The organism is Eubacterium album (genome assembly GCF_025336545.1).
GTDB classification, from domain to species: Bacteria; Bacillota; Clostridia; order Lachnospirales; family Lachnospiraceae; genus Eubacterium_U; species Eubacterium_U album.
The window spans coordinates 115,343-173,013 of record NZ_JAODBU010000003.1; the positions used below are offsets into that span (position 1 = coordinate 115,343).

Sequence of the window (57,671 nt, forward strand, 5' to 3'; positions counted from 1 at the left end):
TTTACAATAATTATTAAAGTTATCAAAGGTAAAATCCATTTACAATAAATACGTATTTTATTTGGAACCTTAAGTCCTGAGCCTAAATTAACCTCAGCAATGTAATTATCCCATCCCCATCCATATTTGCTTGTACAGAATAAAGTGTAAATCAGGGAACCAATTGGAAGAATTAAATTACTAATCATAAAATCTTCTAAATCTAAAACACTAGTTCCATCACCTAAAGGATGAAAACCTGATAGAAGGTTAAATCCTAAAATACAAGGAAGAGATGCTAATATAATAACAATAGTATTTACAATAGCTGTTTTCTTTCTGGACCATCCCCATAAATCCATGCATGAGGACATAATGTTTTCAAATACTGCAATTACAGTTGAAAAAGCGGCAAATGCCATAAATATAAAGAAGCAGCTTCCCCATATTCTTCCGCCGGGCATTTGAATAAATATATTAGGTAAAGTAACAAAAATAAGACTAGGTCCCTGATCTGGGTTAACTCCAAATGCAAAGCATGATGGAAAAATAATAAGTCCTGATACAATTGCTACAAAAGTGTCTAAAGCGACAATGTTTATTGATTCACCTAATAGGCTGCGGTCCTTGCCCAAATAACTTCCAAAAATTGCCATAGAACCCATTCCTATACTAAGTGTAAAGAATGCCTGATTCATAGCAGCAACAATTACATTTACCAATCCGATTTCTTTTATTCTATTAAAATCAGGAACAAGATAAAAATATAATCCTTTATCAGATCCATCAAGGAAAATACTGTTAATGGCTAAAACTACCATAATTATTAAAAGTGCAATCATCATTGTTTTTGATATTTTTTCAACACCATTTTGTAAGCCTAAAGAGCATACAAGGAAACCAAGGATAATAACAATTACAGTCCAGAAAATCATTTCTGATGGAACATTAAGCATATCAGAAAAATGAGCCTGCACATCTGCTGTAGTAGCGTTTGTAAAATCACCTTTTGCCATGTCGAAAAAGTATCGTAACATCCATCCGGCAACAGTAGTGTAAAACATCATTAAAATATAATTTCCAGCCATTCCAACATATCCATGAAGATGCCAATATTGCCCTTTCTTTTCCAATGCCTTAAATGAACGTGAAATGCTTTGCTGACTTGCACGTCCGACAGAAAATTCCATAGTAAGAATAGGTAAGCCTAAAATTACTAAAAACAAAATGTAAAATAGTACGAAACATCCGCCTCCATTATTACCTACAACGTAAGGAAAACGCCACACATTGCCAATTCCAATGGCGCATCCAGCAGAAATAAGGATGAAGCCAAGTCTCGATTTAAATTTTTCTCTTTCCATTAAATACCTCGATTCTATAGTGGTTCTTGCATCATATTAAAGAAATTAAAAGAATTTGTCAATTTAACGTGTTAGTGCATTAAAATTATATAAAAATATTTAGTAAATTTTGAAGAAAATTATTGTAAAATAGGGGAGTGTAAAGCCTTTCTTAGTTGAAATGAACAAACAATTGTTGTAGAATTAAGTGGCGTGTAAATACTAAAAATGAATAAAAAAGAAAAGTACTAAATTTTGATATTCATAATCTTATATTAATAAGAAATACAGATAGCAAAATTAAATTTTCCATACTTAATTTCAGTATTAAATTTAATAATATATAGAATAGAAAGGAGGAGCATCATGTTAGACGAGTTAGATGAATTAGTGAAAAAAGTAATTGAACTAATTGAAGATAAGAAATATGTACTAGTAAAAAAAGAGTTTGCTGACATGAATGAGGCGGATATAGCTGAAGTATTAGAAGAACTTCAGGAAGAACTGCCAACACAGGAATTTATAAGGGTATTCCGATTGCTCCCCAAAGATATAGCGGCAGATGTATTTGCTCATCTTCCTGTAGAAATTGAGCAGTATATAATTAATTCCCTTACAGATAAAGAAACAACAAACATTATTGAAAACATGTTTGCTGATGATGCTGCCGATTTGATGGAAGAAATGCCGGCGAGTGTTGTAAGAAGAATTTTGGCATTGGCTTCGGATGAAACACGAAATGATATAAATCATTTGTTAAAATATCCGGAAGATTCTGCCGGTAGTATTATGACAGTCGAATTTGCTGACTTGAAGGAAAACATTACTGTAAAGCAGGCGTTAGAAAGAATTAGAAAAATAGGAATTGATAAGGAGACAATCAATACCTGTTACGTACTTGATTTGCAAAGGCATTTGGTAGGATCGGTAACACTTAGAACTTTGCTTCTTGGCAATCCTGATGCTATTGTAAGCGATATAATGGATGAAAATGTGATTACTGTAAGTACGTTAGATGATCAGGAAACTGTAGCCAGACAATTCCAAAAATATGACTTTATGGCAATGCCTGTAGTAGATAGTGAAAACAGACTTGTTGGTATTATTACAGTCGATGATATTTTGGAAATTATTGAAGAAGAGGCAACAGAAGATATGGAAAAGATGGCAGCTATTTTACCATCTGACAAGTCATATTTTAGAACGGGAATATTTGAAACATTTAAATCAAGAATTCCATGGCTTCTTATATTAATGATATCAGCTACAATTACAGGTACAATAATAGACAGTTTTGAAGCAAAACTTGCAGGAATTACAGGATTAGTTGCTTTTATACCTATGTTAATGGATACCGGTGGAAACTCAGGTGGACAGGCATCAGTAACTATCATTCGTGCAATATCTCTTAATGAAGTAGAATTTAAAGATATATTTAAAGTAATATGGAAAGAAATAAGAGTTGCAGTTTTGTGCGGCTTAACATTAGCGGTAGTTAATTTTATAAGAGTTTTAATTATGAATGCTTTAGGAACAGGAATTACTCACGAAGCTATAATGGTAAATATTACTGTGTGTATTACACTGTGTATTACGGTAATGTGTGCTAAGTTAGTTGGATGTATGCTTCCAATATTAGCAAATCAGTTGGGATTTGATCCGGCAGTAATGGCTAGTCCGTTTATTACAACAATCGTGGATGCTATTTCACTTGTATTATTCTTAAAGATTGCAACATTTATGTTAATGTGATAAAGTTTTGTATTGAAAAACCAAAGAGAGATACAAATACTTGTATCTCTCTCGGGTAAATTTATTCTAATAAAAAAAGGGAGGAGAATCGACTCCTTAGCCGATTCACGAATATGCCTGATGCATATTCAAAATTATGAAAAAATATGAAAAAACGAGTAACAAAATCAGTAACAACTGTTTTTGTTTACAATATATATACTAAAGTTAAATCGTGAAAAAATGATGTTTTCAATGTGAAAGTATATTTAATTTAGTATGAACAAAATATGAACGGAGGAAAGACAATGGCAGACAAGAATCCAATAGTAACAATTGAGATGGAGAATGGAGATATAATGAAAGCTGAATTATATCCTGAAGTTGCTCCTAATACAGTAAATAATTTTATCAGCCTTGTAAAAAAAGGCTTCTATGATGGAATAATTTTTCATAGAGTAATTGAAGGATTTATGATTCAGGGTGGAGATCCTGAAGGAACAGGAATGGGTGGCCCGGGATACAGTATTCAGGGTGAATTCAATTATAATGGTTTTGCAAATGACCTTAAGCATACACCGGGAGTGTTATCTATGGCTAGAGCAATGGATCCGGATAGTGCAGGATCACAGTTCTTTATTATGCATGAAGCCGCACCACATTTGGATGGACAGTATGCTGCATTTGGAAAAATCATCGAAGGAATGGATGTTGTTGATGCAATAGCAACAACAAAGACAGGTGCGATGGACAGACCTGTTAATGAACAGAAGATGAAAAAGGTCACAGTTGAGACATTTGGTGTTGAATACGACGAACCTGAAACATACTAATATTAATTTAGTGAATTATAAAAATGTAATGGTTATATACTAAAAATAGAATTGAATTTAGTTAAATATCATTTAATATATCAATTATATATGGAAAGTATTGAATTATAAAAGAGTTAATATTACAATTGGTTTGTCAGAAAGACCTTGGAGAGGGTCTTTAAAAACTACTACTGTATAGATAGAAGGAGAACTTATCATGGCACAGATTACAAAGAATATGATTATCGGCGATATTTTAAAAATTAATATGGGAGTAGTTCCTATTTTATTAAATGAAGGAATGCATTGTATAGGATGTCCTGCATCTCAGGGAGAATCATTAGAAGAAGCTTGCATGGTACATGGCATTGATGCTGATGCGCTTACAGTAAAGTTAAATGAATTTCTTGCAAATGTAGAAAATGAAGAAAATAAATAATATTGTATTAAAAATCTAATGAAGACAGCAATGTTATATATTTCTTATGAAACAATATATTAAAATTAAGATTGTTTTAAATTAACAAATAAAAAGCAATTGCACCAATGTATTAAACGTGGTGCAATTGCTTTTTATAATATATGTAATTGTTTAATTATAATGTAATAAAACCTGTAGCTTTGTCGATAACATAGTAAGCACGATTATCTTCAGGTTTGATATAAAGTTCAACAGATGTAACTGTTTTCTTTCCTGTTTTAGCTGTGTAATCAGCTTTAGCAGCTTCCTTTAATGCTTCAACATCAAATTCTTTTCCATAGAACTGAACTAATACTTTTTCAACTTTTTTAGCGGCAGCTTTTTTAGTTGTAGTCTTTTTAGCAGCTTCCTTCTTAGGTTCAGCTTTAACAGCTTCTTTTTTTACTGGAGTAACTTTAGCAGCTTCCTTCTTAGGTTCAGCTTTAACAGCTTCTTTCTTTACTTCAGTAACTTTAGCAGTTTCCTTCTTAGGTTCAGCTTTAACAGCTTCTTTCTTTACTTCAGTAGCTTTAGCAGCTTCCTTCTTAGGTTCAGCTTTAACAGCTTCTTTTTTTACTGGAGTAACTTTAACAGTTTCCTTTTTTGTGTCCTTAACTTCAGCTTTTGTATCAATTTTTTTTGTAGTTTCTTTTGCAACAGTTTTTGTAGCTTTTGATGTTGCCATAATGAAATCCTCCTTTTTGTAAGGTCGATTAATAAAAGCCCACCAATATTGTAAGTAAATCAACCTATATAAATAAAATTTTCTATAATATTCCGAAGATAATAATAACGCGGGCAAAAAAAAATTGCAATAAATGGAAAACAAATTTGGCAATACACACAAATAATAAGTCGTAATTTAAAAAAATGTATCAAATATACCAATAAAAAAGTGCCTTAAATATAGTAAATAATTGTTAATTACAGTCTGATGTTTCATACAATTATGAATTAATAAACATATAAAATAGAGGAAAACCGGTATAAATAATGTTGATATTGAACCCTAGGACAAATGCCTATTAAGGCTATTCACTTTGAAAAATTGTTTTTCATATTTGCAAAATCAGGTAATTAAATGTATTCAAAGTAACATAATATTTATTGTAAAAAGATATATATGTATGATAGAATAATATAGAAAAATGCAGAAAGGAGCGAAATATGGATTATGTTGTAGTATGGCTGGCTCTGTTTGTTATACTTGCAGTTTCAGAGTTAATAACAATGGGATTAACAAGTATATGGTTTGCTGTAGGAGCACTGGCCGCATGCTTAGTTTCGGCATTGGGGGCAAATTTGATTGTGCAGGCAATAGTTTTTGTTGTTGTGTCAATCTTAATATTATTATTTATTCGCCCATTTGCAGTAAATTATATTAACAAAGATCCTGAAAAAACAAATGTTGAGTCCATGGAAGGAAAGGTTGGAGAAGTGACGGCTGATATAAACAACGTACTTGCAACCGGAACTGTAAAGATTGATGGAATGGACTGGACAGCAAGAACTGATAATGGAGAAATCATAGAAGCCGGAGAATATGTAAAAGTATTAAGGGTTGAGGGTGTCAAAGTTATTGTCGAAAAAACGGAACTAAATAATTGAGCATGAAGTAAGATTGAGGAGGAGTAAAATGCCATTATTAATTGTAGTAGTAGTATTAGCGTTGATTTTAGTATCAACATGCGTAAAGATTGTACCACAGGCACATGCCTATGTTATTGAAAGACTTGGAGGATATAAATGCACATGGTCTGTAGGTCTTCATTTTAAAGTGCCATTTTTAGATATGGTAGCAAGAAAAGTTAACTTGAAGGAACAGGTTGTTGATTTCGCACCTCAGCCGGTTATTACAAAGGATAACGTAACAATGAGAATTGATACGGTTGTATTTTTCCAGATTACAGATCCTAAACTTTTCTGTTATGGTGTAGAAAGCCCTATTATGGCTATTGAAAATTTAACAGCAACAACTCTTAGAAATATTATTGGTGATTTGGAATTAGATGAAACACTTACATCCAGAGAAATTATTAATGCTAAGATGAGACAGTCTTTAGATGAAGCAACAGATCCATGGGGAATTAAAGTTAACAGAGTGGAACTTAAGAACATCATTCCACCAACAGCAATTCAGGATGCGATGGAAAAGCAGATGAAGGCTGAACGTGAACGTAGAGAAGCAATCTTAATTGCAGAAGGTGAAAAGAAGTCAGCTATTCTTAGAGCAGAAGGAAAGAAAGAATCAGCAGTACTTGAAGCAGAGGCAGAAAAACAGGCAGCAATCTTAAAGGCTGACGCTGAAAAACAGAAAAGAATTCTTGAAGCAGAAGGTGAAGCACAGGCAATTCTTAAAGTACAGAATGCAACTGCAGAAGGTATCAAATTAATAAAAGAAGCAGGAGCAGACCAGTCAGTACTTACATTAAAGAGCTTAGAAGCATTTGCTGCGGCAGCAGACGGTCAGGCAACAAAGATTATAATCCCATCTGACATTCAGGGACTCGCAGGCTCAGTAAAAGCAATAACAGAAGTAATAAAAGACTAATAATAAAAAAAGACAGGTTCTTAAGAAAGCTTGCTTTCAGAGAGAACCTGTCCCTTTTTTTGAGGATACTACGAATGCCACAAAAATTACCGCAAAATTGCCACATCAGTATAATTGAATAAGTGAATATGAAACTTTATAATAAACAAAGGCAGACGAATGATTAGAGGGGAAAAATGGATAAGATAATAAAAAAGACAATCATAGGAGTTATGTTATGCGTTGCCTGCATAACAATATGTGCATGCAATGGAAAAGAAAAAATAAAAGAGACAACTGCTGTAAATGATAATACATATATAGAAGAAACAACAAATCAAGAAGTAAGTACAAATAATGAAGAAAGTACACAGGATGCTTTAGATGAAGCGATTAAGCAGTTAGAAGAATTAAATGATATTTTAAAGGATTAAAAGGAAGGGTAAAATGAAAAGAATAGCACAGACATTTTTTATAACAATGACAATAATTATGATTTATAGCATGAGTGCATTTGCGGCAGTAGATTATAATGTTATGACAAATGAAGAATTAGATGTAATTATAGAAGACAATAATTCTATTATTGATACTAAAAGTGTAAAACTTACAGAAATAAACAATAAATGCATAGAATTAATAAAAAAGAATACAAAACCAACAGAAGAATTTAAAATAAAAATAAATGAATATACTGAAAATTTGAAAATATATACTGAAAGAATACGTGCACAGAAGGAAGTGTGCCAGAAGAAAAGCTTAAAGATGGAAAATGCAAAATTAAATAATAAGAAGAAAAGTTATATAAAAAAACAACAGATAAAATATATAAAGAGTCAGAACAAGCTTTCATCTATTTTGAGAAAAGCTACAAAAGAATCAAATGAAATGAAAAAATATATTAGAAGCAGTCAAAAAGTAACAGAAAGCAAGGTTATTACTACAACAGACAGAAGATTAAATTGCTATAACCGAAAAATACAGATAGCATCGTTAGAATTAGAATCTGTAGTTTCAGAAAATTAAAGATAACCGTAAATAGGAGGAAACAAAATGAACAAAGTTCATTTTTTATAAATGTTTCCGACGAATAGCCGCTGACCGAAGGGCGGGGGCATTACATATTTTATAAGAGGGATAAAAATGAGCGAATTAATTTATATAGCTGATGATGAAAAGAATATACGTGAGTTAGTAAAATGTTTCTTAGAAAATCAGGGATATGAAGTTGAGACATTTTCTAATGGAGATGATTTATTTAAAAGATATAAAGAAAAAAATGCTGATATGATAATTTTAGATGTTATTATGCCGGGAACAGATGGTGTGGAAATATGCAGGCAGATAAGACAAATAGCAAATGTTCCAATAATCATTTTATCAGCAAAAGATAGCGAAGAGGATAGGATAAAAGGAATAAGTGTTGGCGGGGATGATTATCTGACAAAGCCGTTTTCACCAATAGAACTTGTGGCGAGAGTTCAGGCATTATTTAGAAGAATTTCGATGGATAAGGTAGAAAAAGTAGAAAAGGTTACATTTGGAAATATAAAAATTGATGTGACTAAGAAGCAGGCATATGTAGATGATGAGGAAATTGCTCTTACACCACTGGAATTCGACTTCCTTAAATATCTTATACAAAAGAATAATCAGGCAATTTCTAGAGAAGAATTGCTTAAAGAAGTGTGGAAAATCGCATATGATATTGATACAAGAGCTACAGATGATACAGTAAAGAGGCTTAGAAGAAAAATAGCAGACAGCAATGTAGAAATAAAAACAGTATGGGGATATGGATTTAAAATGGCATTAAAAAAGTAGGTGTAAAATGAGAACGATATATAAACAATTATTGTCATCAATGCTTGCAATTTCAGTTGCAGTACCTATTATAATCTTAGTTATTTTTAATGTTGTAATGACTAATAATATACAGACCACGGCTAAAAAGGAATTATCAAGCACAATGACAACGATGGAAAAACTTGTGCAAACATCGTATGAAGAAGGGGACTCATCAGAACTCCTTACTAATTTAGTTGCAGCTCTTACTTCCACAAAATTATCAGGAAACACTAATTTTTATATTTTGAGAAATGAAAATATAAGTTTTAAGAGTGATAGTGGGTTTGAAATAAATGATGGTCAGATAATAAAAATTTCAAAATCAAAAAAAGATATCCACAGAGAAAAAATTAATAATTATCAGTGCTACATTTCAGTTGTATCTTTAGACAATTACGAGGGTGTTAAAAATGCATCAATGGTATTTGTAACGAATACGAGGACTGGGACGGACAATCTTGTAAATTCTAATGTAATATTAATGATTATTATACTTATTTGCATGATAGTAAGTGTTGTATTTTCCGTAAAATTGTCAAAAAGTATTAGCAATCAGATTATGAAAGCCTGTGCTTACGCAAATGAAGTAGGAAATGGAATATTTACAAATAAAATTGAAGGACAGTCAAATAAAGAAATAGAAGATTTGTATAAGAGCCTTAATCATATGGCTGCAAAATTAAAAGCAAATGACGAAAATCAAAAGAGTTTTTATCAGAATATTTCTCACGAGTTTAGAAATCCACTTATGTCAATACAAGGTTATGCAGAAGGTATTGAAAGTGGAATATTAAGCGATAATGTAGGGGCGGCATCAGTCATCAGACAGGAAAGTATAAAACTAAATAAGATGGTGGCTGAACTTCTTACATTATCCAAATTTGATAGTAAGATGTATAATGTTTCCATTGAGAAATTTAATGCAAGAGAGATTATGTTAGATGCTTTGCAGAGAATAAAAGGAATTGCATTAAAAGAAGAAATCGATATTGATATGGAAATAGATAAACAGATGAGCATAAATATTGACGAAGATTTGTTCCATAATGTTATTTTAAACATTACATCAAATTGTATTAGATATGCAAAAAAACAGGTTTTTATCAGAGGATATGTAATGGAAGGTAAAAACGTAATTGAAATATACGATGATGGAGATGGAACAATTGAAAAGAACATTCCTCATTTGTTTGAAAGATTCTATAAAGGAGAAAAAGGAAACTTCGGATTAGGTCTTGCAATAGCAAAAGAAGCAATGGAAAACATGAATGGAAATATAACTGCAATACCAAATGGAGAAAGCAAAATTCCGGGAAATTATAAAATTAAATTTTTGCTATGTTTTAGCTAATATTTGTCAAATTAATTTGGTTAAGGCAAATTGAATATTAAAAAATGCCAAAATGGGAAAAGAGTTGTATTAATAATTAACAGATATTTACTCTACTTTATTAACATTAGTAAGTTTTTCTTGACAAATTCTGTATTTTGCGTAAAGTTAAAAAAGACGAAATGACAAAGAACGGAGAAAAACAGAATGTTTAATGAAAAAATGGTTTTGTGTGCGTCTAATGCATATGAAAAAAAGTATTATTTAAACGATCAATTTTCTAATCTTCCGGAGCGTGTAAAACAGGAATTGCAGATTATGTGTGTGCTGTTTACAGAAGAAGTAGGTGGAATTCTTATTTTGCAATATGAAGAAGATGGAACATTACAGATTGTCACAGAGGCAGATGAGGGAGACCTTTTATATGATGATATAGGATGTGGATTAAAGGTTAAGCAGATGCAGCTTGATAAGAGAGAACTTTTAGAATCACTGGAAATGTACTATAAAGTATTTGTTTTAGGAGAGGAATAAATGTTAATTACAGTTGACGCCGGTAATACTAATATTACACTTGGTGTATTTAAAGAAAAAAAAGTTTATGCTACATTTAGAATGACAACTCAGATGGCAAGAACATCAGATGAATATGGAGTATTAATTGCAGAAATGCTTGGACGAAAAGGTATTTCACCTAAAGATATTGAAGCAGTAATAATATCATCGGTTGTACCTAAGATTATGTACTCATTAACAAATGGAATTTACAAATATATTGGATTACATCCTATTGTTATTGAGGCAGGCACAAAGACGGGAATAAAGATTCAGCGTGCAAATCCTAGGGAAGTTGGAACAGATAGAATCGTAGATGCAGTAGGTGCATATGAATTGTATGGTGGACCATGTATTGTAATTGATTTTGGAACAGCTACAACATATGATTTAATTACAAAAGATGGAACATTTGCAGCAGGAGTTACATCTCCGGGTATCAGAATTTGCGCAAAGGCATTATGGAATGATACTGCAAAGCTTCCTGAAATTGAAATTAAAAAGCCTGAATCAATACTTGGAAAAGATACAATTACGAGTATGCAGGCGGGTATAGTTTATGGCTATATCGGACAGACAGAGTACATCATAGATAATATGAAAAAGGAAAGCGGACTTCTCAACGCAAAAGTTATTGCAACAGGTGGTCTTGGAAGAATTATTTATGAAAATACGGATAGAATAGATATTTATGATAAGGAACTCACTCTTCAGGGAATGAGACTTATTTACGAAAAAAATAAAAAGTAAAGGTGCTTAATGAAGATAGGAAATATTGAAATTGAAAATTGTTTGGCACTTGGACCAATGGCAGGAGTAACAGACCTGCCATTTCGCTTGTTGTGTAAAGAGATGGGGTGCAACATGCTTTACACGGAAATGGTTAGTGCAAAGGCAATTCTATATAAAAACAAGAATACCAAAGAATTATTGAATATAGATAAAAATGAACATCCTGTAGGAGTTCAGTTATTTGGCTCTGACCCTGATATAATGGCACAGATTGCAGCACAGGTTGAAGAAGGAGAGTGCGATTTTATCGACATAAATATGGGATGCCCGGTTCCTAAAATTGTAAATAACGGCGAAGGCTCAGCATTATTAAAACAGCCAAAACTAGTAGAAGAAATTCTTACAAAAATGGTTAAGGCCGTAAATAAACCTGTCACTGTAAAGATACGAAAAGGCTTTGAAAATGGAACGGTTTATGCTGTTGAAATTGCAAAAATTGCAGAAAGCTGTGGTGTATCGGCTATAGCAGTTCATGGAAGAACGAGAGAACAATACTATAGTGGCAAGGCAGATTGGGATGTAATAAAAGATGTAAAAAAAGCAGTAAAGATTCCCGTAATTGGAAATGGAGATATTTTTTCAGCTGAGGATGCAAAGGCAATGAAAGAATATACCGGATGTGACGGATTAATGGTTGCAAGAGGTGCAAGAGGAAATCCATGGATATTTAGAGAAATTAAAGAATATCTTGAAAATGGGAATGTTATAGACAAACCGACAATAAATGATATAAGAGAAATGATTATAAGACATGCTAAAATGCTTGTTAATTATAAAGGTGAGTATACAGGTATTAGAGAAATGCGAAAACATATAGCATGGTATACGGCAGGTTTGCCACATTCAGCAGAACTTAGACGTATGTGTAACCAGATTGAAACTATGGAAAATTTGGTAGAGACGGTTAACGCGAAACTGCAATAAACATTGACATTAATGCCGTGTTAGGCTATTATTAATTGTAAAACTTTAAATATAAAAATTTGATCGGAGGATTAAAAAAATGGCAGAAACAAAGAAGAACGTACTTACAAAAGCCGGACTTGATAGATTGGAAAAAGAATTAGAAGATTTAAAGGTAAATAGACGTAGAGAAGTCGCTCAGAAAATTAAGGAAGCAAGAGAACAGGGCGATTTATCAGAAAACGCTGAATATGATGCTGCAAAAGATGAGCAGAGAGATATTGAAGCAAGAATAGATGAAATCGAAAAAATTCTTAAAAATGTTGAAGTAGTTGCGGATGAGGACGTTGATATTAATAAAATCAGTGTTGGATGTCATGTAAAAATCTACGATTATGAATTTGATGAAGAATTAGAATTTAGCATTGTAGGTTCTACAGAAGCAAACAGTCTTCAGCAGAAACTTTCAAATGAATCTCCATTAGGAATGGCATTACTTGGTCATGAAGTAGGTGATGATGTACTTGTTGAATTAGCAGATGGAGAAGCTAAATATAAAGTATTAGAGATTAAGAAGGTACTTTAATTTTAATAAAAATTCACAAAAAGATATAGATATAAAGGAGTAACAATGGGACAGCAGAATAACCAGAATCAGCAGCAGGATATTAATCAGCTTTTAAAGGTAAGACGTGAAAAATTAGCTGATTTGCAGGAAAAGGGAAAGGATCCTTTTCAGATTACAAAATATGAAGTAACACATCATAGCCAGGAAATTAAAGATAATTTTGACAAGTTAGAATGTGGACATGATGAAGAAGGAAAATTAATCAGAGAAGACTCTAAATTAGTTTCAATTGCCGGACGTATTATGTTAAAACGTGTAATGGGTAAGGCTTCATTCTGTAACGTTCAGGATAGAGATGGTAACATTCAGGTTTATGTTGCAAGAAATGATATAAGCAAAGAAGAACCATGGGAAGAATATAAGGATTTCAAGAAAATGGATATCGGTGATATCGTTGGAGTTAAAGGTTATCCATTTAAGACTAAGACAGGTGAAATGAGTATTCATGCAACAGAAGTTACTCTTCTTACAAAGAGTCTTCAGATTCTTCCTGAAAAGCATCATGGTCTTACAAATACAGATATGAGATACCGTCAGAGATATCTTGATTTAATTATGAATCAGGAATCAAAGGAAACTTTCATTAAGCGTTCAAAGATTATTAAGGAAATCAGAAACTTCCTTGATGCAAAAGACTTTATGGAAGTCGAGACACCTATGCTTGTACACAACGCAGGTGGTGCAGCAGCAAGACCATTTGAAACACATTACAATTCATTAGATGAAGATGTTAAACTTCGTATTTCTCTTGAATTATACCTTAAGAGACTTATCGTTGGTGGTTTAGAAAGAGTATACGAAATCGGTAGAGTATTTCGTAACGAAGGTGTAGATACAAGACATAATCCTGAATTTACACTTATGGAATTATATCAGGCATATACAGATTACTATGGTATGATGGACCTTACAGAAGAAATGTTCAGATACCTTGCAGAAAAAGTTGTTGGAAGTACAAAGTTTACTTACAACGGAATTGAAATCGATTTTGGTAAGCCATTTGAAAGAATCACAATGGTTGATTGTATTAAGAAATACACAGGCATTGATTTTGATACAGTTGCTACAGATGAAGAAGCTAAGGCTTTAGCAAAAGAACACAATATTGAATTTGAAGAAAGACATGGAAAGGGTGAAATCATTAACCTCTTCTTTGAAGAATTCTGTGAAAAGAACCTTATCCAGCCTACATTTGTTATGGATCATCCAATTGCAATTTCTCCACTTACTAAGAAAAAACCGGAAGATCCTACTAAGGTAGAACGTTTTGAGTTATTCATTAATACATGGGAAATGTGCAACGCATACTCAGAACTTAATGATCCGATTGATCAGAGAGAAAGATTTAAACTTCAGGATGCAGCTGCTGACGCAGGTGATGAAGAAGCTAACCATACAGATGAAGACTTCTTGTATGCACTTGAAGTAGGTATGCCTCCAACAGGTGGTATAGGTTATGGAATAGACAGACTTTGTATGTTATTAACTGATTCACAGGCTATTAGAGATGTATTGTTATTCCCGACAATGAAAAGTTTAGACAGCCCTGTTAAGGAAAATAAGGCAGCTAAGAGTGATGAAGCAGAAAATTGCGACCAGAATGCGACTGTTGAAGAAAAGATTGATTTTTCAAATGTAAAGATTGAACCTTTATTTGAAGAAGAAGTTGATTTTGAAACATTTAGCAAGTCAGACTTTAGAGCAGTTAAGGTTAAAGAGTGTGTTGCAGTACCAAAGAGCAAAAAACTTTTACAGTTTACACTTGATGATGGCACAGGCGTAGATAGAACAATCCTTTCTGGTATTCATGCATATTATGAACCAGAAGAATTAGTTGGAAAGACACTTATTGCTATTACAAACCTTCCACCTAGAGCAATGATGGGAATTGAATCTTGTGGTATGTTACTTTCAGCAGTAAACAACCTTAAAGATTCAGAGGATGAAGAACTTCATCTTCTTATGGTTGATAACCATATTCCAGCAGGTGCAAAGCTCTATTAAGATGATGTAAAGATGTACCGTTTTACTGAATAGACGGGACGTACTTCATTTGATAAAAAACTAAAAAAACAGCGATTTACATCAAACTTACATCAATTGATGCAGAAATCGGTGCAAGCAAGAAAAAATCGCATAATTAGTGCAATGAGTGGGCAATTCCAATCGGAGTTGCCCATTTTTAAAACAAACAGAAATACAAATCGGAATTTAAAAGGATGATGATATGATGGATAAATTAAAAAAGAACATGGTTTTCTACCTACTGTTGCTGATAGATTTTTATATCGTTCCTTGGTTTATAAAAGACACAGGAAGTGCAATGATTGTTATGTTAGTAATTATTCCTCTAATATGTTTAATAACCTCTGTTTTTTATGGGATTAGGAATGGTTTTAACTTCTGGTATATTTTGATTGTAGCAATAATGTTTGCGCCATCCATATTTATATTTTATAACTCAAGTGCATGGGTTTATGTAGTTGGATATGCTGTTATTGCATTATTGGGAAATTTAATAGCATTGCCATTAAGAAAAAGATAACTTCCAGTTTATAAAATTAAGAAAATGGAATTTAAGGAGGAGTATGTAAATGAAATTAGCAGATTTAGCAACAGGCTCTGATTGGATAGTGTGGATTGTCTTTGCGATATTTGTTGTACTTTCTATTATTTTACTTTCTGGACATGGAAGCTGGTTCATTTCTGGATATAATATAGCTTCAAATGAAGAAAAGGAAAAATATGATGAAAAGAAGTTATGCAGAACAATGGGAATTGGAATGTCTATTATAGCAATTCTTGCATTAACTATGGGCTTGTTTGAAAATATTTTGCCTGCATTTTTTGTATATATTGCATTGGGGATTATTTTGGTTGATGTCGTGGTAATTATCATTTTAGGAAACACACTATGCAGAAAGTAATAACTTCCAGTTTTTGAAACTGAGAAATCGGAATTTGTGGAGAGATTTCCTGAACTTTCCTTATTTTACAGGCTTTTCAGCCCATTAGATAGTGAAATGATATGTATTTTCCCTTATTTTTGCCCTTATGCGGAATCCGTAAGGGAAATAAGGGAAATTTTTGTTTAAGCGTTGCTCGCTACTTTATCAAGAAGTCTTGCGGAATCCCGTTTTGCTTTTCTTGTTGAGTGAGCGTAAATATTCATTGTGGTACTGACATCAGAATGTCCTAACAGTTCCTGTACATCTTTCGGAGCCGCCCCGTTGGAGAGCAGGTTGCTGGTATAGGTGTGACGTAACTGGTGGAAGTGAAAATCTTCAAATCCTTCCAGCTTCTTTGACACTGACCTGCAAGCAATGCCGAGTGTACTCGGCAGTTCCAGACTACCATCCGGTCTGAGGCAGACAAAGGATATTTCTTTATAATCTGCCGGGACTTCCTGCGTTCCGTCAAGGTGATAGTATTCATAATACACCCTGTTTTTTACATGCACCTCTTTGTAGTAGTTGCGGTGGTAAAGTTCCCCGTACTGCATCCGGCTTTTCAGTTGTTCCCGTCTTGCTGCTTTCAATATTTCAGTCAGTGTATCTCCAAAATCAACAATCCTTACTTTCTTTCGCTTGGTTGTTCCAATCACATTTTTATGCTTCGTTCCGTCATAACGGATACTGCGTTTTATGGTCAGGCATTGTTCTTCAAGGTTGATGTCCTGCCATGTAAGACCACAGGTTTCCCCGATACGAAGTCCTGCATAATATGCGATCTGAATCGGCAGAATTGCAGGTGGATTTTTCTTTTCCAGATACTTGATAAGCCGCTCGTAATCCTCATGTGAAATCGGCTGTGTACCTTCTTCTACCTCATCATCAGAAAAGAGGTCAACTTCCTCTGCCTGTCGTTTCAGCTTGATATATTGCATTGGATTGAAACTGATTAACTGTTTTGGAAATACTGCAAAACGGAAAGACTGCTGTAACACTGCGGAAAAAGAATGGATATAATCTTTGCTATATCCTTTTCGCACTTTTCCATCCGGAAACTCGCCACCGAATGTAAGCAGGTCGAGAAAACTCTGTAAATGTTCAGCGGTAACTGTTTTTAACTTTCGGTCTGCAATCGGGTGTTTTTTGATACATCGGATTGCACCAAGATAATTTTCCACTGTGCCATTGCTGAGTGTTCCGGCTTTCAGTTCTTCTTCCGCCCACATATCCAGAAGTTCTCCTACCGTAAGGCTTTCTGCCCTTGCGACAAACTTCTTATTTTCATAATCTTCCAGTGCTTTGCGGAGAAGCTTTTCCGTCTCACTTTTACTTTCGGTTCCGGCGTATTCTTTCTGAACCATTTTTCCGCTTGCGTCCTCTACATAGAAGCGATAGTACCATTTCTTTCCTTTTTTTCTAACAGATCCTTTTGCCATAATCGTATGTCTCCTTTCGATATCAGACAATCGGAACTGCTGAAATGCTTCTTGCGTGTAAGTATATCACAACTCCGGTTGTCTTACTATACCGATTCAGAATCCTCATACATAACTTCGGATAAAAGATTTGCAAGCCTTTGTTCTGCCGCTTCCGGTTTCTTTGAATAGAGCCTTACAACATCTGCCATATCGTTAAATGCGTTGACAGTATGCGTGATCTCCCTGAGAAACATAATCTCATTATATTCATCTTTCGATTCAAATCCCATTACTTTAGCAATGTCCGCATCTTTGGTACTGCCTTTGTAATTTTTACAGGCGAACTGAAACGAATCCAGAAACAGTTCATATTGCTTTAACATTAACAGCAGTAAGTCTTTAGAAAAAGCGTCTTCTGTTTTATTAAGATCAAGAGGTAACTGTTTGAGAATATCGCCCATCACATCACGAATCTGCAATTCTTTCTTATCCGTAATATCAGTTTCATATTCATCGGTTTCCCCTTTGAGCCATTCAATCGATACATGAAGTGCTTCCGAAAGACCTTCCAGTACCATCTTTTTGGTATTGTCAATCGAACCATTCTCATAACGCAGGATTGTGGAAGCGGTAACTCCCATCTTCTCTGCGACATAAGGCTGTGTCAGATTTAATTCGAGACGGCGCTGTTTTGCCCTGCTGCCGATCAGCTTGCGTAGTTCTTTATCTTTCATGCTGATGTGCCTCCTTTTTCGGTATGTCATTACTATACCACGCAACAAAATATATTGCAATATGCAATTAATGGAAAAAGAATAAAATTTCATAATGCTTGACAAAGCAATATAAACACGCTATACTGACAGCACAAATGAAATTGCATAATGCAATTTAAAAGGAGGTGGTCATATGACACAAAGAAAGATTGCCTTATCTATTGAAGAAGCTGCTGATTATACGGGAATCGGCAGGAACACCCTGAGAAAACTGGTGGAATGGAAGAAACTTCCGGTATTAAAGGTCGGGAGAAAAGTCCTGATCAAAACGGATATGCTGGAACTTTTTATGGAAGCCAACGAGGGCAGAGACTTGAGGGATAAGGGAAATGTGAAAGCAGTCACAAGAAACGGTTCAACTTAAAAAAGCGGTTCCCGAAGAAACCGCCAAAGGTTCTATCAGACCGGAGTCATGATATACCTACACGCAAACAGATTATACCATGTACTTCGTCTGACAGACAACAGGAAACTTATGTTTGGAAGAAAAAGAAAGGACGATGATATTTATGGCAAGATCAACAAAGAGTTATGAGGAGCGTATGCTCCAGTTGGAAAAGAAAGAACAGGAAAGCCTTGAGAAAGCAAAACAGTATGCAGCACAGAAACGGGAACTGAAGAAACGTCAGAAAGATGTGGAAACCAAAAAGCGGACACACAGGCTCTGCCAGATTGGTGGTGCGGTGGAATCGGTGCTGGGTTCTGCGATTGAGGAAGATGATATCCCAAAGCTGATCGGCTTCTTAAAAAGGCAGGAAGCAAATGGGAGATTCTTCTCAAAGGCAATGCAGAAAGAGCCAGTTGCGAATACGGAGGAAGTGTAATGCCGGAGGGAGTGGATTTTTCATTCCCTTCATTGCTTTTTCATGAAGGGCGCACTTATGGACAACCAGAGGTCGTCCGTATAAGTTTGCCACAGGTGGCAACCGGTCTGCGCTTACGCTTGCCGGGCTCGTTCCGTCGGCGGGCATTTCATGCAGACCTGCTCATGCCGCAGGAGGCACTCTTCGCCAGAGGGGCGCATTCCATGCAGGCTGTTATGCACAGGGCACTCTTACGCAGAGGGCGTTCCGGCAGATACCATTTTCTTTTTGGGAAAACGTTACCTGCCGGAAATCAAAGCCGGATACGGCAGAAAGGGGGAAACGGATCATGGCGATTTTTCATTATACAGTAAAGATTGTTGGACGCAGCAAAGGGAAATCCATCATATCAGCATCTGCCTATCTCAATGGTGATGTGATGAAAAATGAAGAAACCGGCAGAATCAGCTACTACACTTCCAAAAGAGAAGTTGTTTATACCAGCCTGTTGATGTGTGAAAATGCACCACAGGAATGGCTGAATGTACCTGCTGAAAATATCAGACGGTTCCAGAAATCTGTCCGATATAAAAGGGCAGATAACAAAGAAGCCGCACTGAAAAAATTTAAACTTACTTTTCAGAAGCAGCGTTTATGGAATGAAGTTTTGAAGATTGAGAAGACCTCGGATGCACAACTCGGCAGGTCATTTGAATTTTCGCTTCCGAAAGAATGGAGCCGACAGGAACAGATTGATTATACAACTGAATATATTCAAAAGACCTTTGTAGATAAGGGAATGTGTGCGGACTGGAGTATCCACGATAAAGGAGATGGAAATCCCCATGTGCATTTACTTGTGACGATGCGACCATTCAATCCAGACCACTCATGGGGGAACAAAGAAATCAAGGATTGGGAGTTTGTCAGAGATGAAAATGGAAATATTGTGGTGGATGAATCCCATCCGGACTGGTGGCAGGATAAAAAGAACCCTGACCGTCATGGAATCCGAATCCCCGTACTTGATGAAAATGGAGTCCAGAAAGTCGGGACAAGGAACCGCAAACAGTGGAAACGTGTATTAACCGATGCTACCGGGTGGAACAATCCGAAAAATTGTGAGCTATGGCGGAGCGAATGGGCAAACGTCTGTAATGCACATTTGAAAACGGAAAATCACATTGACCACCGTTCTTATGCAAGGCAGGGAAAATTAGAGATACCGACGATCCATGAGGGCGCAGATGCCAGAAAAATTGACGAGAAATTTCAAAACGGACAGACATCCTCTACTTCATGGAAAGTAGAGGAAAACCAGATCATAAAAAGACAAAATGCACTGCTGGATAAAATACAGATTTCTTTTGGAAAAGTATCCAGTGCATTAACACAATGGAAGGAGCGATTGCGTGACATTAGAAGAAAGCCGGGAAGTCATTCCCATGATGGAGACAATGATAAACCAGATCGAGGAACAGCAGAATCTTATGGCAGAGATGGTACAGGAATTGCAGGAACGGGACAGGCAGCTCCTGTCTTTTCAGGAGCAGAACCAGAGTTTAAAAAGCTTAAACAGCGAATTATCCAGGCTGCTAAATCTTTTGCCAGATACAGAAGAACTGCTCTCACAGATCGAGCAACAGAAAACCAGAATCGAACAGTTGGAAAACGAGAATCAGCAATGGCAGGAATTAACGCAGAAGCTGAACAACGAGAACAGCTTATTGCAGAAACAGAACAGCGAATTGCTGACCTTAAACAGCAGATAGAGAAAGCGAGGGAGATCGATGGGCGAATGCAGAAACTTAGAGAACGTCGGGCAGGTGGAAGAACTTCTGCTGATGACCGAACAGATGCAGGACGAACTGGATCAGAAAGACCAGACAATCCAGGAACTAAACAGGCAGCTAAGCGAATCGCTGACCTTGAACGAGAAATTGAACAGCGAAAACAGAGCCGAGAATATCGAAGCATTGCGGACAAGATTAAGGCAAACAGAGGAACGATTGACCAGCGAGACAGACAGCAGGAAAAGAGCCGACGCAGAAGCCGTGGCATGGAAATTTAAGTATGAAAAAGCAGAGCAGGAAAAACTTTATGCACAGACACACCAAAAGACGGTAGAGGTAGCTGTTGAGAAAAAAGTGCCTTATGAGAAATGTGAAAAATGTGACCGTACTGCTTACCGGAAAGCAAAAGAAAAATGCGATAGCCGTAAAAGCCAGTTAGAAAAGAAATATAAAAATATGACGATTGGTTATGAAAGTATCTTGTTTCTACTGGCATGGTACAGCATAACAACAACACTGTTTACTGCGATTCTTTCGCCGGTTTTCCTTAACGACTGTATCGTCTTTTTCGGTGCGTTAGGAAAAGGAATGGGAAGTTTATTTCGGGAGTTTGTGACAGGTGCAGACTCTTTCGGACAGTTAAGCAGTGGAATACCTAACAGTATTCTTTCCGGGATTGTGTACTGGCTGATTGCCGGTACTGTCATGGCAATTTTATTCGTAATAACCGGGTGGCTGATAATCGGGATTGGTTATCAGGTAGGAAAAATCTACCGGAAATATTGTTGGGATATCATCAGTATCGTGGTAGCGATAACGAGTACAGCTGTTGTAATTTACTTTGGAGAATGGATTAAAAACGCTAATCCGATAAATCTTATTGTATTGCTATTACTGTCGCATATTATTTATATTGGAATCAGATGTTATGTGAAAGACTGGATGGAAGAACGAGGATATTATTAAAAGAGGACAGGGAAATTTCATAATCTTCCTGTCCTTAGTAAGGGACTATTGATTGTTTATATAAAGAAAAAGTATATAAATAAATCTTGACAATTAGTACGAACTCGGACTATACTATAAAAGTCCGGATTCGTACTAATTTAAGGAGAAAAAAGATGAGAAAAGATAATAATATGATAATACAGTTGCAACGATATTATGCTTTATGGAAAGAATGTACAGCAATGTATGAGGAATGGTCAAAGGATCAGGGACTGTCTTCAAATGGAGTTTTTGCTTTGTATTCATTTTATGAAAGTAATGGAAGATGCACGCAGAAAATGATAAGTGAAAAATGGAATATACCTAAGCAAACGGTAAATACGATACTAAAAGATTTTCAGAAAAAAGGATACATCAATATGGTATCTGATGATTCAGACAAGAGAAATAAGCTGATATGCCTCACAGAATCAGGAATGGAATATACGAAAGATATCATAGAAAAACTGCACTCAAAAGAAATATATGTAATCGAAAAAATGGGATTAGAGAATATAGAAAGTCTTAATGATAATACAGAGCTGTTTATCAGACTTTTCAAGGAAGGAGATTGTAAGAAAAATGAATCATAAATCATTATTTTTTAAATATGTTATTCCATCTATTATAGCATTTGCATTATCAGGAATATATGCGATAGTGGATGGATATTTTGTAGGCAATACCATAGGAGATGCTGGACTTTCGGCTATTAATATTGCATATCCGATTGTGGCTTTGATTCAGGCTCTTGGAACAGGAATTGGTATGGGAGGAGCTGTTTATTACTCAATTAATGCAGCAGAAAAGAAAGGAAAACGGGCAGAAGAATTTATTGCTACAAGCTGGTGGCTTCTTGTAATAGTAAGTGTTATCAGTACCATAATTATTTACTCCTTTTCGTCTAAAATTTTAGGATTGCTTGGAGCAGATGGAATTATATTAACAAATGCGACAGATTATATCAAAATTATAGCACTTGGAGCAATATTGCAGATTCTTGGAACTGGAATGATGCCATTCATTAGAAATTATGGAAACTCTTTCTGGTCAATGTTTGCGATGGTTGGTGGATTCATAACCAATATTGTTCTGGATTTTATCTTTGTATGGATATATGAAATGGGCATGAAAGGTGCAGCCACAGCTACAATAGCCGGACAGGGTGTGACTGCAGCAATTGCAATCATATACGCATTATATAATAAAAAGTTTTATGTGTATGTATCCTTAAAAAATGTAAAAGAAATGTGTGGCGCTATATTCAGAGTAGGTCTTGCACCATTTGGGCTAGCATTGACTCCTAATATTTCATTGGTGTTTATAAACCGATTCTCCGCTTCTTATGGGGGAGAAAAAGCTATTGCAACTTATGCATGTGTATCCTATATTATCTGTATCATATATCTCATATTGCAGGGCGTAGGTGATGGAAGTCAACCTTTAATGAGCCGTTTTTATGGTGAGAAGGATCAAGAAAGCCTGAGAGGAGTTCAGAGAATGGCATACATTTTTGCAATAATTCTTGCTGTTTGTGGTGGAATTATCATGTATGTAAACAGAGCAAATATTGGAGGGGTTTTCGGAGCTTCTTATGAAGTAAGTATTGAGATTTCTAAAATTGTACCTATATTTTTAGTGTCATTACCATTTGTTGCGATTACCAGAATAGCGACAGCTGGATTTTATGCTACTGAAAAAAGTGGATTGTTATACATTCTTACATTCATTGAACCAGTATTGATGCTGATATTTATGCTTGTTTTACCACCTTTATTTGGTGGACAGATTATGATATGGTGGAGTACGGTATTGGCACGTGTTTTTTCAGCGATTCTGGCATTCATACTAATAAAATATTGCGAAAAGGGAGATTTGCAATATGGAATACAGAAAATTTAACAATCAGATAGTAGCAAGAATAATCTAGGTTTATCTATTGTATTTTTAAGGACAGCCTCATAGCAATAGGGCTGTCCTTTTAAAATTATGAAGCTAATTTTTAATAAATTCTAGTAGATTTTGATTGGAATAATCATAAATCTAATGAATCTTCAGCATCTACCCACATCTGTAAATTCCCATCAAGATATAACCTTGCATATTCTAATGGCTCATCGATTGCAAGCGATGTCAAAGCACAATCAGATCCAGGTGTGGTTCTTAAATTTTTTTCTGCTTCCCAACAATCAATACGGAGTATATAGCCCGTATTAGTATATACATCAATGCTGTTGCACTGTGGATTGTATTCTGCAAATATTGTTCTCATCGTATCCCATCTCCTTATCATTTAATCAATCAGTAGTAGCAAAAATTAAGAAGCATTTCAATCAGTTCACCATGTCACTTTTATTTTGTGTTATACTGTCTTATAGATTTTTCTTGCCCTTGTATTTGCCCTTATCAGAGTGCATAAACACTGATGGGACGATATAACACAAGGGAAATAATAAGGGAAAGCTCACCTGCGACAAATCCAGTGTTTTCAAGGGGGTGCGAAGAATTTAATAATAAAATATAACAGTTATTAAATTTCTTAAAACAGGTGAAATCTCAATCGTAATTTGGAGGTAAAAAGCATGATGAAGCTCGATAATTTTATTAATATGATGACGGGACACTTTAATAACAAAGAGCAGTTTGATAATATGCAGAGAGAAGGGAAAACATATCCTTATGCAGAACACATTAATACAATCTGTAATGAGAAAATTTTAAACCTTCCTAAAGATTTTAATGGTAAATTTGTTGTTGAAGAAAGCTACTATGAGACAAATGGTAAACGCCATGCTTCCCCACATCTTTTCCTTATTACAGAGAAAGAAGACGGAATTGTGTTGTATTCTTATGAAATACCAGAAGGAGAAGATAAAAGTACGTTTTCATATGATTCTATGAAAAATGCTGACTACACTGAATTGAAAAAATCTGAAAAATTCACTCCGGCGCTCTATCATGAGAAAGATGGAATCTGGGAAGGAGGCAGTACAAGCCAGTTTTCACCGATAATGACATTTAAGCTTTGGGAAAAGTTTTCTGATAGTTGTCTGGAGGTATCTGAAAGCATGGAAGTTAATGGAAAGAAAACTTTTGGATATGATGAACCAATTATCTATAAGCGAGTATAATCCAAGAATGAAATATTGCGATAAATTCCAGTTTGTAGAATTCAAAAATTTAATATGAAATATGAGATAGAGCGTATGGAAATTAACTATACGTTCTATTTTTTGCCTTTTTTGAAAAAGTGATTAAAAAACTATTGACATTTTGTTACTGAAACAAAATAGTAATCATTCCTAATTTACATTGACATACTAACATGAAATATATATAATCCTTATTAAGAACAATTCCTAATAAGGAGAAATTATGAAAGTAAGAAGAAATACAATCCAAAAAGATTTAGTTTTAAGGGCTGTAAATGAAATGAAAAGACATGCAACTACAGAAGAAGTGTATGAATTCATTAAAAAAGAGCATCCGACAATTGGAAAAGGAACTGTTTATAGAAATTTAGGAATTTTAGTTGAAGAAGGAAAAATTAGAAAGGTTGAAGTTCCTGACGGACCGGATCGTTTTGATTTTACACTAAAGGATCATTATCATGTTAGATGTATTAAATGTGGTGATGTTTCTGATGTTGATATGGATGAGGTTAAAGATTTAACTGAGAAAATTAATAATGTTCATGGAATAAAGTTTCTGAGCCATGATATATTTTTTAAAGGAATTTGTTCGTTATGTTTAGAGAAAGAGGAGGATTGCGAGGAATAATTAAATACTATATAAATTAAGCTGTGAATTTTTTTATAGCAAAAGAAAACGATAAAAATAAAAAAGGTATTAGGAGAAAAATTATTATGAAAACTCAAATTGTTAATTCTAAAAAAGCAGTTATGATAGGATGTGGATTCGTAGGTTCAGCATCAGTATTTGCATTAATGCAGAGCGGATTATTTACAGAGATAGCTCTTATTGATGCAGATAAGGATAAAGCAGAGGGAGAGGCTATGGATATAAGTCATGGAATACCATTTGCCAGCCCGATGAGAATATATGCCGGTGATTATGACGATGTGGCAGATGCAGCTATTGTTATTATATCTGCAGGTGCAGGACAAAAGCCGGGAGAAACAAGAATTGACCTTGTAAATAAAAATGTTGCTATATTTAAGTCGATAATACCTGAAATAGCGAAAAGAAATTTTTCAGGAATATTGCTTATAGTGGCTAATCCTGTGGATATTTTAACTCAAGTGGCAATAAAGTTGTCAGGGCTTCCTGAAAACAGAGTAATTGGTTCAGGAACAGTCTTAGATAGCGCAAGATTAAGATATAAACTCGGCGAACATTTATCTGTAGACAGTCGAAGCGTTCATGCGTTTATCATAGGTGAACATGGTGATAGCGAGGTAGTAGCGTGGTCGTCAGCAAATGTTTCAGGAGTTCCTTTAAGTGAAATGTGCGAGATGAGAGGACACTATAAGCATAAGGAAAATACTGAAGAAATTGCAACAGAAGTAAAGAATAGTGCTTATGAAATAATAAATAAAAAACATGCTACATATTATGGAATAGCAATGTCTGTAAAACGAATATGTGAAGTTATTATGCGAGATGAAAAATCAATTATACCGGTATCACACATGATTCATGGTCAATATGAAATTGAAGGAGTTTCATTAAGTATGCCGGTTATTGTAGGTGCAGATGGTATTGAATCAGATGTACCAATAAATCTAAATGGAGAAGAGGCATTAAAACTTAAGGAGTCAGCTGATTCTTTAAAGAAAATAATAGATACGCTCGAATTATAAAAGTATGGTATTATAAAGTATACGATTTTAAATAAAGTATTAAAATTGGAGTGGAAAATATATGAAAAAAGTATCATATAAGTTGAAAATTATAATTACAATTATGATAGTATTTAGCTTAATAGTTTCATATGTAAATGTAATTTCTGCGGACAAAAAAATAGAAACAGTAGCTTACAAAAAAACACCAGTTGGAGCACATGGAAGATTAAATGTAAAAGGAACAAAATTAGTAGATCAATACGGAAAAGAAATTCAAATTCAAGGTGTTTCTACTCATGGAATCAATTGGGATGTTGGAAAGCCATATGTTAATTATCAGTCTTTTCAGAATTTGCGTGATGAATGGGGTGTAAATTGCATAAGAATAGCTATGTATACACAAGAATATAATGGTTATTGTGTTACCGATGAAAGAGAAAAAAAAGATTTACTTGAAACAATAGATTCAGCTATTAAATATGCTAAAAAATTAGGTATGTACATAATTATTGACTGGCATGTATTAAGTGATCAGAATCCTTTAAAATATAAAAAAGAGGCAAAAGAATTCTTTCGTTTAATGGCGAAAAAATATGGGAAGAATAAAAATGTAATGTTTGAAATTTGTAATGAACCAAATGGAAATACAACATGGAATGATATTAAAAAATATGCTAATCCAATAATAAAAGTTATAAGAAAATATGCAAAGAAATCTATTATTATAGTAGGTACACCGACATGGAGTCAGGATGTGGATGTGGCATCAATGTCTCCAATTAAAAATGGTAAAAATATCATGTATGCAATTCATTTTTATGCAGCAACACATCAGGATTACTATATGAATAAAGTAAAAAAAGCAATTTCAAATAAACTTCCTGTGATTTGTACAGAATTTAGTGGCTGTGAAGCCAATGGAAATGGAAACATAAATAAAAGTAGTCTTTATAAATGGTTAGATTACCTTAAAAGTAATGGAATAGGCTACTGTTGCTGGAGCTTAAGTAATAAGAATGAAAGCGCGTCATTGCTGAAAGCTGACTGTTATAAAAAATATGGATATACATATTCTGATTTATCAAAAATGGGAAAACTATTGGTTGAGTTTTATAAAAAATAAAGATAAAAAAACCTGTCATTTTACATTGTCAAAATGACAGGTTTTTGCTTTATTTAAGATAATATTTTATATGCTTTGTTTATAGTAACAAACTATTTAGTTTTTGCAGATTTTACATTAATCCATTTAGAATAACTAATTTTTCCATTAATGTAATTATAAGTACGAATGCGGATAAAATATTTCTTCTTGGATTTTAATTTTTTAATAGTAGTTTGCGAAATGTTTTTATTCTTTAAAAGAACTTTTTTCGTGTTTTTCTTAAATTTTTTATCAGTTGCAACTTGGATTTCATAGCCTTTTACATTTTTTACTTTATTCCATGTAATGGTAATGGATTTCTTAGCTGTTTTAATCCTGCTAATTTTTGCAGCTTTTGGTTTAACAACTTCGTTTGATGAGTTGTTAGAAGATGCTACAGTTTGTTTTGGTGATTCATTTGCCTTAGTAGTTTCTTTTGAGGAAAAACCATTGTTACCGGAATTTTCAGGGTTAACATTTGAATCAAATTTAGTAGTAGGTTGTTCAATATCAGTTACAGAAGGAATATCTGAACTAGTAGTTTCAACATCTGATACTTTAGTAGTAGTTTCGATATTCGATGTTTTAGTGGTAGTTTCAACATCCGATACTTTAGTAGTAGTTTCTTTGTCTGCCGATTTGGTGGTAGATTCAACTTCTGATGTTTCCGGTTCATCTGCAACTTTTAATACTTTAATCTGAGGACTCATATAATTAAGATCCGTATTATCACAGTTCTTGTGAATTCCAAAGAATTTTATAATATATTCCTCACCAGCTTTAAAAATGCATGGTGTAATATTTTCAACATTGTAGTTTGTTGAAACCAGTTCACCGTTATGATAAACATTATAATATGTTGAAATTCGGCAATTATCATCATGTGGTGTTACATTCATTTTCAAATTATAAGTGCCATTTGTTTCAGGAACAAACTTATAAAATTTATAGTAGCTCTTAGCATCATCTCTATAAAAACGAACCGTATCAGTCTGATCTAATCCGATTGAGTTAAGATTATATTTAAAACGCTCTTTATCATAAACAGAGAATGTTAATGCTTTGCTTCTACCATCAATATTAAAATATACATAATTATAACCTGAGGACCAGTCGTCCGGGTTCTCTATTGTAAGAGGATATACTGTATATTTGTCAGGAGCATCTGTTGTATATGAATCAGAAGCCTCATCATATGTATATTTAACAACAGTTCCATCGGCATAAGTTACATCAACGCTGTTAATATAATCCGGTAGTGAATATTTGTAAGAACCTGAAATATTGTCAATGCCATCCACAAGCACAGGATCAAGTCCTGTCTGATTCAAACTAAAAGAACTGATAATGGCAGGGTTCTTAAAATTAAAAGTCATATTAACAGTTTCATCTGATGCTTCGCTGTCACTATGAATTAAATAACAGTCAAAAGTATATTTCGTACCCTTTTCAAGATTCAGATTTCTATATTCATACAAAGTCTTGCCATTAGCAAGTTTTGTTGTTTGAGTTGGAAAGTCACGGTTAAGGGAATGATCAGTAGTATTAAAAGCTATAGTATCATTACAGGAATCAGAGTGACTGTCAACAGTTACAAACAAAGTATATGGTCCATCCTCAGGTGGAGTAAAACTCAAGTAACGTCTTAAAGGTGTATTTGGCTTAAGCTTAAGGGTTGAATCTCCGAAAAACATAAAACGGTCAAGCTGATCGTAAGTCTTAATAGTTACAGGAATTTCTTTTTCATAAGAACCCGCCCGAATAAGGAAAGTATTGTCGCTTCCAACAGTCCAATGATTTGTGCCCTGAGTGTCTACAGGGGTCAAATAATAACCGGTATAAGGACTGTAAGGGTCCTTTTCAGTAGTAGGATGAGAGTTGGCAGGAAATTCCATATCTCCATCATAGTAATGAATAGTATAAGACTTTATAAAATTCAAATAAGAATAATTATACTTAAAATAAGAGTGACCGAACTCATTAGTAATCATCTCTCCATTCTGATTTTCGATAAGATTAAATGGCTCATCAGGCTCAGTTAAATCAATACCGGTATTGCCTTCCATTCTAACAAACTTAATTTTTGATTGGGCAGTGGAAGCATCCTTTGAAGAATAGCTTGTGCCATGGGAATAAAAATTAATAATATAAGGAGTACTACTATTAGGGCGCATTGATGGAAGAACACTGTTCATATAAACATCAGGAACGTTTAAATAATCCAGTTCGTCATTGTTTTCATTCTGAAAATATCTGACTCTGGCATTAAGTACATTATTACCATTGTCATCAGTATCCATAAGACAACCTAACTTATATTGATGATAATCTTTCGTTGGATCATAATAATAAGAAACATCATATTCACCGGTAAAGTTAAACTAATCGTCCTTTTTTATTTCCCTAACAATATCGGCAATAATCAAGACGCTTGAATTGGCATGAAGGGTAAACCTAACAGTGAAAACCTGTCCCTTTTTAAGCTGATAATAGTCAATTCGAGTTCTGTCTCCAATACGATAATCTCTTGCGTAAGGTTTAATCTCGTTGCCATCAGCATCCTTGGCAACGCTCAGATTATTAAAACCTTCTATAGTCTTGATTCTTACGGAATACAAGCCATCTTCAGTTGCAGTAAAGGTCATATCCTTATCATTAGGTGTATCACTTGCACTGAAAAAATCTTTTTCTCCAAATACATAATCGTCTGTGTAATCATCTGACTCTGCTTTAACTTTTGCAGGTGAAAATGAAATAGAAGTTAATACTAATAAAAATGTAAGTAATAAACATAATAATTTCTTTGATTTTTTCATATTCTTTATCCTTTCTCTTTTGTTTGATTTTATATTAACATATTGGTATTTATGGGGCAATTATGATATGATAAATTATATATTGTATTATTTAAAAGATGGTTAGAATTGTAGGAATGAGTAGCACGGAACAATTCGTAGGCATCAAAGTTTGGAAATTTTGACCTCAACATCTATTTAAAAGTAATTATAAGAACTACCTATATAATTACACTAAGATTTCATATTTATAACCCCGGTATCTAAAAAAAACAACACCCTTATAAAAAAAAGAACATTATATATAAAAACGTTTCTTGATAAGATTAGATATGTATATGTTTATCTAGGAGGAAACAAAATGAACGAAGTTCAATTTTTATAAATGTTTCCGACGAATAGCCGCCGACCGAAGGACGGGGCAATACATATTATCTAGGGGAAACAAAATGAACAAAATTCATTTTTAATAAATGTTTCCGACGAATAGCCGCCGACCAAAGGGCGGGGGCAATACATATTATCCAGGAGGAAAAGATGAAAGGAAATTTTAAGAAAGGGATTTCAGTGGCACTAAGTTTAGCATTGACGGTAAGTTCATTTGCTTTGCCTGATACAGCAAAAAATGTTAATGCTGATAATTTGCCAACAACAAAGTTAGGAGTAGGAAGCATTGGAACAGGTTCAAATGAACCGGATGCAGCAAAACTTCCAAGAACTTCAACACAGGGAAAATACAGATTTACAACAGATAATTATAACAGTAAGCATAAGGCGCTGGATACAAATGACTGGGCAAGTAACTGGTTGTGGGATTTAGAAGGAGATAGGGACACAGACTCTACAAATGCATTATCAGGAACAGCCTATGCACTTCCATTATGCTATTTAATGAAAAAAGATGGTTTGCGTGTGACAAAACCGGCAATGACAAGCAGTAATACAAATGTAAGTGCTTACAATATTAAGGATAATGATACGTTATGTGATTTTAAAATTTCACCGGATTGGACATGCACAAACAACAATATAGATGAAGTAACTGACTGGTCATATAAGGCAGTTACAACAAATCCACAAAATGCGGGTCAGAAGATGTATACAACAATGACTCAGGGAAGTCCATTCGCTTTTATTGAAATGGAAAATACAAATACAATTTATTTGGAAAAATTACGTGTTACATTCCCAAGTGAAATTATTTATGAAGATACATATAATGGCTCAAAAATGGTTGTATTCAGAACGAATGATATTACAAGTTCAGTAAATGGATATCCAAGTGCAACATACCAATATTATGCAGTATTTTTACCGGAAAATACAACTGTTACACATATGGGAACAACAGACAAAACAAACAATGATAAAATAGGAAAATTAAAATTCACATTCCCATCAAACAACAAAGCTTATATGTCTGTTGCATGGTTATGTGAGAGCAGAAATATTGATAACAACATGGGTATTAAATATGCAAAAGAATATAGACCTTATGCATTTAATATTATTACAAATACAACAGCAGACTATTCTTATAATGAAAGCACGGGAAATGTTCAGACAAAATATACATATTCATTTTCAAAGAAAGCAGAAAGTACTGCTGATGGAACAATAATGGGAATTTTACCACATCAGTATAAGAATATGAGCAATGTTACATATATGGATAATAAAGCCATTACTTTGAGAGGTTATATGAAGTTCATAAAGGGCTCATCATATACTACAAATATGACATACAACGGTATTATTCCATATATGCCAAGTCTTTCAAGTGATGATTCACAAGGAAGAGAAGAATTACAGAAATATGTAAATGACTTCGTTAATAAATACATGACAGGAGCAGGAAATTGGACTCTTGCAAATGATGAAGGAAATGAAACATATTATCATGGAAAGAAATTAAATCGTTCTGCACAGGTTGTTGCAGCTGCTAAAGCAGTTGGAGATGAAGGAAATGCACAGAAAGTATTAAACGGACTTGAAAAGAACTTAGAAGACTGGTTTACATATTCAGGAAATAGTGACAAGCATTACTTTACATATTTAGGAGAAGGTGTTGGAGCTCTATTAGGATTCCAGTCATCATTTAATTCAGTTGACCAGTTTAATGATCATCATTTCCATTATGGATATTTTATTGAATCTGCAGCAAGCGTAGGTTTATACGATAGGGAATGGTTAAATAATTATAAAGATGTAGTAAAGCAGTTAATTTATGATATAGCTTGTCCATATAGAAATAATAAAGAATGTGTTGCAGATTGTGGAAATGCATATCCATATTTAAGAAGTTTTTCACCTTATGAAGGACATTCATGGGCATCAGGATATGAAGATGAGAGAACAGGTAATAACCAGGAATCAACATCTGAAGCAATAAATGCGTGGGCAGGAATTATATTATTTGGAGAACTTACAAATAATACAAAGATTAGAGATTTAGGTATTTATCTTTATACAACAGAATCAGAGGCAGCTGATGAATATTGGTTTGATAAAGACGAAGAAACATACAAAATTGATTCAACTAAGTTTGATGCTCCTATGGCATCAATGGTTTGGGGTGGAAAAGTTGACTATAGTACATGGTTTGGTCAGCAGTACACACAGGGAATACAGATTTGCCCAATTAATTCATGGTCATTTTATTTAGGAAAAAATGCAAATAAAATAACAGGAAAAGATTACATTAAAAAATATTACAATGCAGATAAAACTTATAAAAATGCCAAAGGTGGAAGCACTGAACATTGGAATGATATGTGGGCTGAATATTATGCAATAGCAGATCCTGATTACGCAATGAACACAGTATGGACAAAAAATGCAATAAATGATGGTGAATCACAGGCACATACTTATCATTTTATAAGAGCATTGCAGGATTATGGTACACCTGATTTGACATTTAAATCAAATAGTCCGACAGCTTCCGTGTTTAACAAAAACGGTGCATATACATATGTAGCATACAATGCTTCAAATACAGCAAAAACGGTAACATTTACAAGTAAAAGCGGACAGACAGTATCAATAAAAGCATCACCTAACACAATGACGACAGTAAATGCAAATGAAGTTAATAAATCTTCATATGTTGTAGAATATTATGGAAAAGATTTAAATTCAAATAATTATTCATTGTTAGGAAGTGAAGTGAAATACGCAGATGCAGGAGCAAATGTAACTGCAACAGAAAAGAATTTTACAGGATTTAAATTTGATAATTCAAATTCAAACAATATTAAACAGGGAACAGTAAATGCAAATGGAAGTCTTGTATTAAAAATGTACTACAACAGAGAAACATATAGCATTTCTTATGATTTAGTAGGAGGAGTTAAAAATAATACAGGATTATATCCGACAAGCTATATTTATGGACAGCAGATAACACTTGATACACCTAAAAGGGATGGATATGATTTTGCAGGATGGTATAAGGAAAGTACATACAACACAAAAGTGGACGCTATTTCATCAAAGGTAAATGGAAACATCACTTTATATGCAAAATGGATTCCGGCAGGAACAATTTCTGTAAATGAAGATATGTACCTTACATTTGATGCAAATGTTAATGGAACATTTACTATAGTAGGTGATAAAAAATACAATGCAGTTAGTGTGCTTTATAAGGTGGTAAATACAGAAAGTGAAGCAAAAGAATTAGCAGAAAGTAAAGCAGAAGTAGGATTTGTTTCATGGGGAATGGAAGCAACAGATACAGGTTGGAGTCATACAAGAAGCTTAAAAGGTGATGAAGGAAAATATATTGTATTTTATTTTATAAGATACGATGAAAATGGTGGTTATAAATCGGAATATGGCTATGGAAAAATACAAGCAAATGGAGGCAATATAGAGACAACAAAGGCACCTGAAACTACGACAACTAAAGTAGCTGAGACAACAACAAAGGCACCTGAGACAACAACTAAGATATCTGAAACGACTACTAAGGTTTTAGAAACAACAAAACCTGCAGCAGGTGATTCGAAATACGAATCATTAAATTATAAGGATATTGCTAACAATAATAATGGTGAATTTGATAAGGGATTGTTGGGCTGTAAATACGCAGTAATTAGTGGAGAAATAAATGCATGTTTATTCCAAAATAAAGGCTTTAGTGAATTGTATATGGCAGTAGGTGGAATGGGAGCAGGAAACTTTAAAGCTACCATAAATGGCCGCAATGTGACAAAAACACAAGGCACAGGAGTATTTATGAATCCGGCATCAGATTTTCTTACATATAAATATAATGTAGTTGAGATATCATCAGATGACGGAACTGCCACAGTAATTATTTTAAATCCAAATAAAACAGGAACATACAATCAAACGACACCTGAAACAACGACAAAGAGTCAGGAAACAACAACAAAGGCACCTGAAACAACGACAAAGAGTCAGGAAACAACAACAAAGGCACCTGAGACAACAACAAAGAAGCAGGAGCAGACAACAAAGGCGCCTGAGACAACAACTAAGATATCTGAAACGACTACTAAGGTTTTAGAAACAACAAAACCTGCAGCAGGTGATTCGAAATACGAATCATTAAATTATAAGGATATTGATAACAATAATAATGGTGAATTTGATAAAGGACTATTAGGTTGTAAATATGCATTGATTGAAGGTAAATTAAATGTGTGTCAGTTCCAAAATACAGGCTTTGGTGAATTATATATGGCAGTAGGTGGAATGGGAGCAGGAAACTTTAAAGCTACCATAAATGGCCGCAATGTGACAAAAACACAAGGCACAGGAGTATTTATAAATCCGGCATCAGATTATGTAACATATAAATATAATGTTGTTGAAATATCATCAGATGACGGAAAGGCTATAGTTATTATATTGAACCCAAATAAAACAGGAACATACAATCAAACGACATCTGAAACAACGACAAAGGCACCTGAGACAACAACAAAGAGTCAGGAAACAACAACAAAGGCACCTGAAACAACGACAAAGAGTCAGGAAACAACAACAAAGGCACCTGAGACAACAACAAAGAGTCAGGAAACAACAACAAAGGCACCTGAGACAACAACAAAGAAGCAGGAACAGACAACAAAGGCACCTGAAACTACGACAAAGAGTCAGGAAACAACAACAAAGGCACCTGAGACAACAACAAAGAGTCAGGAAACAACAACAAAGGCACCTGAGACAACAACAAAGAAGCAGGAACAGACAACAAAGGCACCTGAGACAACAACAAAGAGTCAGGAAACAACAACAAAGGCACCTGAGACAACAACAAAGAAGCAGGAACAGACAACAAAAGCCCCTGAGACAACAAAGAAGCAGGAACAGACAACAAAGGCACCTGAAACAACAACAAAGAAGCAGGAACAGACAACAAAGGCACCTGAAACAACAAAGAGTCAGCAGACAGACAATAACAACACAATTACAACGGATGCAAAAAATACAACAACTGCTGGAAATAGTGAAGGCATAAACGGAACATCAGCAGAAAAAACTGCTTTAGGACGAGCTGCATTTTCAAAGAAAATTAAAAAGAAGTTATCATTAAAGAAGATTAAAGTGTCAATTAAAAAAGTTGAAAATGCAACAGGATATGAAGTAAGAGTTGCAACATCAAAGAAATTTAAGAAAACACTTTATAAAAAGTCATATAAGAAAGTTGCATTTACTTTAAAAAGCAAAAAACTTGCAAATAAGAAAAAACTTTATATTAAAGTAAGAGCTTATGTGTTAGATGGAACAAATAAAATATATGGCAAGTGGTCAAAAGTTAAAAAAGTTAAAATTAAATAATTTTTAATAAGATAAAGAATCTCCGGCATATTTGTGCCGGAGATTTTTAGAGTATAGAAAAAAACTGAATAATGAGATACAATAAAAAGAAAATTGAAAGTGCCGGATGGGGAAGTGCCACATTTTATAAGAATTACATAGAATTAACAAGAAAAAAGGGCGTGACAAAGATAGCATATTATGTGTATGGAGAAGTTAGATTCCTCTCAATATATGATTATACGGAATTATCACCCCAAAAGATGAAACTTAGAACATCTAATAGAAGATTGAATTTCTCATTAGATTTAGTAAATTCAAAAGATAAATATTCTAAGGGAGTATATACATCAATAGCAAAAGTAAGTTCATAATTATCATCTAATGAAGATATTAATTATGATAAATTTAGTAAATATGAAAAAATGCTTACGCAGAGAAAGTTAAGTATAAACTTTTTATTTTATAATGATACATTTACTGAGAGTAATATGCCTAAAAAGACAAAAAACAGTTGGTACAAATTAACTGATTTCTATGAAAATATTATTTTCTAAAACTTTTTAGGTAAATTTTCTGCTCATCAGTAATCCGATAACTTTCAACAGCTTTTTGAATAGTTTTTCGATGAACCCATGGTGAAAGTTTGCGTTGCTCAATATAAGGGATAACTGTGTTCCACTGTTTAGCAAGAGCGGTTGCCATATACCATGCAATTATCATATTTACATAATATTCTTCAGATTTTACATTTGAAACAAGTTCTACATATTCCGGTTTAAAATCATCATCTAAATAAAGACTCATTAAAGCACCGATTCCATAACGGATAGTATAGGTATCTGAAGAATTAATCCATTTTTTTATTTCCACAAGTAATTCATCTTTATGTTTTGAAAAACATTTTGGTAAAGGTAAATCACATGTAGCCCAATTATTGATATAAGGAATAAATAACTTTACCTGTTTTATGCATTCGTCATAATCTTTTATTCCGGAAATTATCATCATATGAAGATTATTTTCCTCGTAATATGTATGTGGCAAATCTTTAATAAAAGATTTTGAATCTTCAGTTTTTGCATATTCTTTAGCAAATTTTCTTAATATAGGAGTACGAATGCCAATAATATTTTCTTTATTATAGCCTGGTATAAGCTTGCTATGAAAATCTCTATATTTTAAATCCTGTAATTCAAATAATTGTTTTTGTAGTGTATTCATATAAATCTCCACTTGAAAATATAAAAAAGTTTTATTTAAATATTGCTATCTATATTGCAGGAACTATTTCTACGGATATCTGGTCGAATTTGTTTTCCAAATCTTTAGTAATATGTTCCTGTATTGTTTTAAATTCTTTAATTTTTAAAGTATCAGATTTGCTTTTAACATATACTTCAATCCATGTTTTTCTTCCGGTTTGTGTTACATCAAGAAAATCTAAACTATAATCATAATTTTGAATATCTTCATTAACAACATCTCTTATTTCATCCATGACTTCCTTATCAGGAGAAAATAATACAAGTTCCTTTAAGGTCTTTATAATTTGAACTACGGGTTCTTTTACAAGGAATAAAGAAACTAAGATAGCTACAGTAGAATCAATGTAAGGAATAATAAATTTTAAAGTTGTGTTAGTAAGGAAAATCTGTAACAAAAATGCAACGGAAATTCCAAGAGTGCTTACAATATCTACTTTCCATAAATATAATTCAGACTGAATCATCATAGAAGAATAACTTCTGCTTAAGTGCTTTAATACCAAAAAAGTAAGCATACAGAAAAAACAAAGTGAAGATTCGTATGCTAAAACGCTGATAGCATTTACAGTATGACCACCATTAAGTAAAACTTTTACATTTGATGTAATCATATTAATAACTACTGCTAATAAAATTAAATATTTTATAAGAACAAGTAAAGATTCAATTTGAGAAAAACCATAAGGTTTCTTTTCAGATACCGGTTTATACAAAAATGGAACAAGTATAAACATTGGAAGTAAGAGTAACAAATCGAATAAGTCAAATATTCCATCGGCAATTACTGTTTTTGAACCAAGGAAAAATGCTGCAATTACTTCGACTACTGTAAAAATAATTGTTCCGGTAAGTGATAATCGTAAAATTTTGTTTTCCGTTTTATATTTTTTATCGTCCATGATAAATTGAAAAAATCCTTTCTAGTGATATGAATTGTGCCCAATTCTTATTAAAAAGTTCATAATTATGATAAAGTCTGGTATAATACTAGTGTCAATAGTATAAATAATAAAAAAAATACGGTAAAATAAACTACATTTCAAAATAAATAGAACAAAACATTAGTATAGTACAAGAGTAAAGAAGAGGAAAAGATGAAACGTAAAAAAACATTTAATATAGGAGAAGTGTCAAGGCTTTTTAATATTAGTGTAGATTCAATTCGTTATTATGAGAAAATAGGAATATTAGAGCCGACACGCAATGAGGGAAATAATTACAGAGTATATACTTTATCGGATATCAGACAACTTACAATGATAAGAGAATTGTTAGGACTTAATTTCTCGACTGAAAGAATTAAGGAATTTGACCGAAACCAAAATGTGGAAACTACAAAAATGCTTCTTTCAGAAGAACTTAATATAGTAAATAAAAATATAGTAGAATTATTTGAAAAGAAGGTAAGTATAGAAGCAAGAATAAAATCATTAGAAGAAAACATTAATCATACGGATTTGGGAAACATAAGGATAAAAGAGTTTGATGAAAGACAGTGTGTAATGATAAGTGAGTCGAATCTTGATGATGATGACGTAGATTATTATCTTGTAAAATATATGCAGTCCCATAAAAATAAAGTTGATACAATAGGAGCATGCGACTGTTATGTGTTGGATATATCAAAAATAAGTGAAGATGGAAATTCATTTGTAACAAAAGGTGTATTTTTCTATTCAGATACATTATTATATAATAGTAATTATTCTTTACCGGCAGGAAAATATTTATCGATATTTTATAAAGGGCCATCTACTAGAACGAAAGTGGCGGTAGACAGATTGATAGCTTACGCAAATGAGCATCATTTAAAAATTACAGGTGACCCGATAGAATTTTGCCATATTGATGATTATGAAACGTCGGTAGATGAAGAATGTTTAACAGAAATTCAAATTCCGGTTAAATAGTTTTAAAATACGAGGAAAGAAAAATGAAAAGAAAAAATAAACACGAAAAAGAAAAAAGTACAAAAAAAAGCGGGACTTGCAAAAACATATTTGGGTGCTAAATGTGTAAAGATTGTGGCAATAATTGTGATTATAGCGATTGTTATAAGTGGAGTTGCAATCGGAACAAAGACATTTTAGATAAGGCAACTAAAAATGCACAAAAAATTGTAAAAACTTTTTTTGAAAAAATTATGATTTAGATGAATACACAGTGAAGTATAAATAATTTACATATGAAAGGTTTGAAAATAATGCAAATGGAAAGCATGGATTCTAAAAGAAACAAATCAAAAGTTATTATAAGATACTATTATGACAGGGTATCCAGAGATGTGGGAAATTTTTTTAAATGGATTGCACTTGCTATTTTGACAGGTCTTGTTGTTGGTGGCGCAAGTAGCATATTTGCAGGGTGCATAAAATGGGTTACTGAATATAGAAATAATAATATATGGGTATTTATGATTTTACCGATCGTTGGTGTGGCAATAGTGTTTATGTATCAGATAATAGACCCACATGATGGTGGAACGAATCAGGTTTTGTCTACAATAAGGTCAAGGGGAGATGTTCCACTAAAGGCTGCACCACTTATATTTGTGTCAACGCTATTAACCCATCTTACAGGAGGGTCGGCAGGAAGAGAAGGTGCTTCTATTCAATTTGGTGGAAGTATCGGAAACTGGCTTGGCAAATTAGTAAAACTTGATGAATTTGATCATCATGTAATGATTATGTGTGGTATGAGTGCCGCATTCGCAGCGGTATTTGGAACACCGATGGCTGCGGCAGTATTTGCAATGGAAGTTGTAAGCGTTGGAGTTATGTATTATGCCGCATTACTTCCGTGCGTCGTGGCGTCAATTATTGCAGCGGAATTTGCTACAGGTATGGGAATTGATCCTGAGACATTTAGCGTTACAAGAATACCTGCCTTAACTGTTGAAACTGGCTTTAAAATGGCAATTATATCGGTAGGATGTGCAATGGTCAGTATAATGTTTTGTATTGCACTTAAATTTGTAGCTAAAATTTATGGGAAATACCTTAAAAATTTATATGCAAGAGTTTTTGTGGCAGGCTGTGTAGTTATTGCGATAACAATGATTTTAAATACAAAAGACTACATGGGAGCAGGTAATGAGTTGATAGCAAGAGCAATAGAAACAGGACAGGCAAGACCATTAGACTTTTTATGGAAAATGATTTTGACGGCAGTAACAATGAGAGCAGGCTATCGAGGTGGTGAAATTGTTCCGGCATTTAGTGTGGGTGCAACATTTGGATGTGTGGCAGGACAGCTTTTAGGATTTCAGCCTGAACTTGCAGCAGCAGCAGGCATGGTTGCTTTATTTTGTGGAGTTACCAATTGTCCTATTACATCTATGCTTATATCCTTTGAACTGTTTGGATTTTCAGGTGTGGCATATTACCTGATTGCCATTTCAATAAGTTATTCGTTGTCAGGTTATTATAGTTTATACAAAGATCAGACAATTGTATATTCCAAATATAAGGCAAAATATATTAACAAAAGGACAAGATAAATTAACAAATGCATATACTTTCAATAATTAACTGAGGACTTTATATTGTTAACAAAGGAAAAACAAGGCGATTTCAGTTGAATTTGGAAAGAAAATATGTATAATATTACATTAGGGAACCTGGTTTATTTATAGTAAATGAAATATTTATTGTTTTATAAGTTAGTAAAAGCTTTTATATAAGGCAATTACAGACAGGTTTTCTGTGATGATGATATAAGAATCTGTATAAAGCAGAGTTTCTTTATATACTATTATGAAAGAAAAGAGGTTTAAATTAAGATGGCAGAAATCAATTTAAGCAAGTATGGTATCACAGGTACAACAGAAATCGTGTACAATCCTTCATATGAATTATTATTTGAAGAAGAAACAAAACCAGAACTTGAAGGTTATGAAAAAGGACAGGAAAGCGAACTTGGTGCTGTTAACGTTATGACTGGTATTTATACAGGTCGTTCACCAAAAGATAAATTTATCGTTGAAGATGAAAATTCAAAAGATACAGTATGGTGGACAACAGATGAATACAAGAATGATAACCACAAAGCAAGCAAGGAAGCTTGGGCTGCTGTAAAGGATATTGCTATTAAAGAACTTTCAAACAAGAAGCTTTATGTAGTAGATGCTTTCTGTGGAGCAAACAAAGACACACGTATGGCAATCCGTTTCATCGTTGAAGTTGCTTGGCAGGCTCATTTCGTAACAAATATGTTTATTAAACCAACAGCTGAAGAACTTGAAAACTTCGAACCTGATTTCGTTGTTTACAATGCTTCAAAGGCTAAAGTTGAAAATTATAAAGAATTAGGACTTAACTCAGAAACAGCAGTTGTGTTCAACATCACAAGCCGTGAACAGGTTATCGTTAATACATGGTACGGCGGAGAAATGAAGAAGGGTATGTTCTCAATGATGAACTACTTCCTTCCACTTAAGGGAATTGCATCAATGCACTGCTCAGCTAACACTGATTTAAACGGTGAAAACACAGCAATCTTCTTCGGTCTTTCAGGAACAGGTAAGACAACACTTTCAACAGATCCTAAGCGTTTACTTATCGGTGATGATGAACATGGTTGGGATGACAACGGCGTATTCAACTTTGAAGGTGGATGCTACGCTAAGGTTATCAACTTAGATAAAGAATCAGAACCAGATATCTACAATGCAATCAGACGTGACGCTCTTCTTGAGAACGTAACACTTGATGCTGAAGGAAAGATTGATTTTGCAGATAAGAGTGTAACAGAAAATACTCGTGTATCTTACCCAATCAATCATATCAAAAACATTGTAAGACCTATTTCATCTGCACCGGCAGCTAAGAACGTTATCTTCTTATCAGCAGATGCATTTGGAGTATTACCACCAGTATCAATCCTTACAGAAGCTCAGACACAGTACTACTTCTTATCAGGATTTACAGCAAAACTTGCTGGTACAGAACGTGGAATTACAGAACCTACACCAACATTCTCAGCATGTTTCGGACAGGCTTTCTTAGAGCTTCATCCAACAAAATACGCTGAAGAATTAGTTAAGAAGATGGAAAAGAATGGAGCTAAGGCTTACTTAGTTAACACAGGATGGAATGGTACAGGAAAGCGTATCTCAATTAAGGATACACGTGGTATCATCGATGCTATCTTAAATGGTGACATCTTAAATGCACCAACAAAGAAGATTCCATTCTTCAACTTTGAAGTTCCAACAGAACTTACAGGTGTTGATACAAAAATCCTTGATCCTAGAGATACTTACGCTGATGCTTCAGAATGGGAAGTTAAGGCTAAGGACTTAGCAGAAAGATTCATCAAGAACTTTGCTAAGTATGAAGGAAATGAAGCTGGTAAGGCTTTAGTTTCAGCAGGACCACAGATTTAATATTTAATTTATTAGAATGTAATGCGAAAGCATAAATTAATATAAGAATGTTTTATATTCAAAGAAAGCCAGGTGCTTATTGCACCTGGTTTTTATTGTATAGGGCAAGACCATGTTTACAAAGGCGAGTTTTTTTTGATGAAAAAACGAGGCTTTAATTTTTTGACCATAATCCTTTGATATGGTATTATATAAAAGATTGAATTTAATAATGTAATTGATTAAAGTGATTTTTATGGTTTATAAATAAATTGATTATATCTATAGAAAATAACAAGTGAAATTAAAAAATATACTTAAAGAACAATTACATATAAAATTCTTTGATACTAAGGAAAGAGGATTAAGTAAATGCTAGCACTAATTAAAGAAATTAACAGCGCAGTTAATAACTTTATATGGGGTGTTCCTGCAATGACTTGCATTATAGGCGTAGGTCTTGTATTAAGTATTAGAACGGGATTTCTGCAAATAAGGAAGTTTCCATATGCAATGAAAGTTACGATTGGCCGTATGTTTAAAAAGAAAGAAGCGGCAGACGGAGCAATGACACCGTTTCAGGCAGTTTGTACAGCACTGGCTGCAACAGTGGGAACAGGAAATATAGCAGGCGTTGCCGGAGCGATTGCAATAGGTGGACCAGGTGCAGTTTTTTGGATGTGGATTTCAGCAATCTTAGGAATGTGCACAAAATTTTCTGAAGTAACATTAGCAGTTCATTTTAGAGAAACAAATGAAAAGGGTGAACTGGTTGGCGGACCAATGTATTACATAAAAAATGGTTTGAAAAAACATTGGCATTGGCTTGCGTACTTGTTCTCTATATTTGGTGTTTTAACTGTATTTGGAACAGGAAATGCAACTCAGGTTAATACAATTACAACTGCCATAGATTCAGCATTATTTAATTATGGAATTATTTCAAAAGATAGTGCATCTACAGTAAATCTAATTATAGGAATAGTACTTGCAGTATTATTATCGTTAATTTTATTAGGTGGAATAAAAAGAATTGGACAGGTTACAGAAAAACTGGTTCCATTTATGGCGGTAATTTATATTGTATTTGCATTAGGAGTTGTTGCTCTTAATTTTCAGAATATACCACATGTGTTTGCTTCTATTTTTAAAGGAGCATTTTCACCGGCATCAGTTACAGGTGGTGCTGTAGGAAGTTTCTTTATGAGCATGAAAAAAGGTGTATCGAGAGGAATTTTTTCAAATGAAGCAGGACTTGGTACAGGTTCAATAGCACATGCATGTGCAGATACAAGAAAACCTGTTAAGCAGGGATTGTTTGGAATATTTGAAGTATTTGTTGATACAATTGTAATATGTACACTTACAGCACTTGTCATTTTATGTAGTGAAATTCCGGTAAATTATGGAAGTGCCGCAGGAGCAGAGCTTACAATCTTAGGATTTACATCGACATATGGAACTTGGATTTCTATATTTACGGCAGTTGCAATGTGCTGTTTTGCATTTTCAACTATTATCGGATGGGGATTATATGGTTCAAGATGTATAGAATTTTTGTTGGGACCAAAGGTAAACAAGCCATTTATGCTTGTCTATTCATTGGTTGCAATAGTTGGAGCGACAATGGATTTAGGACTTATGTGGAGCATTGCTGAAACATTTAACGGACTGATGGCAATTCCAAACCTTATAGCAGTATTCCTGTTGTCAGGAGTTGTAGTTAAACTTGTAAAAGAATATTTTGCAGATGAAGGAAAAGAATAAGATAGTTATAATATCTGGTAATAGATAGATAAGAAGATGAAGAGACATGTAAAGTGTTTCTTCATTTTCATAAAAATAAAAAGGTTCTAAACCTTACCCCCAAGTAAAGTTTAGAACCTTTTTTTATGCGAAAATATTTTATCATAGGTAGATTTAAAGTAATACGTAAAAAGTAATACGTAAAAAGTAATACGTAAAAAGTAATACGTAAAAAGTAATACGTAAAAAGTTATACGAAAAGTTATACGGTTATATTTTGTAAAATTGAAAACAAAAGAAGGTTAAATTCTTTATAATATCAATAAAATTTTTTAAAAACACCTATAAACTTATTGATTTAGTAGAAAATAAATGATAGTATCGACAATAAATATATATTAATCCTATTCGCAAACTAGGAAAAGGCGGTGAGATTATGGGAAATATAGTAAAGCAATTAACAGAATTGATAGGTAATACGCCATTATTGGAAATTACCAATTACGAGAAAGAAAATGAATTACAAAGCAAGATTATAGGAAAACTTGAATATTTTAATCGACAGAGTAACAAATATGACTTCAGCATGCGGTGTCGTTGAAGAAGTAAACACAGACGAAAGTGCATTATATGAAGGAAGAGTAGACAGAAAAGTTAGAGCGGCAATTAAAGGACAGACTGCCATAACAGTAGAATTTGTAAATGGTGCAAACAGAGCATTTGTGGAAGACATAGAAAAAGCCCTTAATTTATATGGAATACATACTTATCTGTATGCTCCACAGGCAAATGAAGATGTTTCTACAGTAGTAAAACATTTACACAGTAGTAAAACATTTACACAGAGCGGGTATTGTTGTATTGTTATTGCTGGATGAAAATCAGAAAAATAACATAAAAACTACAGATGTAAATTATATTACTGATTGGGATAAGGAAGGCACAGAAGTAGAACAGGTTGCAGGATTTATCCGTAAACAGCCTAATATGGAGATGGACACGTACATTTGACATCAAGACAAAGTGTGGAAATCCCATTTATAAAACTTGAAAATATAGAAGAAGTTATTGAAAAATTATTTTAGAGTAAGGAGAATGTGAAAATGTTAGTAACAGTAGCAGGTGAAAAGAAAGAAATTGAACAGGGAACAACAATTGCAAAGTTAATCGAAATTGAAAAAGTTGAAAATCCTGAATATGTAACTGTAACAGTTAATGATGAGTTCTTAAACAGAGCTGATTTTGAAACAACTCAGGGTAAAGAAAATGATACAATCGAATTCTTATATTTCATGGGAGGAGGAGCGTTTTAATGGCATTTACGAATGAACAGATGGAGCGCTATTCCAGACACATTATTTTGCAGGAAGTAGGTGCCAAGGGACAGAAAAAACTGTTAAATGGAAAAGTGCTTATTATAGGAACAGGTGGACTTGGATCCCCTGCAGCAATGTATTTGGCAGCAGCCGGAGTAGGAACAATTGGAATAGTTGATGCTGATGAAGTAGATTTGTCAAACCTTCAAAGACAGATTATTCATGGAACAGCTGATGTTGGCAAGGCAAAAGTTAAATCAGCAAAAGAAACCATGAATGCAATGAATCCTGATGTAACAGTTAATACATATCGTGAATTTGTTACATCTGAAAACATAATGGATTTAATTAAAGATTACGATTTTATAATTGATGGAACAGACAACTTCCCGGCAAAGTTTTTAATAAACGATGCCTGTGTAATGGCTAAGAAACCATTTTCACATGCAGGAATTATAAGATTTAAAGGTCAGCTTATGACTTATGTTCCTGGAGAAGGACCATGTTACCGTTGTGTATTTAAAAATCCACCTCCAAAGGATGCAGTTCCAACATGCAAGCAGGCAGGTGTTATTGGAGCAATGGGTGGTGTAATCGGAAGTTTGCAGGCAATGGAAGCAATTAAGTACCTTATAGGAGTAGGCGATTTGCTTACAGGAAAATTGTTAACTTATGATGCATTAAAAATGGAATTCCACACAATAAAACTTCCAAAAGCAGACGGAAGCTGTGCAGTATGTGGAGATCATCCGACAATTACGGAACTTATTGATTATGAACAGGTTGAATGCGACGGAAAGTAGGAAAATACGTTATAAATGACAAAAGAAGATTATGAAAAAATCTTAAATTGTTAAAACCTGTGGTTTGATAGTTTAAGTCGTATTAATTGCTACCTTCTTTTAAATATTTAGACAGGCTTACGATAGACATTTTTTGCATATTGAGTTATCTTGAAAAGGAAAATTATCAAATAAAGATAAAATTGGTTAAGGTCAACAGATGATTTATAAATATCAGACATTATTTAATCATACTTAACATTAAGATAAGAATTGGAGAATGAAATGTACTGCATTAGTGTTAACCATAAAAATTCAGACGCATTTATAAGAGAAAAATACGCTTTAAATGAATTAGAAAAGAAAGAATTTTATGATAAAGTAAGAAAAAACAAAAATATAAGTGGATGTATATGTCTGATGACATGCAATAGAAATGAAATATATTTTGAAGGAAATAAAGCCGCAGTTAGTGAAATTGAAAATATTTATAAAGAGATAAAAAATATAGATTATATCAAAACTCTGGCAAAAGAAAATAATGAAAAGAAAATCACGGAAGCAAAGAAAACAATGCTTATTACAGTAAGAAAATCATTTGGAGAAAAAGTTTGCGTAAATCAGGTTGGTTCATTAATGAGTGTATTTTTCACAGATAAAAAAGTAGTAGATTATGATACAGCACTTTCTTCTGATACAGAAAAATATGCCGAATACTTTAGATATATGTTAGAGTCAGGAATTAACCTTGCACCGTCTCAATTTGAAGCAATGTTTGTATCAGCAACTCATACTCAGAAAGATTTAGAGGCAACAGCAAAAGTAATAGAAAATTTTAAATAAAAGAAAGGGAGATAGATATGAATAAAAATTTAAAGGATTTAGTAATAATAGGAAGTGGACCGGCAGGACTTTCAGCAGCAATATATGCTCAAAGAGCTATGCTAGACCAGATTGTTATAGAGAAAGAAATGTTTAGTGGCGGACAGATAATAAACACTGACAGAATTGATAATTATTTAGGATTGTATGGCGAAAACGGCTATGACCTTGCAGTAAAATTCAGAGAACATGCAGATGCTTTAGAAGTTCCATTTGTAGAAGGAAAAGTTGAATCCATTGAAGATAAGGGTGAATATAAAGAAATTCATTTAGAAGATGGAGCGACAGTTGATGCTAAGGCTGTAATTATAGCTACAGGAGCTAAACACAGATTACTGAATGTAAAGGGTGAAAAAGAATTTACGGGTGCAGGTGTGTCATATTGTGCTACATGTGATGGAGCATTCTTTAAAAATAAGACGGTTGCAGTTGTAGGTGGTGGAGATGTAGCTTTGGAAGATGCATTATATCTTTCTAATATTTGTGAAAAAGTATATTTAGTTCATAGAAGAGATGAACTTCGAGGTGCAAAAATACTTCAGAGCAGAATATTTGAAACAAAAAATATAGAATTTAAACCTAGTTATGAAGTAAGTGAAATCTACGGAGAAGATATTGTAACAGGAGCAAAGTTACTTAATAAGAAGACAGGAGAAGAAGAGGAACTTTCTCTTTCAGCTGTATTCATTGCAGTTGGTATGGAACCACAAAGTGAATTTATAAAAGGACTTGTCGATACTGATAAGACAGGTTATATAATTGCTACTGAAGACTGCCGAACAAGTATGGACAAAGTTTATGCAGTTGGTGATATAAGAACAAAAAGTCTTAGACAGGTGGTAACTGCTGTTGCAGATGGAGCAGTTGCAATTACATCAATAGAGCAGGACACAAAGTAGAACTTACTTATTTTATGCAAAAACAAAATAAGTTAAAGCAAGTCTTTAAGAAATAAAGTAAATCCATAATATAATTAAAAAAACTAATTATATACTTGCGTTTATGATTAATAAATGATAGACTTCGCTTCATCAAACAAGGACGTTTGGCATTTATTTGCCACACGTCCTTTTTGCGTTATATATGGCAAAGCCAAATGTAGAAAATTTGGCAAATGTATAATTCCTAAGAAGTAAATTCAAAGAGATATACGTGTAGAAGCCATATTTATAACATATACACTAAAGAGATTGAGAAAAATATGTTAAAAGAGCAGGAGGTATTATTGTATGAACTCAGGAGACACAGGTTTTATGTTGATTTGTGCTGCTTTGGTATTTTTTATGACACCGGGGTTAGCATTTTTTTATGGAGGTCTTGTAAGACGAAAAAATGTAGTTAATACTATGATGGCAATAGTCATGATAATGGGATTGTCAGTTGTTATGTGGGCATTATTGGGGTACTCATTGGCATTTGGTGGAAACCATGGTGGAATAATAGGAGATTTCAGATGGTTTGGTTTAGAAGGAGTAGGCTGGGATATTGGACCTTATTCAGATTCAATTCCTAATTTAGTATTTTGTGCATTTCAGATGATGTTTGCAATTATAACACCGGCACTAATTACAGGATCAGTTGTAGGAAGAATGAAGTTTAAGGCACTCTTTATATTTGTAGCCATTTGGTCAGTAATTGTATATTATCCATTAGCACATATGGTATGGGGTCAGGGAGGAATTTTAGCAGAGTTAGGTTCTGTCGACTTCGCAGGAGGCGACGTTGTACATATAAGTTCAGGAATAACAGCTTTGGTACTCGCTATTATTCTTGGCAAAAGAAAAGGTTATGAAAGAGCAACATACAGAATCCATAATATTCCATTTGTTGTATTAGGAGCTACAATACTTTGGTTTGGATGGTTCGGATTTAATGCAGGAAGTGCATTAAAGGCAGACGGACTTGCTGCACATGCATTTATGACTTCAGCAATTGCATCAGCATCAGCACTTTTATCATGGATGTTTTTAGATGTGATAAATGACAAAAAAACAACATTGGTAGGTGCATCAACAGGTTTGGTTATCGGTTTGGTTGCAATTACCCCGGGAGCAGGATTTGTTCCAATCTGGTCATCATTTATAATAGGTGCACTCGTAAGTCCGATATGCTATTATGGAGTTATTCTTATTAAGAAAAAATTAAAAATAGATGATGCATTAGATGCATTTGGATGTCATGGAATCGGAGGAATCTGGGGCGGAATCGCAACAGGAATATTTGGAAAAAGTTCAATTAACCCGGTAGCAAAATGGGATGGTTTAATTTATGGTGAATGGAGATTATTTATAGCTCAGATAGAAGGAATACTTATTACAATAGCAATAGCCGTTGTAGGAACTTTAATCTGTGTAGCCATAGTTAGAATATTTACTCCATTAAGAGTAACTGATAGAGAAGAAAAAATCGGACTTGATATATCACAGCACGGCGAAAGTGCTTATCCAAGTTTTAACGGTATGGATCAGTAATAAGACTTAAGTAAAAATATCTTGACAATGTGAAATGATATAAAGAATAATCAGGCAAATATTATTAAATGTTTTTGAATTAAAAATTTTTAAATGAGATTAGGAGATGGAAATTCTATGATAATGAAAATAGATGCAATTGTTAGAGAAGAAAAATTTGAAGATGTAAAAAATGCATTAATGGAAATAGAAGTTAACGGACTTACAGTGTCGCAGGTTATGGGCTGTGGATTACAAAGAGGCTATAAGGAAATAGTCAGAGGTATGGAAGTAGAACCTCAGATGCAGCCAAAGATTAAATTTGAAATAGTTGTTTCTTCAGAAGAATGGGCCGAAAAAACAATAGAAGCAATTAAAAAAGCCGCTTATACAGGAGAATTTGGTGATGGGAAAATTTTCAGTTATCCTGTAGCAAGTGCAACAAAAATCAGAACAGGCGAAACAGGATATGATGCGGTACAGTGTCAGGAATAAAGAAACAGGATTGTAAGAAATAAAAGACTAAAGGTTTAGATTAAATATAAAGCCACAATTATGAAAAATTGTATCGAAGACAAATAAAATATCATAATTGTGGCTTTTATGTATTTATGTATGAGCGTTAATCCACGCAGCTTTTATTTCAGGTGGCATATCATCAGGAGAAAGATTCTTAAGTCTGTCTTCATTTCCGTCGGCTATAGCTGTATCATAGTACCAGCATTTATAAGTAATCATATCAAGAACTTTCTTTAAATGTTCAATTTCGGCTTCGACAGTTTCCTTCTGCTTTATAAACATTTCTTTGCGCTTTCCATAGGTGGCAGGTCCCTGCTGACACCACATCATAAATTCCTTTATATCTTTAATTTCCATTCCCGTTTTTTTCAAACACTCAATAAGATGTAATGTCTCAACTGTGCCATCATCAAATCTTCTTGCACCGGATTCTGAACGGTTAAGGTTTGGAAATAATCCTTCTCTGTCATAATAATGTAATGTAGAAATAGGAAGATTAAACATTTTAGAAACTTCACCAATATTATAATAATTTGTATCCATAATTAACCACCATAAAATGATTTCCTGTTAAATTCAATTGAAGGAGAACATTTCATTTTCCTTTCTTCGTATTATAAATTTATATATTTAAGTTGTAATACAATAAAATCATTAATATGACTTCATTATATTATATTTTTCGTAAATTGGTTCATATAAGTTTATGAAAAAATAAATATTGACCTAAAGTTGGGTTTATGGTTTAGAATACACAATATACGGTTATGATTTTGTAAATGCTGTATTTAAAAAATATTAATGGAGGACTTTGATATGTATTTAGAAAAGATTAACGGACCGGAAGATGTTAAGAAATTAACAGTTAAAGAGATGTCTACATTAGCAGAGGAAATGAGAACTGCATTATTAAAGAGAGCCAGCATTCATGGTGGTCATTTTGGACCTAACTTTGGAATGGTAGAAGCAACAATTGCTCTTCATTATGTATTTGAATCCCCAAAAGATAAAATAGTTTATGATGTTTCACATCAGACATACCCACATAAAATGCTTACAGGAAGAAAGGACGCATATCTTTATGAAGAACATTATGATGATGTTTCAGGATACAGTAATCCTCATGAAAGCGAGCATGATCATTTCATCATAGGACATACATCAACATCAGTAAGTCTTGCCTGTGGTTTGGCAAAGGCAAGAGATTTAAATGGTGAAAAAGGAAATGTTATTGCTGTAATAGGAGATGGCTCATTAAGTGGTGGTGAAGCATTAGAAGGATTTGATTATGCCGTAGAATTAGAAGGAAATCTTATAATTGTTGTAAATGACAATGATATGTCAATTGCAGAAAACCATGGTGGTTTGTATGGCAATTTAAAACTTCTTCGTGAAACAAATGGACAGGCAGAATGCAATTTATTTAAGGCAATGGGACTTGATTATATATATGTAAATGAAGGAAATGATGTAGCAAGTCTTATTGAGGCATTTAGTAAAGTAAAAGATAGCAAAAAGCCTGTAGTTGTTCATATTAATACATTAAAAGGAAAAGGCTATGCACCTGCTGAACAGCATAAAGAACAGTGGCATTACAGTGGACCGTTTGACATAAAGACAGGAAAGCCATTGTATGGTGAATTTGGTGAAGATTATTCAAGTGTAACTTGTGATTATTTGTTAAAGAAAATGAAAGAAGACAAATCAGTAGTTGCAATTACTTCTGCAACACCAACTGTTATGGGATTTACAGAGGACAAGCGAAAAGAAGCAGGAAAACAATTTGTTGATGTAGGAATTGCAGAGGAGACAGCAGTTGCAATGGCAGCAGGAATTGCTTCAAATGGTGGAAAGCCGGTATATGGTGTATATAGCACATTTGTACAAAGAACATATGACCAGTTATCACAGGATTTGTGTATTAATAATGCACCTGCAACAATAGTTACATTCTGGGGAAGTGTATTTGGAATGAATGACGTAACACATTTAGGATTATATGATATTCCAATGATGGCAAATATTCCTAACCTTGTTTACATGGCACCTACGACAAAAGAAGAATATATTGCAATGCTTGATTGGAGTATAGAGCAGAATGAACATCCTGTAGCAATAAGATTGCCGGGTGGAGAAATGATATCTGACGGTAAAGAAGTTACGAAAGATTTCTCTAAGTTAAATAAATATGAAGTAACTGAAAAAGGAAGCAAGGTTGCAGTTATTGCTTTAGGAACATTCTATCAGTTAGGAAAAGAAGTTGTAGATGATTTATCTGATAAATTAGATACGCAGGCAACTTTAATTAATCCATATTATATAACAGGAATCGATAGTGAATTACTTGAAGAGTTAAAGAAAGAGCATGATGTTGTAATCACAATAGAGGATGGAATTTTAGACGGAGGATTCGGTGAAAAAATTTCAAGATTCTATGGACCAACAGATATGAAAGTAATAAATTTTGGATTGAAAAAAGAATTCTTAGACAGATATGATGTAAATGAAGTTCTTAAAGAAAATCATTTGACAAAAGAACAGATTGTTGAAGATGTGATGGCGTTAATGAAATAAAATAAATGCCGGAAAATAAAAATATTTTTATAAATCAGCTTAGAAAAAAATCCTATTTTATGGCTTGAAAATGTAAAAAAGAGTTTTATTTGGGTTGACATATAAAATAAAAATTTATAAAATAAAGACATATATTACAAATGATGAGGGTAAACTATTTGAAAAAATAGGGCACAAAGCTATGAGCCTAAAGCAACATTTGCAATGGTCGTCTGGCTGCAATTCTTTTTAAGGAGTTGCAGTTTTTTTTATACGTAAATACGTGTATAAAAGGCTGCGATAAAATTGGAAGGAGGATGTAATGAAAAGAGTAAAGAAAATGGTAGCTATGGCTACAGTCATGACGATGGTATTTAATGTGGTAATGCCAATAGGGGTTTTGGCAAAAGAAAACACAAATGAATATGGGGTACTTGCAAAAAACGGAGCAAATTTTTCAGGAAGCGGACAGATAATTGGAGATATTGTAATTAACAATGGTACTTTAAAGTATTCAAACAGTGCAACAAAGCATGTTACAGGAACTGCACATGTATCGCCGGAGGTTAAAGTAGATAAACCCGCACAGGGATATATTCCAATTGAAGTTAGTGAAATGGACAAGGAATTATATTCAGGATTATTCAATACAAATAATTATCCTGATGAGAATTCAGAATATTTTAAAAAAACTACTTCAGAATACAAAGATGGTACACAGAGTGTTTACATTGGATGGCAGACAAACAGATTTGATTTAACTGATAATGCATATTTAGATACTGTATCATTTTACAATGGACAGACATTTGAAATTCATGCAGATAAAAATCAGACAACAGTTGTCAGAGTTAAACATTTAAACGTTGGTGGTGAAGTTAAAGTAAGCGGTGACGGATACGTAGTTTTATATGTAGATGAATTATCAGGTGGAAATCCGGGTTCATTTAATGCAGGTGGAGACAGTAGCAAGCTTACAGTTGTATTTACAGGAAAAAATGCAGGATACAATAATTTTAAAGAAGTAAATGCCAACACAATTGCAATGAATGCTACAAAGTATACACAGGTAAATGGAATATTTGCAGGAAATGTATATACAAGTGGAAATCTTGAATTTAGTGGTGATAGTTCTATAACAGGTAAGGTTTATGCACCTGATTCAAAAACAGTATTAACAGGAAGTACAAAGATTTACGGACAGTTAATAACAGATACATTAGAGATTTCAGGTGGAGCAGTTGTTTCATATAAAGCTACTAATGGATTACCTTCAGAGGTTGAAAAAGTAGTAGGAAATCTTGATACAGAAAATGGAAAGACAGAAGACGGAAAAGAAGAAACAACTAAAAAAGAAGAAGTGACTAAACCGGAAGAAACAACAAAACCTTCAGAAACAACAAAACCTTCAGAAACAACAAAACCTTCAGAAACAACGAAGCCTGATTCAGGAAATGATAATAAGGATGATGATTCAGATAAAGAATCAGTAGAAGTATCTGTAATTGTACCTTTAAAAATGTCAATCAGATTACAGGATGGAACTGTATTAAATAACAAGAGCAGTTTCAAAATTGAACTTGATAAAGAAATTAAATTCCAGATGTGTTCAAATAATTGGGACAATGATACATATGATGACAATGGAAATGGTATTGCAGGAACAGTTGTGTATACAGCAGTTGTTAGCTCTACAGCAAAGAAGAACACTTATGATGCAGCAAGCCGTACATTTACAATTGCGAAAGGTGATAAAGTATTAAGAACAGATACAAACAACTGCTTTATGGCATACAGATTTTACTTTAAGAAGGGTAATTATAATAAACAGACAGGAATTAATAGTGTAGTAAACACACCATTAGAAAGTTTATCAGTTAACCTTCCATTAGGTTCAACAATTACATGTGATGCTTATAAGGAATATAGCCGGATTGATAGTGCTGATGTATTTATTGAAACAGCAGATGATAAAACAATCTGTTATAAGGATTATTATTGGGAATATTAATAATTAGTACCAATAAGTATAGAGACAAGTTAATAAATAGTGAAATTTTACATGAAAATGTTAATAAATTCATTGCCACAGATTAAAAATGATTATATTTTTAATTTGTGTGAAAAATACAGTAATAACGCCGCAGAAATTTGATTTTTGCGGCGTTAAAGGGATATAGAAGTGAAAAAAAAGAAAGAATTAATATTAGGAGCTTCTTTAATAGTTATCATAATTGCAATGGCAATAGTGCTGGTGATAATAAATAAAGATGATAAAAAAGAATTTGAAGATGTGCAGGTTACAACTACGGTAGATGAGTCTACTAAGGCAAATGATAGCAGCAATACTTTTATGGAAGAAACAATAATAAAATGCTGTTATGAATTAAGATATATATTTGCTATAAATGAATTTGATGACATAAGTACGGTATCCGTAAACAAATTAGCACAATATGGTTTGTGTCATTTGTACTATAATAGCTTATTAGATGTACCTGCAAGTGATGAACTTGAGTATAGAGATGCATCAAAAAAAGATATTGAAGCGGTGCTTAAAAGCCAGTTTAATGTTGAGGGCCTTAATTTGGAAGAAAGCGACATTTATAATAAGGCGGAACAGAAATTTGAAATGTGGGTTCCTAATTATTCGCAGCAGATAACATATGATTATACAGTAACTGATAATGGAGACAATCTTACAATAAATGTGGTATACTATGAAGATGAGGTACGCTCAAAGGTTAAGAGTGAAGCAACTATTAATGTAGCTAAAGAAGGGGATTTATATTATATAAAAAGTTTGCATTAGTTAGTGAGAAGTTAAAATGAATAAAGATATTGATTTATTGATTAAAAAGATTGAAGAAGAATCTAAACTGATAAAAGGCGATGCTTCAAAAAATGAAATGCAGGAAATCCTTAAAGAAAAATTGGTTATAGAGCGTGAAAGAGATAATTTACTGTTAGAAAATAAACAATTAAAGGATAAGATTGAATCTTATGAACGAGACATTGTGGCTTTACAACAAAGTCTTAAAGGAATCCTTGATATTCTTCAGGGAGAGGATAAAATTGTGCATGAAGCGGTAAAACATATAGATTCTACGGTAATAGAAACTAATAGCGAAGCACAAAAGGCACGTAGAAACGGATTAAGAGAAATACTAAAAGAAAATACTCAGGGATTTTAATACAGAAAGGACGTCTCTATGAAGATTTTTAAGAAGTCTAAAGAACAGGTTGAAGAAAATAAGTCAGAAGATTTAAAAATAGAGAATCAGGAAAATAAAAGAGAAACAACCTCTGAAAAAAAGGGGGTTGTTTCTTTGCAGTTTTCAGAAGAAATGTCAGAGAAAAGAATACATTCGATAATAACAGTTGCAGGAGTATCAATAGCGTTATTTTTAATAACTTTAATGATGCATACAATAGTAAGCAAAGTAGTGTATCCTAACTTTAGTATGGCAAATGAAATAAATGAAGTTCAGTTTCTATGGGGTACATCGGATAATGATTTGAAAAGAGAAGATGCGGTATGGAAACAGGCGACAGATGAAAATAAAATACAAAAGATAGGAAAAGGGCAGGATTATGTATGCATTAAAGTAGACATACCTGCACAGAGCAATCAGCAATACTATACGTATTATACAAATTATGCACCGTCTAAAGTTCTTGTTGATGGCAAGAAGATTTATGACAATGGATATGATAAAGAAAATGTAGTTGGAAACCGTTGTAACAAAGTGGAATTAGCATCTTCTGCAGTTTCAAGAACAATGGAAATTTATATTTATTCTCCAATAGGTTTTCAATTTAGATTAGTAAAAAGTGCAAATGGAACAGGCTTACTTTCAAATGCAAGTGGACTTGGAATAGCATTCACATTTGGAATATTAATATTGGCAATTATATTTGTAATTATGACAATTGCCATTTCAATAAAAGATAAAAATATAATAAAAGTATTACTGTTAAGTCTGACATTATTTATGGGAGCACTATATCTTATGCTCTATCAGTTAAGTTTAGGTGGCACTCTTATATCTGACAGTGTGTTCTTTAGTTTGCAATTAATATTAACAATATATTTTGCAACATCTATGTTAGTATGCAGTCTTTGTAGCATTAATTATAAATTTAAACTATGGCAGAACATGTTTATCATAGGAGTATTTGTAATCAGCTTAGGGCTTTTGCTTATAGAAAACAGAACAGTACTCCTTATTGCGGCAGTTATTTTTTCGATGGCAATATGTGTACTAATAGGTCTGTTTATAATTGAGGTAGCAAATTTAATCGAAAATAAAACTCCATATATGAGTCTGGTAGGAATTGCATTTGTTTATATTTCTTTAGTAAATATCTATAATTTAATTTCACTTACTGCAGGTTCAAATGGGTTAAGCCGAACTGTAGTAGTAACAGGTATTGCCATATATGAAATAGCAATGTACATTGTTTTATTTAAACAATCAGTAAATCACACAATACTTATTAAAGAGCGAGCCAATCAACAACTTGAAAGTGCTGTAAGTATACAGAGAATGGCAACAATTTTATCAGATGTTGCTGATGCCCTTACAGATAAACAGTTTGCAAGCTATA

55 protein-coding genes, 1 pseudogene and 1 riboswitch (2 of these 57 running past the window's edge) are annotated in these 57,671 nt (G+C 33.4%); of the genes and pseudogenes, 46 read left to right on the forward strand and 10 right to left on the reverse strand.

Features of this window, described 5'->3' with window-relative positions; translation table 11 throughout:
* Positions 1-1,343, reverse strand: partial view of a sodium-dependent transporter gene (locus N5B56_RS03120; protein WP_022088607.1) — the 5' portion only. It extends 28 nt beyond the left edge of the window; the window shows 1,343 of its 1,371 coding nt (coding positions 1-1,343); its start codon is at positions 1,341-1,343; the stop codon falls past the left edge of the window.
* Positions 1,344-1,712: 369 nt separating this feature from the next.
* On the opposite strand from N5B56_RS03120, the gene mgtE reads away from it, so the two are divergent.
* The 3 genes from mgtE (at position 1,713) to N5B56_RS03135 (ending at position 4,307) form a co-directional block, all read left to right on the forward strand.
* Complete coding sequence (gene mgtE, locus N5B56_RS03125; protein WP_199522665.1) at positions 1,713-3,074, forward strand: magnesium transporter; 1,362 nt, start codon at positions 1,713-1,715, stop codon at positions 3,072-3,074.
* 287 nt (positions 3,075-3,361) lie between these two features.
* On the forward strand, positions 3,362-3,886 hold the full coding sequence (locus N5B56_RS03130) for a peptidylprolyl isomerase (protein ID WP_118565014.1): 525 nt from the start codon (positions 3,362-3,364) through the stop codon (positions 3,884-3,886).
* Between the two features lie 199 nt (positions 3,887-4,085).
* On the forward strand, positions 4,086-4,307 hold the full coding sequence (locus N5B56_RS03135) for a DUF1858 domain-containing protein (protein ID WP_022088604.1): 222 nt from the start codon (positions 4,086-4,088) through the stop codon (positions 4,305-4,307).
* 157 nt (positions 4,308-4,464) lie between these two features.
* Here N5B56_RS03135 and N5B56_RS03140 read toward each other — a convergent pair whose 3' ends face one another.
* Positions 4,465-5,013: a DUF6465 family protein gene (locus tag N5B56_RS03140; protein WP_260978369.1), complete on the reverse strand. Its 549-nt coding sequence runs from the start codon at positions 5,011-5,013 to the stop codon at positions 4,465-4,467.
* A 482-nt stretch (positions 5,014-5,495) separates the two neighbouring features.
* On the opposite strand from N5B56_RS03140, the gene N5B56_RS03145 reads away from it, so the two are divergent.
* The 13 genes from N5B56_RS03145 to N5B56_RS03205 all read left to right on the forward strand — a co-directional run bounded on the left by N5B56_RS03145 (position 5,496) and on the right by N5B56_RS03205 (position 15,841).
* Entirely contained in the window at positions 5,496-5,936 is a 441-nt protein-coding gene (locus N5B56_RS03145) for an NfeD family protein (RefSeq protein ID WP_022088039.1), read from the forward strand.
* Positions 5,937-5,964: 28 nt separating this feature from the next.
* On the forward strand, positions 5,965-6,879 hold the full coding sequence (locus tag N5B56_RS03150) for an SPFH domain-containing protein (protein WP_022088038.1): 915 nt from the start codon (positions 5,965-5,967) through the stop codon (positions 6,877-6,879).
* Between the two features lie 176 nt (positions 6,880-7,055).
* Positions 7,056-7,292 carry a hypothetical protein gene (locus tag N5B56_RS03155; protein ID WP_022088037.1) on the forward strand — a complete coding sequence of 79 codons (237 nt, stop codon included), beginning with the start codon at positions 7,056-7,058 and terminating at the stop codon, positions 7,290-7,292.
* A gap of 13 nt (positions 7,293-7,305) precedes the next feature.
* Entirely contained in the window at positions 7,306-7,884 is a 579-nt protein-coding gene (locus N5B56_RS03160) for a hypothetical protein (protein WP_178514986.1), read from the forward strand.
* 117 nt (positions 7,885-8,001) lie between these two features.
* Positions 8,002-8,682, forward strand: coding sequence for a response regulator transcription factor (locus tag N5B56_RS03165; protein ID WP_022088035.1), 681 nt, complete (start codon positions 8,002-8,004; stop codon positions 8,680-8,682).
* 7 nt (positions 8,683-8,689) lie between these two features.
* A complete protein-coding gene (locus N5B56_RS03170) occupies positions 8,690-10,057 on the forward strand; it encodes a sensor histidine kinase (RefSeq protein WP_022088034.1) in 1,368 nt (455 codons plus the stop codon).
* A 186-nt stretch (positions 10,058-10,243) separates the two neighbouring features.
* Complete coding sequence (locus tag N5B56_RS03175) at positions 10,244-10,570, forward strand: DUF6145 family protein (protein ID WP_022088033.1); 327 nt, start codon at positions 10,244-10,246, stop codon at positions 10,568-10,570.
* Positions 10,571-11,341, forward strand: a complete 771-nt coding sequence (locus N5B56_RS03180) for a type III pantothenate kinase (protein WP_117908516.1) — start codon at positions 10,571-10,573, stop codon at positions 11,339-11,341.
* Between the two features lie 9 nt (positions 11,342-11,350).
* Positions 11,351-12,307 (forward strand): tRNA dihydrouridine synthase DusB, encoded by a 957-nt coding sequence (gene dusB, locus N5B56_RS03185; protein WP_022088031.1) that lies wholly within the window; start codon positions 11,351-11,353, stop codon positions 12,305-12,307.
* Positions 12,308-12,386: 79 nt separating this feature from the next.
* On the forward strand, positions 12,387-12,872 hold the full coding sequence (gene greA, locus N5B56_RS03190; RefSeq protein WP_022088030.1) for a transcription elongation factor GreA: 486 nt from the start codon (positions 12,387-12,389) through the stop codon (positions 12,870-12,872).
* Positions 12,873-12,917: 45 nt separating this feature from the next.
* Positions 12,918-14,918, forward strand: a complete 2,001-nt coding sequence (gene lysS, locus N5B56_RS03195) for a lysine--tRNA ligase (RefSeq protein ID WP_260978370.1) — start codon at positions 12,918-12,920, stop codon at positions 14,916-14,918.
* A 223-nt stretch (positions 14,919-15,141) separates the two neighbouring features.
* Positions 15,142-15,459, forward strand: a complete 318-nt coding sequence (locus N5B56_RS03200; protein ID WP_117452273.1) for a DUF2651 family protein — start codon at positions 15,142-15,144, stop codon at positions 15,457-15,459.
* Between the two features lie 49 nt (positions 15,460-15,508).
* Entirely contained in the window at positions 15,509-15,841 is a 333-nt protein-coding gene (locus N5B56_RS03205) for a DUF3784 domain-containing protein (protein ID WP_117908599.1), read from the forward strand.
* A gap of 164 nt (positions 15,842-16,005) precedes the next feature.
* On the opposite strand, the gene N5B56_RS03210 is transcribed toward N5B56_RS03205, so the two are convergent.
* Positions 16,006-17,301 carry a tyrosine-type recombinase/integrase gene (locus tag N5B56_RS03210; protein WP_024738906.1) on the reverse strand — a complete coding sequence of 432 codons (1,296 nt, stop codon included), beginning with the start codon at positions 17,299-17,301 and terminating at the stop codon, positions 16,006-16,008.
* 86 nt (positions 17,302-17,387) lie between these two features.
* On the reverse strand, positions 17,388-18,017 hold the full coding sequence (locus N5B56_RS03215) for a helix-turn-helix domain-containing protein (protein WP_024738907.1): 630 nt from the start codon (positions 18,015-18,017) through the stop codon (positions 17,388-17,390).
* Positions 18,018-18,192: 175 nt separating this feature from the next.
* On the opposite strand from N5B56_RS03215, the gene N5B56_RS03220 reads away from it, so the two are divergent.
* The 6 genes from N5B56_RS03220 (at position 18,193) to N5B56_RS03245 (ending at position 23,544) form a co-directional block, all read left to right on the forward strand.
* A complete protein-coding gene (locus N5B56_RS03220) occupies positions 18,193-18,423 on the forward strand; it encodes a helix-turn-helix domain-containing protein (RefSeq protein ID WP_002578307.1) in 231 nt (76 codons plus the stop codon).
* Positions 18,424-18,538: 115 nt separating this feature from the next.
* Positions 18,539-18,883, forward strand: coding sequence for a hypothetical protein (locus N5B56_RS03225; protein WP_428979575.1), 345 nt, complete (start codon positions 18,539-18,541; stop codon positions 18,881-18,883).
* A 328-nt stretch (positions 18,884-19,211) separates the two neighbouring features.
* Positions 19,212-20,933 (forward strand): MobA/MobL family protein, encoded by a 1,722-nt coding sequence (locus N5B56_RS03230; protein ID WP_260978371.1) that lies wholly within the window; start codon positions 19,212-19,214, stop codon positions 20,931-20,933.
* Entirely contained in the window at positions 20,872-21,621 is a 750-nt protein-coding gene (locus tag N5B56_RS03235; protein WP_009243742.1) for a DUF6040 family protein, read from the forward strand. The genes N5B56_RS03230 and N5B56_RS03235 overlap by 62 nt, the downstream gene beginning before the upstream one ends.
* 155 nt (positions 21,622-21,776) lie before the next feature.
* Entirely contained in the window at positions 21,777-22,235 is a 459-nt protein-coding gene (locus tag N5B56_RS03240; protein WP_108817235.1) for a MarR family transcriptional regulator, read from the forward strand.
* Complete coding sequence (locus N5B56_RS03245; protein WP_260978372.1) at positions 22,225-23,544, forward strand: MATE family efflux transporter; 1,320 nt, start codon at positions 22,225-22,227, stop codon at positions 23,542-23,544. The genes N5B56_RS03240 and N5B56_RS03245 overlap by 11 nt, the downstream gene beginning before the upstream one ends.
* A gap of 133 nt (positions 23,545-23,677) precedes the next feature.
* Here N5B56_RS03245 and N5B56_RS03250 read toward each other — a convergent pair whose 3' ends face one another.
* Positions 23,678-23,935 carry a DUF6061 family protein gene (locus N5B56_RS03250; protein ID WP_428979576.1) on the reverse strand — a complete coding sequence of 86 codons (258 nt, stop codon included), beginning with the start codon at positions 23,933-23,935 and terminating at the stop codon, positions 23,678-23,680.
* A gap of 289 nt (positions 23,936-24,224) precedes the next feature.
* Between N5B56_RS03250 and N5B56_RS03255 the strand changes: the two genes are divergently transcribed.
* The 4 genes from N5B56_RS03255 (at position 24,225) to N5B56_RS03270 (ending at position 27,570) form a co-directional block, all read left to right on the forward strand.
* Positions 24,225-24,773 carry a hypothetical protein gene (locus tag N5B56_RS03255; protein ID WP_117908601.1) on the forward strand — a complete coding sequence of 183 codons (549 nt, stop codon included), beginning with the start codon at positions 24,225-24,227 and terminating at the stop codon, positions 24,771-24,773.
* A 244-nt stretch (positions 24,774-25,017) separates the two neighbouring features.
* Positions 25,018-25,422 carry a Fur family transcriptional regulator gene (locus tag N5B56_RS03260; protein WP_022089624.1) on the forward strand — a complete coding sequence of 135 codons (405 nt, stop codon included), beginning with the start codon at positions 25,018-25,020 and terminating at the stop codon, positions 25,420-25,422.
* Between the two features lie 86 nt (positions 25,423-25,508).
* Positions 25,509-26,465 (forward strand): L-lactate dehydrogenase, encoded by a 957-nt coding sequence (locus N5B56_RS03265; protein ID WP_117908603.1) that lies wholly within the window; start codon positions 25,509-25,511, stop codon positions 26,463-26,465.
* Positions 26,466-26,526: 61 nt separating this feature from the next.
* Positions 26,527-27,570 carry a glycoside hydrolase family 5 protein gene (locus tag N5B56_RS03270; protein WP_260978374.1) on the forward strand — a complete coding sequence of 348 codons (1,044 nt, stop codon included), beginning with the start codon at positions 26,527-26,529 and terminating at the stop codon, positions 27,568-27,570.
* Positions 27,571-27,662: 92 nt separating this feature from the next.
* Here N5B56_RS03270 and N5B56_RS03275 read toward each other — a convergent pair whose 3' ends face one another.
* Together N5B56_RS03275 and N5B56_RS03280 are read right to left on the reverse strand one after the other, a co-directional pair.
* On the reverse strand, positions 27,663-29,891 hold the full coding sequence (locus N5B56_RS03275) for a fibronectin type III domain-containing protein (RefSeq protein ID WP_260978375.1): 2,229 nt from the start codon (positions 29,889-29,891) through the stop codon (positions 27,663-27,665).
* A gap of 81 nt (positions 29,892-29,972) precedes the next feature.
* A complete protein-coding gene (locus N5B56_RS03280; RefSeq protein ID WP_260978376.1) occupies positions 29,973-30,407 on the reverse strand; it encodes a hypothetical protein in 435 nt (144 codons plus the stop codon).
* A 516-nt stretch (positions 30,408-30,923) separates the two neighbouring features.
* Between N5B56_RS03280 and N5B56_RS03285 the strand changes: the two genes are divergently transcribed.
* Together N5B56_RS03285 and N5B56_RS03290 are read left to right on the forward strand one after the other, a co-directional pair.
* Positions 30,924-36,200 carry a glycosyl hydrolase gene (locus N5B56_RS03285; RefSeq protein ID WP_260978377.1) on the forward strand — a complete coding sequence of 1,759 codons (5,277 nt, stop codon included), beginning with the start codon at positions 30,924-30,926 and terminating at the stop codon, positions 36,198-36,200.
* Between the two features lie 71 nt (positions 36,201-36,271).
* Positions 36,272-36,553: a hypothetical protein gene (locus N5B56_RS03290; protein WP_260978378.1), complete on the forward strand. Its 282-nt coding sequence runs from the start codon at positions 36,272-36,274 to the stop codon at positions 36,551-36,553.
* 172 nt (positions 36,554-36,725) lie between these two features.
* On the opposite strand, the gene N5B56_RS03295 is transcribed toward N5B56_RS03290, so the two are convergent.
* Positions 36,726-37,403, reverse strand: a complete 678-nt coding sequence (locus N5B56_RS03295) for a DNA alkylation repair protein (protein WP_260978379.1) — start codon at positions 37,401-37,403, stop codon at positions 36,726-36,728.
* 49 nt (positions 37,404-37,452) lie between these two features.
* Positions 37,453-38,346, reverse strand: a complete 894-nt coding sequence (locus N5B56_RS03300; protein WP_022089633.1) for a cation diffusion facilitator family transporter — start codon at positions 38,344-38,346, stop codon at positions 37,453-37,455.
* Between the two features lie 195 nt (positions 38,347-38,541).
* On the opposite strand from N5B56_RS03300, the gene N5B56_RS03305 reads away from it, so the two are divergent.
* The 13 genes and pseudogenes from N5B56_RS03305 (at position 38,542) to N5B56_RS03370 (ending at position 50,483) form a co-directional block, all read left to right on the forward strand.
* Positions 38,542-39,357, forward strand: a complete 816-nt coding sequence (locus tag N5B56_RS03305) for a MerR family transcriptional regulator (RefSeq protein WP_022089634.1) — start codon at positions 38,542-38,544, stop codon at positions 39,355-39,357.
* Between the two features lie 308 nt (positions 39,358-39,665).
* Complete coding sequence (locus N5B56_RS03310) at positions 39,666-40,946, forward strand: chloride channel protein (protein ID WP_346432186.1); 1,281 nt, start codon at positions 39,666-39,668, stop codon at positions 40,944-40,946.
* A 282-nt stretch (positions 40,947-41,228) separates the two neighbouring features.
* Positions 41,229-42,833: a phosphoenolpyruvate carboxykinase (ATP) gene (gene pckA, locus N5B56_RS03315; protein ID WP_117908617.1), complete on the forward strand. Its 1,605-nt coding sequence runs from the start codon at positions 41,229-41,231 to the stop codon at positions 42,831-42,833.
* Positions 42,834-43,184: 351 nt separating this feature from the next.
* Positions 43,185-44,579, forward strand: coding sequence for an alanine/glycine:cation symporter family protein (locus tag N5B56_RS03320; RefSeq protein ID WP_117908619.1), 1,395 nt, complete (start codon positions 43,185-43,187; stop codon positions 44,577-44,579).
* Between the two features lie 524 nt (positions 44,580-45,103).
* The gene (locus N5B56_RS03330) at positions 45,104-45,436 is read left to right on the forward strand and encodes a hypothetical protein (RefSeq protein ID WP_158562622.1); all 333 of its coding nucleotides are present in this window, start codon (positions 45,104-45,106) and stop codon (positions 45,434-45,436) included.
* Positions 45,420-45,569: a hypothetical protein gene (locus tag N5B56_RS03335; protein WP_178515249.1), complete on the forward strand. Its 150-nt coding sequence runs from the start codon at positions 45,420-45,422 to the stop codon at positions 45,567-45,569. The genes N5B56_RS03330 and N5B56_RS03335 overlap by 17 nt, the downstream gene beginning before the upstream one ends.
* Positions 45,545-45,637 (forward strand): annotated as a pseudogene (locus N5B56_RS03340) (coenzyme F420 hydrogenase); the annotation flags it as partial. The gene N5B56_RS03335 and the pseudogene N5B56_RS03340, both read left to right, overlap by 25 nt.
* A gap of 24 nt (positions 45,638-45,661) precedes the next feature.
* Positions 45,662-45,871, forward strand: a complete 210-nt coding sequence (gene thiS / locus N5B56_RS03345) for a sulfur carrier protein ThiS (protein WP_022087954.1) — start codon at positions 45,662-45,664, stop codon at positions 45,869-45,871.
* Positions 45,871-46,677 (forward strand): thiazole biosynthesis adenylyltransferase ThiF, encoded by an 807-nt coding sequence (gene thiF, locus N5B56_RS03350; protein WP_260978380.1) that lies wholly within the window; start codon positions 45,871-45,873, stop codon positions 46,675-46,677. The genes thiS and thiF overlap by 1 nt, the downstream gene beginning before the upstream one ends.
* A gap of 264 nt (positions 46,678-46,941) precedes the next feature.
* Positions 46,942-47,499, forward strand: a complete 558-nt coding sequence (locus N5B56_RS03355) for a PLP-dependent aminotransferase family protein (RefSeq protein WP_260978381.1) — start codon at positions 46,942-46,944, stop codon at positions 47,497-47,499.
* A 17-nt stretch (positions 47,500-47,516) separates the two neighbouring features.
* Entirely contained in the window at positions 47,517-48,437 is a 921-nt protein-coding gene (gene trxB / locus N5B56_RS03360; protein ID WP_260978382.1) for a thioredoxin-disulfide reductase, read from the forward strand.
* Positions 48,438-48,767: 330 nt separating this feature from the next.
* Positions 48,768-50,009 (forward strand): ammonium transporter, encoded by a 1,242-nt coding sequence (locus tag N5B56_RS03365; RefSeq protein WP_260978383.1) that lies wholly within the window; start codon positions 48,768-48,770, stop codon positions 50,007-50,009.
* 117 nt (positions 50,010-50,126) lie between these two features.
* Complete coding sequence (locus N5B56_RS03370; RefSeq protein WP_022089664.1) at positions 50,127-50,483, forward strand: P-II family nitrogen regulator; 357 nt, start codon at positions 50,127-50,129, stop codon at positions 50,481-50,483.
* Between the two features lie 114 nt (positions 50,484-50,597).
* Here N5B56_RS03370 and N5B56_RS03375 read toward each other — a convergent pair whose 3' ends face one another.
* The gene (locus N5B56_RS03375; RefSeq protein ID WP_260978384.1) at positions 50,598-51,050 is read right to left on the reverse strand and encodes a MerR family transcriptional regulator; all 453 of its coding nucleotides are present in this window, start codon (positions 51,048-51,050) and stop codon (positions 50,598-50,600) included.
* Positions 51,051-51,323: 273 nt separating this feature from the next.
* On the opposite strand from N5B56_RS03375, the gene N5B56_RS03380 reads away from it, so the two are divergent.
* From N5B56_RS03380 to N5B56_RS03400, 5 genes are all read left to right on the forward strand, one after another.
* Positions 51,324-53,081: a 1-deoxy-D-xylulose-5-phosphate synthase gene (locus tag N5B56_RS03380; RefSeq protein WP_260978385.1), complete on the forward strand. Its 1,758-nt coding sequence runs from the start codon at positions 51,324-51,326 to the stop codon at positions 53,079-53,081.
* Positions 53,082-53,219: 138 nt separating this feature from the next.
* Positions 53,220-53,305: riboswitch (cyclic di-GMP riboswitch) on the forward strand.
* Positions 53,306-53,382: 77 nt separating this feature from the next.
* Entirely contained in the window at positions 53,383-55,071 is a 1,689-nt protein-coding gene (locus tag N5B56_RS03385) for a hypothetical protein (RefSeq protein ID WP_260978386.1), read from the forward strand.
* 171 nt (positions 55,072-55,242) lie between these two features.
* Entirely contained in the window at positions 55,243-55,872 is a 630-nt protein-coding gene (locus N5B56_RS03390) for a hypothetical protein (protein WP_260978387.1), read from the forward strand.
* Between the two features lie 16 nt (positions 55,873-55,888).
* Entirely contained in the window at positions 55,889-56,254 is a 366-nt protein-coding gene (locus N5B56_RS03395; RefSeq protein WP_117908631.1) for a hypothetical protein, read from the forward strand.
* Positions 56,255-56,272: 18 nt separating this feature from the next.
* Positions 56,273-57,671, forward strand: the 5' portion of a protein-coding gene (locus tag N5B56_RS03400) for an HD domain-containing phosphohydrolase (protein WP_260978388.1). 992 nt of this gene lie beyond the right edge of the window; 1,399 of the gene's 2,391 nt are visible here — the first part of the coding sequence; its start codon is at positions 56,273-56,275; its stop codon lies beyond the right edge, outside the window.

Bases quoted from the DNA above. Each gene is read 5' to 3' on its own strand.
- N5B56_RS03130 (WP_118565014.1), top strand. From the start codon at position 3,362: ATGGCAGACAAGAATCCAATAGTAACAATTGAGATGGAGAATGGAGAT.
- N5B56_RS03135 (WP_022088604.1), top strand. From the start codon at position 4,086: ATGGCACAGATTACAAAGAATATGATTATCGGCGATATTTTAAAAATT.
- N5B56_RS03140 (WP_260978369.1), bottom strand. From the start codon at position 5,013: ATGGCAACATCAAAAGCTACAAAAACTGTTGCAAAAGAAACTACAAAA.
- N5B56_RS03145 (WP_022088039.1), top strand. From the start codon at position 5,496: ATGGATTATGTTGTAGTATGGCTGGCTCTGTTTGTTATACTTGCAGTT.
- N5B56_RS03150 (WP_022088038.1), top strand. From the start codon at position 5,965: ATGCCATTATTAATTGTAGTAGTAGTATTAGCGTTGATTTTAGTATCA.
- N5B56_RS03155 (WP_022088037.1), top strand. From the start codon at position 7,056: ATGGATAAGATAATAAAAAAGACAATCATAGGAGTTATGTTATGCGTT.
- N5B56_RS03160 (WP_178514986.1), top strand. From the start codon at position 7,306: ATGAAAAGAATAGCACAGACATTTTTTATAACAATGACAATAATTATG.
- N5B56_RS03165 (WP_022088035.1), top strand. From the start codon at position 8,002: ATGAGCGAATTAATTTATATAGCTGATGATGAAAAGAATATACGTGAG.
- N5B56_RS03170 (WP_022088034.1), top strand. From the start codon at position 8,690: ATGAGAACGATATATAAACAATTATTGTCATCAATGCTTGCAATTTCA.
- N5B56_RS03175 (WP_022088033.1), top strand. From the start codon at position 10,244: ATGTTTAATGAAAAAATGGTTTTGTGTGCGTCTAATGCATATGAAAAA.
- N5B56_RS03180 (WP_117908516.1), top strand. From the start codon at position 10,571: ATGTTAATTACAGTTGACGCCGGTAATACTAATATTACACTTGGTGTA.
- dusB (WP_022088031.1), top strand. From the start codon at position 11,351: ATGAAGATAGGAAATATTGAAATTGAAAATTGTTTGGCACTTGGACCA.
- greA (WP_022088030.1), top strand. From the start codon at position 12,387: ATGGCAGAAACAAAGAAGAACGTACTTACAAAAGCCGGACTTGATAGA.
- lysS (WP_260978370.1), top strand. From the start codon at position 12,918: ATGGGACAGCAGAATAACCAGAATCAGCAGCAGGATATTAATCAGCTT.
- N5B56_RS03200 (WP_117452273.1), top strand. From the start codon at position 15,142: ATGATGGATAAATTAAAAAAGAACATGGTTTTCTACCTACTGTTGCTG.
- N5B56_RS03205 (WP_117908599.1), top strand. From the start codon at position 15,509: ATGAAATTAGCAGATTTAGCAACAGGCTCTGATTGGATAGTGTGGATT.
- N5B56_RS03210 (WP_024738906.1), bottom strand. From the start codon at position 17,301: ATGGCAAAAGGATCTGTTAGAAAAAAAGGAAAGAAATGGTACTATCGC.
- N5B56_RS03215 (WP_024738907.1), bottom strand. From the start codon at position 18,017: ATGAAAGATAAAGAACTACGCAAGCTGATCGGCAGCAGGGCAAAACAG.
- N5B56_RS03220 (WP_002578307.1), top strand. From the start codon at position 18,193: ATGACACAAAGAAAGATTGCCTTATCTATTGAAGAAGCTGCTGATTAT.
- N5B56_RS03230 (WP_260978371.1), top strand. From the start codon at position 19,212: ATGGCGATTTTTCATTATACAGTAAAGATTGTTGGACGCAGCAAAGGG.
- N5B56_RS03240 (WP_108817235.1), top strand. From the start codon at position 21,777: ATGAGAAAAGATAATAATATGATAATACAGTTGCAACGATATTATGCT.
- N5B56_RS03245 (WP_260978372.1), top strand. From the start codon at position 22,225: ATGAATCATAAATCATTATTTTTTAAATATGTTATTCCATCTATTATA.
- N5B56_RS03250 (WP_428979576.1), bottom strand. From the start codon at position 23,935: ATGATAAGGAGATGGGATACGATGAGAACAATATTTGCAGAATACAAT.
- N5B56_RS03255 (WP_117908601.1), top strand. From the start codon at position 24,225: ATGATGAAGCTCGATAATTTTATTAATATGATGACGGGACACTTTAAT.
- N5B56_RS03260 (WP_022089624.1), top strand. From the start codon at position 25,018: ATGAAAGTAAGAAGAAATACAATCCAAAAAGATTTAGTTTTAAGGGCT.
- N5B56_RS03265 (WP_117908603.1), top strand. From the start codon at position 25,509: ATGAAAACTCAAATTGTTAATTCTAAAAAAGCAGTTATGATAGGATGT.
- N5B56_RS03270 (WP_260978374.1), top strand. From the start codon at position 26,527: ATGAAAAAAGTATCATATAAGTTGAAAATTATAATTACAATTATGATA.
- N5B56_RS03275 (WP_260978375.1), bottom strand. From the start codon at position 29,891: ATGGATACTGATGACAATGGTAATAATGTACTTAATGCCAGAGTCAGA.
- N5B56_RS03280 (WP_260978376.1), bottom strand. From the start codon at position 30,407: ATGAAAAAATCAAAGAAATTATTATGTTTATTACTTACATTTTTATTA.
- N5B56_RS03285 (WP_260978377.1), top strand. From the start codon at position 30,924: ATGAAAGGAAATTTTAAGAAAGGGATTTCAGTGGCACTAAGTTTAGCA.
- N5B56_RS03290 (WP_260978378.1), top strand. From the start codon at position 36,272: ATGAGATACAATAAAAAGAAAATTGAAAGTGCCGGATGGGGAAGTGCC.
- N5B56_RS03295 (WP_260978379.1), bottom strand. From the start codon at position 37,403: ATGAATACACTACAAAAACAATTATTTGAATTACAGGATTTAAAATAT.
- N5B56_RS03300 (WP_022089633.1), bottom strand. From the start codon at position 38,346: ATGGACGATAAAAAATATAAAACGGAAAACAAAATTTTACGATTATCA.
- N5B56_RS03305 (WP_022089634.1), top strand. From the start codon at position 38,542: ATGAAACGTAAAAAAACATTTAATATAGGAGAAGTGTCAAGGCTTTTT.
- N5B56_RS03310 (WP_346432186.1), top strand. From the start codon at position 39,666: ATGGATTCTAAAAGAAACAAATCAAAAGTTATTATAAGATACTATTAT.
- pckA (WP_117908617.1), top strand. From the start codon at position 41,229: ATGGCAGAAATCAATTTAAGCAAGTATGGTATCACAGGTACAACAGAA.
- N5B56_RS03320 (WP_117908619.1), top strand. From the start codon at position 43,185: ATGCTAGCACTAATTAAAGAAATTAACAGCGCAGTTAATAACTTTATA.
- thiS (WP_022087954.1), top strand. From the start codon at position 45,662: ATGTTAGTAACAGTAGCAGGTGAAAAGAAAGAAATTGAACAGGGAACA.
- thiF (WP_260978380.1), top strand. From the start codon at position 45,871: ATGGCATTTACGAATGAACAGATGGAGCGCTATTCCAGACACATTATT.
- N5B56_RS03355 (WP_260978381.1), top strand. From the start codon at position 46,942: ATGTACTGCATTAGTGTTAACCATAAAAATTCAGACGCATTTATAAGA.
- trxB (WP_260978382.1), top strand. From the start codon at position 47,517: ATGAATAAAAATTTAAAGGATTTAGTAATAATAGGAAGTGGACCGGCA.
- N5B56_RS03365 (WP_260978383.1), top strand. From the start codon at position 48,768: ATGAACTCAGGAGACACAGGTTTTATGTTGATTTGTGCTGCTTTGGTA.
- N5B56_RS03370 (WP_022089664.1), top strand. From the start codon at position 50,127: ATGATAATGAAAATAGATGCAATTGTTAGAGAAGAAAAATTTGAAGAT.
- N5B56_RS03375 (WP_260978384.1), bottom strand. From the start codon at position 51,050: ATGGATACAAATTATTATAATATTGGTGAAGTTTCTAAAATGTTTAAT.
- N5B56_RS03380 (WP_260978385.1), top strand. From the start codon at position 51,324: ATGTATTTAGAAAAGATTAACGGACCGGAAGATGTTAAGAAATTAACA.
- N5B56_RS03385 (WP_260978386.1), top strand. From the start codon at position 53,383: ATGAAAAGAGTAAAGAAAATGGTAGCTATGGCTACAGTCATGACGATG.
- N5B56_RS03395 (WP_117908631.1), top strand. From the start codon at position 55,889: ATGAATAAAGATATTGATTTATTGATTAAAAAGATTGAAGAAGAATCT.